The organism is Pseudogulbenkiania ferrooxidans 2002, assembly GCF_000174355.1.
Taxonomy (GTDB): domain Bacteria; phylum Pseudomonadota; class Gammaproteobacteria; order Burkholderiales; family Chromobacteriaceae; genus Pseudogulbenkiania; species Pseudogulbenkiania ferrooxidans.
Map to the genome: position 1 here is coordinate 1 of NZ_ACIS01000009.1, position 55,461 is coordinate 55,461.

Sequence of the window (55,461 nt, forward strand, 5' to 3'; positions counted from 1 at the left end):
AAACTGACACGGGCAGTACGCACGATAGCCAGCATTCGACAACGTCTTTAATACTGGCAATACAAGCGGGATGTTCTACGCCGACCGAGGCTATCCGTCCGAAGCCCGTGAAGCTCAGCTTGCACGGGACGGGATTCCGGAACCGGGATTCAGCGCAAGGGACACGCCAACAAGCCGCTGTCCGAGTGCCAGCAGCAGCGCAACCGCCGCATCGCCAAGGTGCGTGCCCGCGTCGAGCACGTGTTCGCCGTGATCGATCAGATGGGCGGCAAGTTGGTCCGCACAATTGGCCAAGCGCGCGCGAACTTTGCGCTGACGATGATGGCGACCTGTTACAACCTGAAGCGCTTGGTGTTCCTCCGAAAGGCCGGAATCGTGGCCTTCTGAGCCCTCGAATGGGCTGGATCGCTGCTTTGAGCGGCGATCCGTTGAAGAAAACGAAGCGAACGTCACCGCTGGCATCATGCTGCGGCTGGGTTTACTGAAAATCTCGGGTTATTCGAGGTGCCCGCAAATCATGAAAGACCTCACCTTGTTCGCCGCCCTCGACGCCATCGTGCAATTGGCCAACGCCCCCTCAGCATGGACCGGCACCGAGGTCGAGCTGATCGACGCCATCCTTGCCATCACCGGTGCGGAACTCCCTCCGGGGCGACGGGAATGGCTGATCGAGCAACTGGACACCACCGAAGCGCAAGACATCCTGTACCGGCGCGGGGTGATGTTTCTTTTCGGCACACATGACAGTCGGGTGTCGGTTGGACCCGGTGTATCGCTTGGATCGGAGGGGAAATGATGGGCGATCTAATTCCTTTTGAGAGTGGCGGTGAACTCGCCCCATTGTCCGCGCCTGATCTACAACCCGCTGACGCTTGGCAGGTGCCTGCCCCCGATTTCATCACCGAACACCAATATTCCGAAGGCACCCCCACTTTCTTCGGGGTGCCGCTCGATGGTGCTTCGATGCAGCAAGCGGAACACGCTGTCAGCCAAATGGCGACGGTTTTCGAAAGGGACATGGCGCAGTACAGGTTTGATGGCTGGCTGGTGGACGCCGCCATAAATTGGTTTAAATCAAATGCCTTGCTGCCAATTGGCCCAACAAGTCCGAATCATAATTACCGGCTGCATGGCTTCCGCTTTCCGGCATCGGATCGTGATGCCGTTAATTCATTTCTCAATCACATGGCGCGTGTGAATGCACCGCAAAGATTCGTGCAGGCCTGCTTGTGGTGGATTAATCAACTCGGACAGCAGCAACAAACCCAGCAACACCAGCAACACCAACATGCAGCCACTCTCGACGACCTGACCGATGCCGAATTTGCAATCGTCCAAAAACGTGCCGAGCGTGACCTGGAAAACGGCAAAGCCATTTTGCGACAAAAATGGGGGAGTCAATACACGCAGCGCATGAAAGTTGTTCAAGCCCACATCGCCAATCTGCCAGCGGTGCAGCGGGAATTTCTCGAAACAGCGGTTTGTCAGGGCGGGATGCTATTGGCCAATGCGCCCGAAACCATTGAACGCCTGTACGCCGAAGCAATCAATAAATCAATAAACCCCGGCAATCTGGCGGGTGAAATCGCTGCCATCGAACAGGTAATGAAAACTGATCGCAAGCGCTATAACAGCGACGTTGTTTTGCAGGAAAGACTCAGGGCGCTGTATTCGATGCGCGACGGTAATTAGGAGGAAATGGAAATGGCTTACTCTTCAACAAATCCGGTTCGGAAGCTGATCGATTTCGGCATTACGTCTGCCGGTAGTTTTTGGGCATATGAAAGCACGCACGCTCACGCCGCCGTCGAGGCCGCTGGCTTCTTTTCCGGCTGTGCCTTTGGCAGTCCGGGCAATAACGCCGTGGGAATGCGCGTGGGCGATCTGCTCGTGAATATTAACCAATCGACTGCCGGTACATCGGCAATCACGCTGCATCGGGTGACTTCGATTTCCACGTCTACGGGATTCGGCAGTGCGCTGAATGTGACCGTGTCGGCGGCATCGTCATGATTACCAAGCTCGACTTGATCGCTCGGAAGTTAGGACTTCAGGGTGAAGGTGGCCCACGGCCAGCGCCAGCCCCGGCGCGCCAAGCGCCCAAGCTGGCGGCACTGGTGCGAGAGCTGAACGCCGTGCCAGCACCACGCCCGGCACCTACGCCAGCGCCCGCCCGGCCCAAGCCACGGCTCACCAGCATTGCGCTGAAGCGCAATGCGGATGGGCGGATCGCCGCCGTTTCCATCACCGCCAGCAACGGCGCTCGGCATCACCTCGTAGCCCAGCGCGATCAGCTTGGCCGGATTAATGCCTTCGTCACCGACGACCGAACCACATGGCGGGTGCAGCGTGGCTTTAACGGCGAACCAACAGGGGTGGTGCCGATTGAGGAGCACGACAAATGAAAAGTCTGATTAGCGGCGAAGCAGACGCTGAGCTGCTCGGCTTTGTGGTGGACGCGCTGCAAGACGCCGACCTACCGCCCGAGGGCGTGTTGATCACGGTGAAGTACGGCGCACCGGGTGAATTTCCGACGTTCGAAGTGCGCCCGCTAGGGGGGGATATGAAATGAAACGCCTGATCCCGACCACCGCCACCCCATGGCACCCGCGCCGCCCTGCACGTCCAGCCGCCATGGCACCGAAGCCGCTGCCGCCGCTGGTGCAGGCACTGCTGTCGAGGACCGGGTGATGTCACGACCACCGGGGTTGCCCAAGACGGGCGGACGTAAACCCGGTTCGCCCAACAGGAACCAGCTGACCGAAGACATGCGGAAGTCTATCGTCGCCGTTTTCAAGAAGATGGGCGGCACCCGGTGGCTGCTCGATTGGGCGAAGGAGAACGAAACCGAGTTCGTGCGGCTGGTGCTGTCGCGGGTGCTGCCAGCGGCACCACGCGACGACTCGCCGAACTTGGTTATCAACACCGGCCCACAGGTCAATGTCGATGAATTGAGCGATCTTCAGGCTGCCAGTCGCATCGCATTTGCCCTTCAGACCTTCGCCGCCGAGCGACTGGAGCCACAGCTCATCGAGGGCGAACATGTGAAGCCAGCGCCAGCCGAGCCGACACCAACCCCAGCGCCAGCACCACAAGCCCCCGAGCCAGCGTCAGAGGCTGAGCGAGAAGTCGCCCACTTCGGCAGCGGTGCCGAGCAGGGCGTCAAGCGGCGGAACCTGCTGTAAGTCGAACAGGTCGAGCTGCACAGGTTGGCCTAGGTCGAGTTCAAGCTGGGGAGTGAAGTCTACGACTTCTAGGTGGGTGTCCATGATGCAGTTCCTTAGCTGAATTTCTCAAGCGCCCGCAAAGAGCAAATCGGCGCTTCACCAATTATAGAAGAAACCCCAGCGTCGGTTATTCAGAATTAAAACCATAACAAATAGGCTCGATCGGAATGACTGCTTCCCTCCGCTGCGAGGGTCGGCAGCCGCGCCAAAGAAGTTAGAAGCACATTGTCTAACAATATTGTGCCCAATCAAAGCAGTCTTCTTCGTCATCAGCTCTGAGCGCCGCTTAGAACCAACTCCAGCCATTTCCCTTACACTGTTTCCTGCTAGCCAATCGTAGTTATCTGCGAGACATTCATGCACAGGTTGAGAATGGAAAAAAACCGTTCAAATTGCTTAATCAGATGTCTTAACCAAATAAAATTGGTATGAGGGCAGTCCGTGCACAATCTTTATTTTGTCGTAAAAAATATTTGAAAATGCATCAATTGCCATTTTAGGAATTTTTAGCGGTGTATTATGCATTTCATAACCGAAATTCCACAAATAATCGTCAAATACCATTAGCCCACCCACTTTGAGTAGTGGGAATGAAAGGACTGCATCGGTTAGAACATCAGCCGCAGTATGTGATCCATCAACATAGACTAGGTCAAATGCATTATGTAGATTTTGGGAGATCAGATTGGCACATCCCATCAAAGAAGTCATCTTGAGCTTTGACAGGTGGATGTCATTTGCTACTTTGCTGGAAGCAATCTGAACATTGTGATCAAATCGACGTTCAACAGCTCCCATGTCATGGTCGAAGGCAACATGTTCGTCACTTCCTCCCCATGTATCAATGCAGACCAAATTGACAGAATTTTTTGCCCCACACTGTTCAATCATGAAACAGGTTGAGTTACCTTCATAGGACCCAATTTCTAAAATAGATTGGTAGCTCCCCGATTTTAAGAGCGCAGTCCACACACTCCGCAGATCTACCTCTACCCCCCGCTCATACACATTACCGCCAAACCAGTCATTGGTGAATTGATATTCCATTTGATAACCTTATAAAGATAGGGCTGCATTGCTCAACATGAGTAATCCACAACAAAGTATACTTTTTTGCGCATGGATGCGTAAGGAAAGCAGGGACCGATAGAAAACAGTTAGGACATTCATGTATTGGCGATGTCCATTGCTGGCCGATAGTGGTCATGCTATCACAATGGCATGAGCGTCCGCTTTGGCCGAACTAGAGGCTGCTGGTGGATGTGCTTCGAACCACTGCTATGGGTCGAAAGTAAGTATTCCTCATGTCAGAAAGCCGACATTGGGCTTCGCGGCATGGAGGATGACGAGTATGTAGCCCTGAACTGACATACAGGGCTGGTGGGATGGAAGACAGCTATGGCCGAGTTGTTCACGTAGGCCAAACGGCAGCTTACAGGGTCAAGCAGCCAATCCAATGGCACGCATCCAGATTTGCCAACCGGCAGATTGTGGCCGCTAGCAGCTATTGTATAGCATTGTCATTATCGCCCGCTGTGTTCCAGAGTGGAGTCAGTCAGAGGAGGAGCCAAGCCAGCCGGTGCGCTACCGTATCGGCGGGCGGGTGTACTACGAGGCAGGATGTCGAGGCGTGGATCAAGGCGCAGCGGCGCAAGGGTGCCTGATCAGTGTCTACAGCGCGCATGTGGCCGACACCATCAGGACCGTGAGAAGGAACTTGAACTTGTGACGCGGAGTAGTACGGCTTTGCCCTATGCCCTACAATGTGCGACAGAGCATTCGTGGCTGAAAGACAACACCCACGATAGGCAGGCTCCCTGATGTAACCCCGGTGTTGCCCCGGCCTGCGTAACCCCAATCTGCCATACCGCTGTAAGCCCCGCCAGATAAGGGTTTCGGCCCTAACCCTTACCCTGTTGAACTCAGATCGAGCATCCCGGTTTTTTTGCGCCATAGGTGACGGCAAGCAGGGTAATTTTCTTCAATACGGCCCGATGCGGGCCCCCTATCCTCGACCGGGTGTTCCCCACTCACGAGGTCATCATGCAAGTTCTACTCTCCATGGCCGCCTTCGCGCTCGCCGCCTCCATCTCGCCCGGACCGGTCAATATCGTTGCTCTCGGCAGCGGAGCCAGTCACGGCTTCACGGCCAGTCTGCGCCATGTCAGCGGCGCGACCGTCGGCTTTACCGTGCTCCTGTTGCTGACGGGGCTGGGGCTGAACGAATTGCTGGCCGGCTGGCCCGCCGCAAGCCGACTCCTGCAATGGGGCGGGATCGCCTTCCTGCTATACCTGGCCTGGAAACTGGCCAGCGACAACGGGGAACTGGGCCAGAACCAGCAACGCTGCCCCTCCTTCCGTCACGGCGCCATCATGCAGTGGCTGAACCCGAAAGCCTGGCTGGCTGCCCTAGCCGGGATGGGAGCCTACGCCAGCGACGGCAACCACTCACTGATCTGGCAGTTTGCCGCCATCTACTTCGTCATCTGCTACCTGTCGATCGCCTGCTGGGCCTACGCCGGGGCCCGGCTGCAACACCTGCTGCGCCACCCTGCACGCATGCGCCTGTTCAACCGCCTGCTGGCCCTACTGCTGGCCGGGAGCACGCTGTATCTGTTGTAGACACCCCCTGCTTAGCGCCGCGCCTGGCAATACTGTCCGGGCGTGGCGGCCACCAGCCGTTTGAAAACACGCTGAAAATGCGCCTGATCGGCGAAACCCAATGACTGGGCCACATCGACAATCCGATGACCTCTTCGCAGCAGCGTCTTGCCACGTTGAATGCGACAGTTCAGCAGATACTCGTGCGGCGTCATGTGATAACGCTGGCGAAAAGCGCGGATCAGGTAGGAAGAAGACAAGGAGGCTGCGGAACAGATGTCCTGCAAACTCAGTTCCGCCGCATAATGGTCATTGATATAGTCCGCTGCCTGTTGCAGCCTGTCATGGGGCTCGCTCTCGCTGCGGCCCGCCGGCTGCAAGATGGACTGCACCGAACTGAAGAACTCCACCGCCTCGCCCTGCTTCTGCAACGCCGTGGATGCGCCATCACGACAGAGCGCCACCAGCCTCCCCAGCCGGCGATACAGTCGGGCATCCTGGCTCAGCCGAGACTGGAAGGGATGGAAATCCTGATTGGCACTCAGGCCCAACTCCCTTTGCAAGTCTGCCAGCCAGACGGTATCCACGTACAGCATGTGATAGGACCACGGCTGGTCCGCAATGGGATTGCAGGCATGCACCTCGCCCGGGTTCATCAACACCACATCGCCACGGCCCACGGCATGGCTTGCCTGTTCATTCAGGTACGTGCTACATCCGCCGGTGATGGCGCCAATGGAAAAATGCTCGTGCGAGTGGCGCGCATAGCACACCTGGCGACCATCCTGGATGGTGCGCAACTCCAGAAAAGGCAGCGCCGGGTCGCGCCAGAACAAGGGCTTGGCATCGGAACTCATGCCAACATGATAGCACGCTACATCCCGCTCAAATCCAACCCAGCGGTATCAGGCTTCAGCCCCCCGCCAGGTATTCCCTCTCCAGCAAAGCCTCGAACTCCGCCGCCGGCAACGGTCGGCTGAACAGGTAGCCCTGGCCCGTGCCACAGCCCTGCTCCACCAGGTAACGCCGTTGCTCGTCCAGTTCCACCCCCTCCGCCACCAGCCCCAGTCCCAGACTGCGCGCGATGGAAATGATCGCCTGCGTGATTGCCGCATCGTCCCGGTTCTGATGCAGGTCGGCGACGAACGACTGGTCGATCTTCAGCCCATGCACCGGCAGGCGCTTGAGGTAAGACAGAGAGGAATACCCCGTACCGAAGTCGTCGATGGACAGGTACACGCCCAGCTCGTGCAGCCGGCGCAGCACCTCGACCATGCCGCTATCCTCGTCCATCGCCACGCTCTCGGTAATTTCCAGCTCGAGCGCAGAGCTGGGCAGGCCACACTCCTCCAGCGTGCGCTCGACCAGCTCGACCACGCCGGCGAACTTGAGTTGGCGTCCGGACACGTTGACCGCCACGCGCCCGCCAAACAGCCTGCGCTCACGCCACTCCCGCACCTGCCTGCAGGCGGTCTTCAGCACCCATTCACCGATCGGCACGATCAGCGAGCTGTCCTCGGCAATCGGAATGAAACGCGCCGGCGACACCAGCCCCAGTTCGGGATGGCGCCAGCGGATCAGCGCCTCGGCACCGTCCAGCCGACCGGTCGCCAGTTCGACCTTGGGCTGGTACCAGACCTCCAGCTCATCCTGGGCCAGCGCCTTGTGCAGACTGTATTCCAGCCGCAAGCGCTCCAGCGCACTGGCATTCATGTCTGGGGTATAGAACTGGAAATTGCTCTTGCCGCGCTCCTTGGCACGGTACATCGCCGTATCGGCGTTGACCAGCAAGACGTCCGCGCTGGCCCCGTCCTCAGGGAACATGCTGATGCCGATGCTGGCCGACACGAATACCTCCTGCCCGGCCACCACGGTTTCGCCGGCAATCGCGTCCAGCACGCTCTGGGCACGGCTCGCCACCTGCTGCACGCTGTCCACGGCCGGCATCAGCAAGGTGAACTCGTCGCCGGAGAGACGCGCCACCATCGCCAGCGGCGGCGCTACCTTCCTCATTTCCTCGGCGATCCACACCAGCAACTCGTCACCGGCATGGTGCCCCAGGGTATCGTTGACCAGCTTGAAACGGTCCAGGTCGATAAACAACAACGCCATGCGCTGTCCGAACTCGCGCGCCTGCTCCACCCCCGCCTCCAGCCGCTCCAGGAACAGGGTGCGGTTTGGCAGCCCGGTCAGCGCGTCATGGTTGGCGAGAAAGTGCAACCGCTCCTCGGCTTGCTTGCGCTGGGTAATGTCGGAGAACACCGCGACGTAATGGGCATACTCGCCGTTGTCGCCGCGAATGCCGGTAATGCTCAGATGCTCGGTATAGAGCAGACCGTTCTTGCGCCGGTTGATCACCTCCCCCTGCCATACACCGTCACGCTTCAGGCTGTGCCACAGATGCTCGTAAAACTCCGGCGGCTGCTTGCCCGACTTCAGCAAGGCAGGCGTCTTGCCGATACTCTCTTGGGCCGAGTAACCGGTGATGCGCTCGAAAGCCGGGTTGACCGACTGAATGATGCCGGCTCCGTCGGTGATGGCAATCCCCTCAAGCGTGGACTCGAACACCTTGTCCGCCAGCAGCAGGCTCTGCCGCGACAGCAGCAAGGCCTGGTCGCGCTCGTTGAGCGCCCCCTGCAGCTCTAGCAGGCACTCGTGCTCGATGTTGTGGAGAATATCGCCGAAGCCCAGGATGAATTTGAGCCCGCCGTCCGCCCCGCACACCCCCAAGTGGCGGATCTTGTGCTGCAACATCAGGCGACGGGCATGCAGCAGGCTGGTGTTTTCGGCCATGGTCAACATCGGCCGCGAGCACACCGCCCCCAATGCATGCTCGCACTCGCCCTGCGCCAGCAAGCGCACCACGTCGCGCCGGGTCAGGATGCCCAGTTCACCATCGGCGAAGCACACCCCGACAGCATCCACCGCCCCCTGCCGCATCACCTTCACCGCATCCTTCAGCCCGAGCTCGGCCCCCAGCAGGCAGGCCGGCCGGCACCCCAGCTCCTCCAGCCGCTTCAGCCCGAGAAACGACTCCGTCCCCTGGTTGAGCACGATATCGGTCAGGGACAGTAGGCCAAGATAGCGGCCATCCCGTTCCACCAGGGCATGGCGGATGCCATGGCGGCGGAAAAACCCGGTCGCATCATGAATCGACGTACCGCTCTGGAGCGTACGCACCGGGGAACTCATCACCTTCGCCACCGGAGTGCCATCCGCCCCGGTCGCCACCGAAAAATCCAGATTCAGCGCATCAGTCTCGGTCCAGATTCCGAGGGCGGTTCCCGCCTCGTCCATCACGATGATGGAACCGCAGTGAGACTCCATCATCAGGCGGGCAGCCTCGTAGACCGAGGTGGTTGGTGGGCAACTCAGTATCTCGGGGAGCAGGATGTGATCGACGGGTTGAAGCAACGGCGACATGTCTGGCTGATCCTAAACATTCGTTGACTAATACCTCGTCGAATATACAGGCATTCCATAACAGCGCGACTTGATGCCAAATGCTTTCTGCGCATTCCCTGATATAAATCAGTCCCCACCATGAAAAAAGCGCCACCGCAAATGCGGGGGCGCCCATCCGCTCATGCCGTGGCGCGCGTTACACCCGCTCTGCCCACAGATCATGCTCATCCGAGGCGGCGATCTCCACCTCGACGAAATCCCCCACCTGCAGGCCATCGGCATCGGCCACGAACACCATGCCATCGATCTCGGGGGCATCGGCATAGCTGCGGCAGACCGCCCCTTGCTCATCGATCTCGTCGACCAGCACCGTCATGCGCTGACCGACTCGGCGCGCCAGACGGGCGGCACTGATCTCAGCCTGCACCTCCATGAAGCGCTCCTTGCGGACCTCCTTCACCTCCTCCGGCACGGGATCAGGCAAATCGTTGGCGGCGGCGCCCGCCACCGGAGAATAGGTGAAACAGCCCACGCGATCGAGCATGGCTTCACGCAGCAACGCCAGCAGCTCCTCGAACTCCTCCTCGGTCTCGCCGGGGAAGCCAACGATGAAGGTGCTGCGGATCACCAGATCCGGGCAGATCTCGCGCCACTTCTTGATACGCGCCAGTACGTTCTCGCTGTTGGCGGGCCGCTTCATCAGTTTGAGGATGCGCTGGCTGGCGTGCTGAAACGGGATATCGAGGTAAGGCAGTATCTTGCCGTCGCGCATCAGCGGAATGACTTCGTCGACGTGCGGATACGGGTAGACATAATGCAGACGCACCCAGATACCGTGCCGCCCCAATTCCTCGCACAGCTCCGTCATGCGGGTACGCACCGGTCGACCGTTGTGGAAGCCCGTCTTGTATTTGACGTCGACACCGTAGGCACTGGTGTCCTGCGAAATCACCAGCAGTTCCTTGACGCCGGACTTCGCCAGATTCTCCGCCTCGCTTAGCACGTCATGAATTGGGCGGGAATCCAGATCGCCCCTCATTGACGGAATGATGCAAGAGGTGCAGCGGTGATTACAGCCCTCGGAAATCTTCAGATAGGCGTAATGCTTCGGCGTGAGCTTGATGCCTGCCGTCGGCACCAAGTCGACGAACGGGCCGCGCGGTTTGGGCAAGTGGGCATGCACATGCCCCATCACTTCGTCGGTGGCGTGCGGGCCGGTCACCGCCAGCACAGAAGGATGCACGTCACGTACCACCTCCCCTTTCGCCCACAGGCAACCCGTCACGCTGACCTTGCCGTTTTCCGTCAAGGCCTAGCCGATCGCATCCAACGACTCGGCAACGGCCGAATCGATGAAGCCACAGGTATTGACCACGACCAGGTCGGCGTCATCGTAGGAAGGGGAGATATCGTAGCCTTCAGCGCGAAGGCGGGTAAGAATCTGCTCGGAATCAACCAAGGCCTTGGGACAGCCGAGCGAGACGAAGCCGACTTTGGGTGCGGAGTGGGCCATACGTTAGTAAGACCCTGAATCTTATTGAAAGAACAGAGAAAGCCGGGGTCACGTGAACGACACCCGGCTGACAACATGCTGATTCCATAAGAAAAACGGCGATATCGGCGAACCGATCAGGACTTGCCTTCTTTGTCCTTGTCGGCAGGCGGATAGGCGGGAAAGCCAAAGCCTGTGAACAGCTGCTTGGTCTGTTCCTGCATACGGTTCTGCATTTCCAGATACATGCCGGTGCTCTGCTCCAGATAGCTCGACATCATGTTCTGCATGGCCGGGCCCTGCATCTTCATGAACTCGCCCCACAGGTTGGCGTTGAACATGGCGTTATCGCCATACATCGCCCGCGTCTGTTCCTGCATCTTTTGCTGCAGCTGCGTAAAGAGCTGCAGATTTTTCTCCAGGAACGGCCCCATCATGCCCTGCATGGCCTGCCCGTAGAAACGGATAAACTGCGTCAGCACCTCGTAACTGAACATCGGGGCGCCACCGTTTTCCTCTTCAAAAATGATCTGAAGCAGTACGCTGCGGGTAATGTCATCCTGGGTCTTGGCGTCAACCACCTGGATGTCGATATTGTCATGAACCAGCTGCTTAACGTCCCCCAAGGTAATGTAAGAACTCGTCGCCGTGTCGTATAACCGGCGATTCGGATACTTTTTAATGACCCGCTTCTCAACACTCATGTAACACTCCCAGTTCATTGTCGTGGTGTTGTGTGCGAACAATTTATCATAAATGCAACAACATAGAGCAAATCTTCTAGCCACTGCATTGAGCAGCATGCTAAATTTTGCGAGTATATTGTGCATTGCACAACGCAGTTCACACCGTACAACACACCACGGAGAGGGTCATAAACCATGTTCACTACCAACGAGCAGTTCAGTAAGTTTTCGCTGGGCGGCGTCGAAACCGCGCTACGTTTCGCCCAGATTTCGCTGGATAGCACCGAAAAGCTGGTGAAATTCAACCTCGAAGTTTCCAAACAGTCTCTCGAAGACAACATCAAGGTCGCCCAAGACCTCGCTGGCGCCAAAGACCCACAAGAAGCCGTCGCCCGCATCAACAAGCTGGCTACCGAATCGGTAGAGCAAGCGGTCACCAACTCCCGCAATGTCTACGAAATCGTCACCCAGGCTCAAGGCGAACTGGCCAAGCTGGCTGAAGAAAACCTGGGCACCCTGAACAAGTCGCTGATCAACGTCATCGAAGACATCGCCAAGAACGCTCCGGCCGGTTCCGAAGTCACGGTCAACGCCGTCAAAACCTCGGTTGCCGCCGCCGCAGCAGCTATCAACAGCTTCACCAAGGCAGCACAGCAAGTAAACGAATTTGCCGAAACCAGCGTGAAGGCTGCCAGCAGCGCCACCGCTGACGCCGTCAAGGCCACCACCAAGCGCGCCAGCAGCACCAGCGCGTCCTGATCGCTGACCTCAGCGGCAAAAGGCCATACCTGCACGGGTATGGCCTTTTTCATTGTTGCACGCTCAGACACCCTGCCCGCCTCATTCGCCACACATCAGGTGCCCAATTTCCCACACGGGTTTACAATTCGGCTTTTACGAGCCCACATAGAAACAGGGTAGCGCATGAAGATCAGTAGCAATTTTGACGCCGGCAGTATCGAAGTTGTCTCGATGAACGGCTTTGAAGACATCCAGCTTCGCATTCCGAACGATAATGCCTCGCACTTTGCCCAGTGGTTCTACTTCCGCCTGCAAGGGGCCGCGTACCAAACCTGCAACCTGCGCTTCCTGAATGCGTCCGAGTGCGCCTACCCCGAAGGCTGGGTCGACTATCACGCCATGGCATCGTACGATCGCATCAACTGGTTTCGGGTGCCGACCAGCTACGATGGCAGCGTACTGACCATCGAGCACGTACCGCTGGCCAACAGCGTTTATTACGCCTACTTCGAACCTTACTCTTACGACCAGCATCTGAACCTCATCGGACAGGCACAAGGCTCCGGCCTCTGCCAGGTCTCCGACCTGGGCTCGACCGTGCAGGGGCGGGACATCAACCTGCTGACCATCGGCCATGAAGTCGAATCCGACCTCAAGATTTGGATCACGGCACGCCAGCACCCCGGCGAGACGATGGCGGAATGGTTTGTCGAAGGCTTCCTCAACCGCCTGCTCGACCCGATCGACCCGACATCCCGCATGCTGCTCGACCACGCCACCTTCTACGTGGTGCCGAACATGAATCCCGACGGTTCCGTCCTGGGAAATCTGCGCACCAACGCAGCCGGCTCCAACCTGAACCGCGAATGGCTGAATCCCTCGAAGGAAACCAGCCCGGAAGTCTTCGTCGTGCGTCAGAAAATGCTCGAGACCGGCGTCGATCTGTTCCTCGACATCCATGGCGACGAGAACATTCCCTTCGTCTTTGTCGCCGGGACCGAAGGCGTACCCAGCTACAATGATCGCATCCGTGCCCTGGAAGAAACCTTCAAGCACCACCTGAAACTCGCCTCTCCCGACTTCCAGGACGAACACGGCTACGAAAAAAGCACTCCCGGCAGTGCCGATCTTTCCTGGGCCACCAACTGGGTCGGCAACCAGTTCCAATGCCTCGCCTACACGCTCGAGATGCCGTTCAAGGACAACGCCAACCTGCCGGACGACGATTACGGCTGGAACGGCCAACGCAGCCAGCGGCTGGGCGAAGCCGCACTCACCCCCATTTACGCGGTAATCAACAAGCTGCGCGCCTGAACGATCTGGCCCCCAAGCAAAACGGCCGCTAAGCGGCCGTTTTGCTTGGGGGCGGTACATCGCTCACGGCGCGGCCGATGGCATTCCCTCCAGTGCCTTTACCAACTCGATTTCGACCAAATACCAGTCGCGCCCCTTTTCCAGCACCTTTCCCAAGGCAATCTGGAAGAACTTGCCTCTGGCACTCATGTAATACTGTTTGCCCAACATGTACGAGGCAACCGGCACAATGAGCGTATTGATGCTGCGCTCATTCCGAGTCAAGGGAACAAACAGGGCGATTACCCCTCCCTGCCAAACATGCTCCGGCATGGTCCGCGGGTCCACCGCCTTGACATCCATCCCCCTCAGCGCAGCCGCCACCGGGCGATCGGTCAGGGTTTCGATCCCGAGAAAGATCTTCTCGCGATGCAGCCGGCGGATACGCCGCACAATACCCACGCTCCAAGCGGCCCCCTCGCCTTCCTTGTAACCCAGCAACTCCCCCAGACTGACCCATTCATTCCCGACCGCATCCAGCGAAACCCCCAGCCCGGTCTGACTGATGTTTTCAATTTCCCACTGGTTGAAAACCTCCTTGGCCAAAGGGGTTTCCTCAGGCCGCACAGAAACCGCCGGGAGTGCCTTATCCTTACGCCGGCTGGTGACAAAACCATAAACCCGCAGATCAGACGCCGAACTGAAGTTGTCTTGAGGCAGCGCCGCGGCCGTCTGCAGTTTCTGTTCATCGGGCTGGCGAATCAGACGATGCAAGGTCCCAAGCCGATGCACCACCTCGATCTTACGGTCACTGACGGCAACCCGCTCGGCGCGTTGAATGCGAACAGGCTTGGCCGCCCACGCGCGACACAATACACGGAAAAGAGCCGCATCCACACCAGGCTCGGCAAGACGGGCCAGTTCTGTCGGCATATGCCCTGTTTCAAGCACCGCCAGCCAGCCATGCAGTATTTCGCTAACCTCGGCCGTGCTCCAATAACGGTAAAATCCAGAGCCGAACGTTCCCATGCAACGCGAGGCAGGATGCCCTTCATCCAGCACCACGGCAAAACTAAGGTCGGGGGAAAACTCGCGAACCAAGGCCATCCGGTTCGAGATCAGCCGCAGTAATTCGTAGGAAAAATTGAGCTGCCGTGGGGTCAAGTTACCACTGGAAAGCAAGGCCAGCATCTGCAGGATGAGAAACTGATCCTGTACGGTCGTACCCTCGTCATGCTCGCCGAAAAGGAATACCGGGGCCGACTCCAGCCCTCGCTCCTCAGCAAAGCGGTAGACGTGATTGACGTTCCGCCAGAAACTTTCCCCAGGAGAGACGCCCTTGAAAGAACGACCATCTGGCTGCCTCGCAGAAATAATGCATCATGCGTGCCAGCACCAAGGGCAGCATGGCATAGATACGGCGCTCATCCTCACCAGAAAAGGACGGACTCAGGACCTGTCGGTAAGCATCGAGAAATTCGCGGCCATACCCCAGAATCTGTCCCCGTAACTGCGCTTCCAGAACCTTGGGCATTCTGATGTTCATCAGGTACTGAATACCCAATTGGTAATGAAACTGGGCCGTTTCCCGGTTAAGCGCCAAGACGGCCTCTAGCGTATCTGCAGACGACACCGCGCCATTGCGATTAAGCTCAGCGACAGCTTCCAACACCTTGTCGTGGGATGCGGAACCGTACTCCTGCTTCAGCGATTCAACCCATTCCTTGGCAGAAGTTGCATTGCTTAGCGGATCGATCTTCTTCTTTGAGCCGCGCAAGAAAAAATCCAACATGGTGCCGCCTGTCTTAATAACTTTTTATAGATAACACAACAATTTACGCACAAATCATGCCATCCCGGCATCTTCACAGTATCCGCAGGATCGCTCCCAACATGCAAGCGGCACTGGCAAGTAAAACGAAAAAAGCATCCTCCCAGGGATGCTTTTTTTTTGATCCTGACTGAAGAACCGTAATCGTCAGATCGCCAGATCCTCGAGGTTCTTGCCGGCGGCGAGCAGTTCCTGTACCCACAGGGGTTTGCGGCCACGACCAGTCCAGGTCAGCTCAGGGTTTTGCGGGTGGCAGTACTTGGCTTCCACCGGCTTGCGCGCCGGACCCACTTTGCCCAGCACCTCTTCCACGCTCAACCCGTACGCACGAGCAAGTTCCACAATCTGTTTTTTAGCTTTGGCTTTTTCTTCGTGCTCACGCCGCTTAATCTCGTTTTCCAGATCGCTTTTGAGGGAAAGCAGATCAGCAAAGCTCAGATTGGAAAGTTCCATTTAGTCATCTCGCTAGTTTGAAAATATATTTCAATTTAGTCATAACCCAAGGATGTGGTCAAGTCTAATTTGAAAATCATCAACTCGGTGATTCCGGCTTAGTCGATAACATAAGGCAGACCGAGATCCTTAAGGACATTTTTATATTCCTTTTCTAGAAAGAGGCCTGTTTCCCAACCTGCGAGCTGAGCCACAGCAAGAGCTACTAGCGCACCATGCTGGTCACATCCAGTGTTTACGATCATGCCTATAGCTTGATCGCCCGTTGCAGGGCTATACAAGGGATCCCCGGGACTCGCTTTCACCGGCAATTCGACGCGGAACAGGCGTCTTTTTACCTTTCCAAGATACTGAGTTCTGGCAACAATTTCCTGGCCAGGGTAGCAGCCTTTCTTAAAGCTAATTCCACCCAGCACATCCATATTGATCATTTGGGGAACAAACTGCTCCTGGGTAGGTCTCGTGACCCACGGGACGCCTGCAGCAATATCCAAAAGCGACCATGCCTCAACCCCTACCTGTCGGCATGCTTGCTCAAGACGGCTTTTAATGGATCCAGAAGCAGATGCATCATAGGACAGCAGCAGATTACCTGCAGGCAAACGGATTATTGCTCCTGACTCGTTGGCGATCACATCGTGCGGCTGCGCTGGTACCTCAGTAAAAACATCCTTCAACACTGCCTCAGCCCCCCCCCCCTTTACCCCGGCCAGGAGCCACGGCTCGGCCAGCACCTCAAGCTTCACTTCGGAGCGCAGTACAAACATGCTCAGGCGGCGGCACAACGCCGTGGCAATATCGGCCGAAACAAGCAAGAAATAATCGCCACGAAATTGCCAAATCAGAAAGTTCCCCAAAACCCTACCCTTGGCATTGGAATAACTACTGTACTGGCTGCGCGACTCGGAGACCTCGCGCAAGTCGCTCGACAACTGCCCCTGGAGAAAGCTTTGTGCATCACGGCCACTTACCCGAATAATGGAAAAATGTGCCATAGAACACTGAGCATTGCCATTACACACGGCTTCAAGCTGCTGCTCGAAATCGTCAGCTACATCTGCACTTAATCCACTCATCACATTCCCTTCCGTTTCTGATTCCTGTTGAGACGGATCGATTCATCAACCGTCGGCGCCTCAAATCCATGAACTCTGTAGCATGATAGATTGGGTCCTCGCGTCACTTATCAAGCATTGGCACCACCGTTGAGCACCATGCAATTCAGACTTGACAAGCGATAATTAAGCATATAATATACGCCTCCATCAATTCCCTGATAGCTCAGCTGGTAGAGCGACGGACTGTTAATCCGCAGGTCGCAGGTTCGAGCCCTGCTCGGGGAGCCAATTCAGAAAAGCCGCACATTCCTTGTGCGGCTTTTTGTCTTTCTTGCAACCAACACCAAGCCACGCCACCTGCGTATCCCCTGCCAAGCACGCAATATAAGGTCGCCGCAGCCCCTACCCATGTTGTTGCAGTAACGCTATATTCCCCCATGCCAGTACATCTGAATGGCATGCAATGCATGCCAATACCCATAGATCATGTCCTTGCCCTCACCCAGGCGATATCCACTATAGTTGATTACAGCCACTATTTAGCACTTAATACCAAACCATAAACCCACCACCGGAGCCAACCATGCGCCTTATCCAAGAATTTAAAGAATTTGCAATGAGAGGTAACGTCATTGACCTTGCCATTGGCGTGGTTATTGGCGGCGCATTTGGAGCCATCGTCAAATCCCTCGTTGACGACGTCATCATGCCTCCCATCGGGCTGATTCTGGGCAACGTCGATTTCTCCAATTTCTTTTTCGTACTGAAAGAAGGCAGCAAACAAGCCGGGCCCTATGTCTCAGTGGCCGCAGCCAAGTCGGCAGGGGCCATTACTCTCAACATCGGCTTATTTATCAATGCACTGGTCAGCTTCGGCATCGTCGCCTTCGCCATTTTCATGCTGGTCAAATCGATCAACCGCCTCAAAAAGGAAGAAGTTCCCGCTGCGGCCGAGCCAGCCCCTGTCAAAGACTGCCCTTATTGCTTCTCCAGCATTCCCAGCAAAGCCTCGCGCTGCCCGCACTGCACTTCCCAACTAGGCGCCTAGAGACAGATACCCAATACGTTCCACCAAGCGAGCGGGGCATACCCCCCCCCTCATTTGCGGACCAAGCGTGGTTGACGTAAAATCGGCCCAGTTCTGGGGGAGTAGCCTCAATGCGCCAACGCATTGGCGCGTGCCAACATACTTGGTTTTAACACCATGGCACGCGCGGCCGTAAAGGTTTGGCAAGACCCATGACAGGTTTGCACTTTCAGCAGGGGCTGCAGTGCAGATCGGTCATGGCGTTCTTCGCAGCCCCTTGGAGCCTTTATGGAAGCCCTGCTTCTCTCTACGGGTGTCGTCTCCCTCGCCGAAATCGGCGATAAAACCCAGCTTCTCGCCCTCCTGCTCGCGGCCCGCTACCGCAAACCCATACCCATCATCCTGGGCATCTTGATTGCAACACTTTTTAACCATGCTGCAGCCGCCATGCTCGGCCAGTGGATCACCAACCATGTCGGTATGGAGGTAATGCGCTGGATTCTGAGCGCCTCCTTCATCGGCATGGCAGCCTGGATAATGATCCCGGATAAAATCGATGGAAACACCCGCTTTTTTGAACGGATCGGAATTTTCGGCGCCACCTTCATTGCCTTCTTCCTCGCAGAAATGGGCGACAAGACCCAGATTGCCACCGTCGCGCTGGCCGCCCGTTTCGATGCATTGGCCAGTGTGGTGGCGGGTACCACGATAGGGATGTTGCTAGCCAATGTGCCCGCAGTCCTCTTTGGCGATATGGTTGCACGCAAAATTCCAACACGTGCAGTGCATGGTGCGGCAGCCATTCTGTTTGCCGCTCTGGGCATCATAACGCTGCTACTCCCGCTGCAATAACAAGAAAGGGAGGCTTAGCCTCCCTTTTTGGCGGGTTTTAAGATTGCTTTAGCAATTCGTGGCCGACAGCATGTCGTTAGGATCGAAACCCAACCGCAACGCCCCCCAGTGCCGCCCTTGCACCATCACCGGCAGGGCAATTTCGGATAGCACCTCACCTGTATCGCGGACATAAGTCTGCAGCAGCATCGGCTGCGTATTTCGGGCAGAGCGTAAGCCCGCCTTATCGTTGAACATTCGCTTGTCGCGGCTCGCGACCAAGTCTTTTTCAGGGTCACCCGTCAACGGACGAGAATAGAAGCTATTGTGCGTTGGAGCATAGCCGTTGCTGTCCACCATCACGCAGAAGCGACCACCTTTGGAATCCTGGACAGCACGGTCATAAATGGGCTGCAACAGAGACTCCAGCTTATTATCGTAGCTGGTATGGTATTTGGGTGGGGTAACCCCTGGAATGGGGCGATACTGCTGATCGAACAGATTGACCCCGTCACCAGCCAAGCGGCTCAATACCGTCTGCAATTCATCCCGGGTTTGCCGGGCGTTGTTCAGCGCCTTATCAAACACGCCCTCGCCAATGATGAAGCGCGAGACCAGGTCCTGCACCTGCTCGGCGGCACTCGAGAGCACATCAGCCACCCCCTCGGTGTGCAGCAGGCGCTCTGACACGTTCTGACTTAACTCGTGAATCTGTGCCACATGCAGATTCACTTCACGATTGGTTTCTGCAAATGTTTCCATCGTGTCGGCAATGCCGCGCAGGCTACCTGCAGTCTGCTCGAAGTCGCCCATCATCCTGCCGAACTGCTGAGAGGCTTTCGACACTACTTCTCTGGCCAATTGGGTATCGCTGCTGATTTCGTTGGTTTCCGCCTGCGTTTCCGCCACCAGACTGAGCATGCCGTCAATATTCCCGGAAATCTCGTCGGTTGCTGTTTTCACTCTTTCGGCCAACTTGCGCACTTCATCAGCAACCACGGCGAATCCGCGGCCGGATTCGCCGGCACGGGCAGCCTCGATTGCGGCATTGAGCGCCAGCAGATTGGTCTGGTCGGAAATTTCCTTGATAAGCTCAACGATAGTCTTGATGCTGGCCGAGCGCTGGCTCAAATACTCGACAGTCTGATTGAAATGGCCAACCTTGGTACTAATGTCGTAGATACGATCAGCCACCGACTTCAGCTCATCAAAAGACACCCGGGCAACGTCAAGATTGCTGAGTGTCGTAGAGGAAATAGCCTGGGTCTGCTCGGTGACTTGATTGATGCCCGAGGTAGTCTGGTTGCTGGCGTCGCAGACCTTGGTGGCAAAATCGTCTTGCTGGCGGGCGCTTTCCAGCGATTCGTGGATATTCTTGCGGGTCCGGGCTGAATCCATGGCGATCCTGACCGTCATCAGCCTGACGTTACTGATGATTTCTCTCATCTTGGTCAGAAACCGATTGTAGGATATGGAAAGCTCGCGGATTTCGTCGTAGGTGATAGTCGGAATTTCCCGCGACAAATCCCCCTCTCCCGCACCGATTTCGTTGAAGATCGAAATAGTCATTTTCAGGGGCCGGACGATCAGATAGCGCAGGTACCAGACCATGAAAGCAATAAAGACTAGGCAGATGCCCCACAAGATCAGGGTCCACAAAATGGCACTGTCGATACGCGCTTCCACCAGCGTCAGAATCTCGGCGGAAACCGTATGGCTCTTGTGAATGGCCCGGATATCCTCAAGGACAGAGTAGATATAGCCCACCATCCCCAACTGAAAGGCACTGATAAAGAAGAAGCTGCACAGCTTCTTGGTCAGGCTGTTCCAGAACGTTTTTTCCGTCCAAGAGTACATACTCCAGAACCACTCCATCTGCTGTCTCCCAAGTAATGTGCCACTGGCCTTTATTTTTTCTTTAAAAGCTGAAGTCGATTCTCACCTGAAATGAGAAAAATGACCAGATGGCCGAGTCGTCATTGTTGATTTCTGTCAAACAGACTCAGAACCTCCTCAACGTCGCCGCCATGCCAGCCAATGTTCGCGACCGGCAAACACGGGGAGCGTCTGCTCCACCCGACTCATGTCAAGCAGGTCAAACCATGGCAAAAGCCATTGCTGCAATTCCTGCAACGTCGAACCGAAAGGCGGACCCTTCAGGTTATCCCCCAGGAAGAAAAAGCCGGCAAGAACACCGCCGGGGTGAAGCAGGGTAGCCATTTTCCGTGCATATGCCTCCCTGCTAGCCAGAGGCAAAGCACAAAAAAAAGCTCGCTCGTATATCCAATCGTAATCCTGACGTTCCGGCAGCAAGAAAAAATCGGCTTGCTGGACGCAATCGGCACGGGCGCCAAGGCTCGCTCTCGCACGAGCTACGGCCTCCGCACTGAAATCAATCGCATCAACCTCAAAGCCATGGTCAAGCAGCAGCTTGACCTCGTGAGCGCTTCCACACCCCGGAACCAGCACCCTGCTGCCCTCAGGCCAGGTCTCAGCAAATGCCTGGAATGCCGAAGGAATATCGGCGGTATCCCACGGGGTGACCCCCGACGCATAACGGACGTCCCAGAAATCGGGTTCGGCGCAATTCTGTTTCATCGCGACTTCCTTGTTTTAGCCTTGGAGCTTATTTCCGCTCTTTGCCGGATCAGCCTCGCCGCCAAGCCATTGGGCGGAATCCGCCAGCCAAGCCCTAGCCTCTCCCAGGAGGGCTGCATCAGCCTTACCGGCCAAATGTGCGGCCAAGGCACTGCCAGGCAGATTCATACGCAACGATCCATCCGACTCAAAACGGAACAGCAGTTTGGTAAATCCTTGGTACCAGGTCATCGCCCACTCCTCGCCATCGACCTCCTGCAGATCCCACCCCTCCCCCAGCAGGCGAGCCCAATCAGCCAGGCGGCGGCGAAGCGGCAATCGCCCCCAGACAGAATGTTTACCATCCGGAGCCAAAGCGCTCCATTGAGCCACCTCCAGGAACGTTCTGAAACAACCTCGGCAGACATTATCACCAAGGGCCGTTGAGCAATGGGCAATACAGGGCGAGTCAGCAGATTCAGACATAGTGAACAGCCATAACCAGACAAGAGCGTTGATAGACTAAAGCAGCCAGCCGCTACCGTCTATGCGACTAGCGTAGAAGAAACCGAAAACCGGTCGAAGAAAAAGAGACGAAGTGACGGCGTCAGGATCGATAAAGCCAATGGACGGCAGGAGACGCCGCGCAAAGTCCCGCCAGGAATTCTATAGGCAAGAAAAAACCCGGTAGGCACCGGGTCAGACGTTCTTGATGTTCAACACTTTTTGGTTGGTCGGGGTGAGAGGATTCGAACCTCCGACCCTCTGCACCCCATGCAGATGCGCTACCAGGCTGCGCCACACCCCGACTCAAGAGAGACGCATTATAAATGGATTATTACGACTTGCCAATACCACCGTTCAACCATTCGAGAATCGACTGCAACTCGGCCCGGACAGCCTGGGCAGTCAGCGGCACTGGGCCTGCAGCTTCTTGCCCCAGCCGCAGCCTTGCACCGTGAATGGTGAAACCATCGTCGTAGAGCAGACCGCGGATGCGGCGCACCAGCAAAACCTCATGATGCTGGTAGTAGCGACGGTTACCGCGCCGCTTGACTTGGCGCAGCTGGGAGAATTCCTGCTCCCAGTAACGCAGCACATGCGGTTTGACACCGGTCAGTTCACTGACTTCGCCAATCGTAAAATAACGCTTTGGCGGAATCGGCGGCAGTTCTGCCTCAGTTATTGGCATGATGTTGCTCAACCATTCCCTTGAGTTTCTGGCTTGCATGGAAAGTGACCACGCGGCGGGCGGTGATAGGAATTTCCTCGCCGGTCTTCGGGTTACGCCCCGGCCGTTGAGGCTTGTCACGCAGCTGGAAATTGCCGAAGCCGGACAGTTTTACACTGTCACCGGATTCCAGCGCCTGGCGGATCTCTTCGAAGAAAGATTCGACCATGTCCTTGGCTTCACGCTTGTTCAGACCCACCTTGTCAAACAGCAGGTCGGCCAACTCCGCTTTCGTCAAAGTCATGATTACCCCTTAACATACCAAACAAAAATAAAACAAAGCGGCTTCCGCTGCAAGCACGCACGGAAGCCCGCCAACACCTCCGACCTGCCCGGTCAGAGGCGCAAGGTCGCCCCATGATTGGCCGACACGGCGTCCAGCAGGCGGCTCACCACCGTCTCGACCTCGGCATCGGTCAGCGTCTTGGTCTGATCCTGCAACACGACACGGAACGCCAGGCTCTTTTTGCCCTCCGGCACGCCTTTGCCGCGGTAAACGTCGAACAGCGCCACTTCGCTGACGATCTCGGTTGCCGCCTGACGGAAACTGGTCAGCATGGCGCCAACTTCTACCTGCTCGTCCACCACCAGCGCCAGGTCCCGGCGTACCGGCTGGAACTTACTGACGGGAGCTGCCTTGACGTGGCGCTGAGCTTCCACGACAGCGTATTCCAGCTCAAAGACCACAGGCGCGGAAGACAGATCGTACTGTTGTACCCATTGCGGATGCAGTTCGCCAATCACCCCGACCAACTGACCGGCCAGGAAGATGTCGGCACAACGACCGGGATGGCAGGCCGGGTGAGTCGCCTTGCGGAACTCGACCGGATGTGGATGAAGCAATGCCTCCACGTCGGCTTTGACGTCGAAGAAGTCCACCCGCTCGGTCTTGGCCCCCCACTGCTCAGGGAGACGAGAACCCCAGGCAAGGCCGGCGATCTTTTCCGGCTGATTGAAACCATCGGCCGATTTGTGGAAAGTCCGGGCCACTTCGAATACGCGGACGCGCGACTGCTTGCGGTTGACGTTGCCGACCAGCACATCAACCAGGCCTCCCAAGAGGGTCGAGCGCATTACGCTCATCTGGGCCGCGATCGGGTTGATCAGCTTGACGGGGTCAGGATTGCCCGCGAAGTCGCGCTCCCAGCGCTCATCGACGAAGGCGTAGCTGACCACTTCCTGGTAATCGCGTGCCGCCAACTGCTGACGGATCAATTCACGCGGCCGGCGCGTTTCCGGCAGCGGCAGCATCTTCATGCGCGAGCGCGGAGCGTCGGACGGGATCGCATCGTAACCGTAGACACGGGCCACTTCCTCGATCAAGTCCTCTTCGATCTCGATGTCGAAACGGAACGCTGGAGGCGCCACGGCGAAGCCCTCAGCCGTGGCATCGAAACTCAGCCCCAGACGGGTGAAGATGTCCGCAATCGAGTCAGGCGCCAGCCCCAGGCCGAGCACCTTGTTGACACGCGCACTACGCACGGCCACAGCCGGGCGCTGCGGCAGCTGCCCCTGCGCTTCGGTCAGCGGCCCGGCTTCGCCACCGCAGATTTCGACGATCAAGGCCGTGGCGCGCTCGATGGCGTCACGCTGCAACTGGAAATCCACCCCGCGTTCGAAGCGATAGGACGAATCGGAACCGAAGCCCAGCTCGCGCGCCTTGCCGGCGATCATGGCCGGAGCAAAGAACGCGCTCTCGAGGAACACATCCTGCGAAGCCGTGGTGACACCACTCTCCAGACCCCCCATGATCCCGGCAATGGCCAGCGGCTTGGCGTCGTCGGCGATCACCAGCAGATTCTCGGTCAGCTCGACTTCCTGCTCGTTCAGGCAAACCAGTTTTTCACCGGCGCGAGCCATACGCACGTTGATGGCGCCGTCCAACTTGGCGAGATCGAAGGCGTGCATCGGCTGGCCGAGTTCCAGCAGGATGTAGTTGGTAACATCGACGATGGCCGAGATCGAGCGCAGACCGGAGCGCTCCAGGCGGTGCTTCATCCAGTCCGGCGTCGGAGCCGCGGCATCGACCCCTTTCACCACACGGCCAATATAACGGCCGCAGCCTTGCGGGGCGTCGATGCGTACCGGCACGGTCTGGTCGTGCGCGGGCACCACCGGGGCAATAGCCATCGGCTGCAAGGCACTGTCGGTCAGTGCCGCCACTTCACGAGCCAGGCCCTTGATCGACAGGCAATCGGCGCGGTTCGGAGTGATCTTGAGGGTAAACAGGCTGTCGTCCAGCGACAGGTAGTCGCGAATGCTCGTGCCGACCGGGGCATCGGCCGGCAGTACCAGCAGGCCATCGGCGTCGTCTGGCACACCCAGTTCCTTGCCGGAGCACAGCATGCCACCTGACTCGACACCACGCATCTTGGTCGGTTTGATCTTGAAATCGCCCGGCAGAACAGCGCCCGGCAAGGCACACGGCACTTTCAGGCCGACGGCTACGTTCGGCGCACCACAGACGATCTGGATCAGCTCGCCGGTGCCGGCATCGACTTTGGTCACGCGAAGACGGTCGGCATTCTCGTGCTTGACGACTTCCTTGACTTCGGCGATCACCACGCCGCTGAAGGCCGGCGCAGCTGCGTTGACTTCTTCGACCTCCAGGCCGGCCATGGTCAACAGGTAGGAAAGCTCGTCGGTGCTCAGGGACGGATTGACCCAGCTACGCAGCCATTGTTCGGAAAATTGCATCGTAAGTATTCCCCTGCCCGCTATCAGTTGAACTGTTTGAGGAAGTTGAGATCGTTCTCGAAGAACAGGCGCAGGTCGTTGACGCCGTAGCGCAGCATGGCAAAACGGTCCAGACCGATACCGAAGGCGAAGCCAGTGTACTTCTCCGGGTCGATATTGACGTTCCTCAGCACATTCGGGTGCACCATACCGCAGCCCCCAACCTCGAGCCAGCCGCGTTCACCCAGCACGTCGATTTCGGCCGACGGCTCAGTGAAAGGGAAGAATGACGGGCGGAAGCGTACTTGCAAATCGTCTCGCTCGAAGAAACGGCGCAGGAAGTCAGTGACAGTGGCCTTGAGGTCCGCAAAGCTGACATCCTGATCGACCCACAAGCCTTCCATCTGGTGGAACATCGGCGAATGGGTGGCATCGGAATCGACACGGTACACGCGACCCGGCGCCACGATCTTGATCGGCGGCTCGTTGTTCAGCATGTAACGCACCTGGATCGGCGAGGTGTGGGTACGCAGCACATCGCCACCTTCAACGTAGAAGGTGTCCTGCATGGCTCGTGCCGGATGATTTTCCGGGATATTCAGCGCCTGGAAATTGTGGAAGTCAGTCTCGATTTCCGGACCATCGGCCACTTCGAACCCCATGCTGCGGAACAGCGTGGCAATGCGTTCCAGCGTCAGCGTCACCGGATGCAGCCCGCCGACGGAGCTACCTCGCCCCGGCAAGGTCACATCCAGCGATTCGGCTGCCAGCTGGCGCGCCAGCTTGTCGGCATTGATGAGGTCGCGGCGCTCGTTGTGACGGGCCTCGAAGGCTTGCTTGGCGGCATTGATCGCCGCACCGGCCGCCTTGCGCTCTTCAGCCGGCAATTTGCCTAGCTGCTTGAGCAACTCGGTCAGTTCGCCACTTTTGCCAAGGTAGCGCGCCTTGACCTGTTCCAGTTCCACCAGATCCTGCACCGCGTCCAGCGCGGACAGCCCCGACTCGAGAATCGTGTCGACATTGTTCATGTAGCTCACACCGTATGCGTAAGAAAGCTGGCCAGACCGGATGGTCGTCAGGCGGTCTGGTCAGCCATCTCGAAAAGCATGTAAAAAAAAGGGAGGCATCACTGCCTCCCTTTTGATCGTCCAGCGATTAAGCGAGGCTTGCTTTCGCTTTTTCAACGATCTGGGCAAAAGCAGGCTTATCGAACACGGCCAAGTCGGCCAGAACCTTGCGGTCGATTTCGATGGCAGCCTTTTTCAGACCGTTCATGAACTTGCTGTAGGACAGGCCGAGTTCACGTGCACCGGCGTTGATACGAGCGATCCACAGCTGGCGGAACTGGCGCTTTTTCTGGCGACGGTCACGGTAAGCGTACTGACCGGCTTTCATCACCGCCTGTTTGGCGATGCGATAGACGTTCTTGCGACGGCCGCGATAGCCTTTCGCCAGAGCAAGGATTTTCTTGTGACGAGCGCGAGCGGTTACACCGCGTTTAACACGAGGCATTGATCAAACTCCTTAAGCGTAGGGCATCATTGCACGAACGGACGCCATGTTGCTCGCATCCACCATGGTGGTGCCACGCAGCTGGCGTTTGTTCTTGGTGGTTTTCTTGGTCAGAATGTGACGCTTGAACGCCATAGAGCGCTTTACACCACCACCACCCAATACGTTGAGGCGTTTTTTCGCGCTCGACTTGGTCTTCATCTTCGGCATGGAAAACTCCTGCTGAATTTCTTTAGATCCGACGCACGGTGATCTTTCGATGCTTGCAAACCGTAACGTCCCGCTTTTTGTTGCAGCACCGGAGCGCCACAAAATCAACACGGCAGGCGAACCTGCCGTGTCAAACCGCTGATTATACCCGATTATTTCTTTTTCGGGGCAATCATCATTACCATCTGGCGACCTTCCAGGCGCGGAAACTGCTCGACCGTGCCAACTTCAGCCAGATCCGCCTCGACCCGCTTGAGCAGGGCCAGGCCGATATCCTGGTGAGCCATTTCACGACCGCGGAAACGCAGCGTTACCTTGGCCTTGTCACCGTCGCTCAGGAAGCGAACCAGGTTGCGCAGCTTGACGCCATAGTCACCGTCGTCGGTACCCGGACGGAACTTGACTTCCTTGATCTGCACCTGCTTCTGCTTGAGCTTGGCCTCGTGACGCTTCTTGGACTGCTCGTACTTGAACTTGCCATAGTCCATCAGCTTGCAGACAGGCGGCTGAGCGGTCGGAGAAATCTCGACCAGATCGATGTCCAGCTCCTCGGCCGCTGCCATTGCCTCACGCAGACTCACGATGCCGAGCTGCTCGCCTTCCTTACCTACCAGACGGATCTCGCGGGCGGTAATTTCGCCGTTGATCCGTGCTTCACGTTCCTGAGCTATAGCCAAATCTCCTATTAATTGTTCATCAAGCCCGACACCGCGTCACTGAGGCATCTCGGCCTTCAGGCGTGCCACGAAGTCGTCCAGCGTCAGCTGGCCCAAATCTTCGCCACGAGCACGAACGGCAATCAGACCGTCTGCTTTTTCCTTGTCGCCCACAATAATCTGGTACGGCAGTTTTTGCAGACTGTGTTCGCGGATTTTATAGCTGATCTTTTCATTCCTCAAGTCGAGCTCGACGCGGAAGCCTTGTTTTTTCAGCGTTTGCACCACAGAGGCTGCATAATCAGCCTGCGCTTCGGTGATATTCATCACCACCATCTGCACCGGCGCCAGCCACAACGGGAAGGCCCCGGCGTGATTCTCGATCAGGATACCAAGGAAGCGCTCCAGCGACCCCAGGATGGCTCGGTGCAACATTACCGGACGCTTGCGGCTGTTGTCTTCCGCCACGTACTCGGCCCCCAGGCGCTCCGGCAGCACATAGTCGAGCTGCAGGGTACCACACTGCCAGGACCGGCCAAGCGCGTCTTTGATGTGGTATTCGATTTTCGGACCGTAGAACGCGCCCTCACCCGGCAGCTCTTCCCATTCGATACCGCACGCACGCAGCGCTTCGCGCAGGCCGTTCTCGGCACGATCCCATGCCTCCAGGGTGCCGGAGTACTTCTCGGGCCGCAGCGACAGCTTGACCGAAACATTGTCAAAACCAAACTGGCGGTAGACACGCATGGTCAGTTCATTGAAAGCCTTGGCCTCATCAATGATCTGCTCTTCGGTACAGAAGATGTGCGCGTCATCCTGAACGAAACCACGCACGCGCATGATGCCGTGCAAGGCACCGGACGGTTCGTTGCGATGACAGGCACCGAATTCGGCATAGCGCAACGGCAGATCACGATAGGAGCGCAAACCCTGGTTGAACACCTGGACGTGCCCCGGACAGTTCATTGGCTTGACCGCGTAGTCGCGTTTCTCCGACTCGGTGGTGAACATGTTCTCGCGGTAGTTCTCCCAGTGACCGGATTTTTCCCACAGGATGCGATCCATCACCATCGGCGTACGGATTTCCTGATAACCGGCCTCGGCCAGGGTGGCGCGCATGTATTGCTCCACCGACTGCCACAACTGCCACCCCTTGGGATGCCAGAACACCATACCCGGCGCCTCATCCTGCAGATGGAACAGGTCGAGCTGTTTGCCCAGCTTGCGATGGTCGCGCTTCTCAGCCTCCTCCAGCATGTAGAGGTACTGCGCCAGGTCTTCCTTCTTGGCCCAGGCAGTACCGTAGACACGCTGCAGCATCTCGTTCTTGCTGTCGCCACGCCAGTAGGCACCCGCCACCTTCATCAGCTTGAACACCTTGAGCTTGCCGGTGGACGGCACGTGCGGGCCGCGGCAGAGGTCGGTGAAATCACCTTCGCGGTACAGCGACAGCACCTCTCCCTGCGGGATCGATTCGATGATCTCGGCCTTGTAGTGCTCGCCAATCGACTTGAAGTAGGCAATAGCCTCGTCGCGGGGCAGCTCGTAGCGCTCGACTGGGATATCTTTTTTGGCCAACTCCCCCATCTTCTTCTCGATGGCAACAAGGTCTTCGGGGGTGAACGGGCGCTTGTAGCTGAAGTCGTAGTAGAAACCGTTTTCGATTTCCGGGCCGATCGTCACCTGCGCCTCGGGGAACAGCTCCTTGACGGCGTAGGCCAGCAAGTGTGCCGTGGAGTGACGAATGATAGAGAGACCATCGGCATCCTTGTCGGTGATGATGGCCAGATCTGCATCACGGTCGATCACATGACTGGTATCAACAAGTCGGCCGTCGACACGGCCTGCCAGCGAGGCACGCGCCAGACCGGTACCGATGGAGGCAGCGACCTCGTGCACGGAAACCGGTTTATCGAAGGAACGGACAGAGCCGTCGGGCAGGCGAATATCAGGCATGTGAACTCCAACGCAGTATGGCCGGGCAAGGCGCGATCAAATTCGGAAAACAAAAAAAAAGTGCGGCCAAAGCCGCACTTTTTTGCATGGAACATCCCGCAAGGCGCGACTAGCGCGAATAACGGGTGATAGTAGTTCGGAAAGCCATTTCCGGGAATGCTCCAATGCTGAATTTTGGTAGGCACGATTGGATTCGAACCAACGACCCCCACCATGTCAAGGTGGTGCTCTAACCAACTGAGCTACGTGCCTGTCGTCGAGGAATGCATAATACTCACTACAGCCATCCTTGGCAAGCCCCTAACAGCAAAAATTCGTGAGACAGACCGCTTCGGGTATACTAGCGCGCTGATTTTACTATGCAAACCTTATTTACATGCTGAAGTTTACCGTACACAAAACGTCCGGCGGCGCCCGCCGGGGGACGCTGGAACTGAACCACGGCACGGTAGAGACCCCGGTTTTCCAACCGGTGGGGACCTACGGCTCGGTCAAGGCGATGAGCCCGGTCGAACTCAACGACATCGGCGCGCAGATCATCCTGGGCAACACCTTCCACCTCTGGTTGCGCCCCGGCCTCGAAGTCATCCAACAATTTGGCGGGCTGCACGACTTCATTGGCTGGAACAAGCCGATTCTGACCGACTCCGGCGGTTTCCAGGTGTTCAGCCTGGGGGCGCTGAACAAGATCACCGAGGAAGGCGTGACCTTCCAGAGCCCGGTCAATGGTGACAAGCTGTTCCTATCCCCGGAAAAGTCGATGGAAATCCAGAAGGTGCTGAACTCGGACATCGTGATGATCTTCGACGAATGCACCCCGGGCCAGGTTGACCACAACACCGCCGCCAAGTCGATGCGCATGAGCCTGCGCTGGGCGGAACGTTCCCGCCGCGCTTTCGACGACCTGAAGAACCCCAACGCGCTGTTCGGCATCGTGCAGGGCAACCTTTATACCGATTTGCGCCGCGAATCGCTCGAAGGCTTGATGGAGATCGGTTTCGACGGCTACGCCATCGGGGGCTTGTCAGTCGGCGAGCCCAAGCCCGAAATGTACCGCATGCTGGCAGAAATGAAGGACATGCTGCCCGCCGACAAGCCGCACTACCTGATGGGCGTGGGCACCCCGGAGGACCTGGTGCACGGGGTGGCCAACGGCGTGGACATGTTCGACTGCGTGATGCCGACACGCAATGCGCGCAATGGCTGGCTGTTTACCCAGTGGGGCGACGTGAAGATCAAGAACGCGCGCTACAAGGATGACAAGAAACCGCTGGACGAGACGTGCGGCTGCTACGCTTGCCGCAACTTCAGCCGCGCCTACCTTCACCACCTGCATCGGGTCGGAGAAATCCTGGGAGCGCGCCTCAACACCATCCATAACCTGTATTACTACCAGCAATTGATGGCGGAAATGCGCCAGGCCATCGAGGAGGACCGCTTCCCGGCGTTCCAGGTCGATTTTGCCCAGCGCCGAGCACGCGGAGCCGATTGAGGCGATGGAACCAGGGCTTCAGACCAGGGTCATACCGGGTTTGCGCTGCCGCTACGGTTGGAAAAGCAACACGGCGTGGCTACAATGGCCCGCTTCGGATACTGATAGACAACAAACATAAGGGAGTTAACACGATGTTCATCACCCCCGCATTCGCTGCCGGCACCGCTCCGGGCGGTTTCGACCTGATGGGCTTCCTGCCGATGGTCGTGATTTTCGCGCTCTTCTGGTTCCTGCTGGTACGCCCGCAGCAGAAGCGCGCCAAGGAACAGCAGAGAATGCTGTCCGAAATTGCCAAGGGCGACGAGGTGGTGACCCAAGGGGGTATCGTGGGCCGCGTAACCAAGGCCGGCGAGCAGTACCTGTCGGTGGAAATCGCCAACGGCGTGGAAGTCCAGATCCAGCGCGGCGCGGTATCGGCCAAACTGGAAAAGGGCACCATCAAGTCCCTGTAATGCACCCGGGCCGCCTGAACGGGCGGCCATTTCCCTTCTGCCAGACTCTCGCACATGAACCGCTATCCACTCTGGAAATACTTCATCATCGTGGTAGCGCTGGTCGTCTCGACGATCTATACGCTGCCCAATTTCTTCGGCGAAACCCCTGCCGTCCAGATTTCCAGCTCGCGTCAGTCCATTCCGGTGGACACCGCGCTGATGGGCCGCGTCGAAGCCGCGTTGACCGCCCAGCACATTACCCCGGACGGCTTGTTCCTGGACGGCAATAGCCTGAAGGTCCGTTTCCACGACCCGGACACCCAGATCAAGGGGCGCGACGCCATCCAGCAGGCGCTGGGTGACAACTACATCATCGCGCTCAACCTGCTGGCGGCCTCGCCCGACTGGCTCACCAAGCTCAAGGCCTATCCGATGTTCCTGGGGCTGGACTTGCGCGGCGGCGTTCACTTCCTGCTCGAAGTGGACATGAAGGCGGCCACCGACAAGACCATGGAGCGCTACGCCGGCGATATCCGTCGCGAATTCAAGGACAAGAAGGTCCGCTACGGTGCCATTAAGCGCAACGGCAACACGCTGGAAGTGCAATTACGTGACGCAGCCACGCTGAAGGCGGCCGAGGACGCCGTGGCACGTGCCCTGCCTTCCCTGAGCTTTACCAGCGACGACAACAGCTACAAGCTGAGCCTGACGCTGAAGCCGGAGGAGATTACCCGCATCCAGAGCGATGCGGTGAAGCAGAACATCACCACGCTGCACAACCGTGTCAACGAACTGGGTGTCGCCGAGCCGATCATCCAGCAATCCGGCGCCAACCGCATCGTGGTGCAGCTGCCGGGCGTGCAGGACACCGCCAAGGCCAAGGACATTCTGGGTCGTACCGCCACGCTGGAAGTGCGCATGGTGTCCGACGACCAGAGCATGGTGGCCGAGGCACTGGCCGGCAACGTACCTGGTGGCTACGAACTACTGGACGAGCTGACCCCGCGCGGCCCGCAAAAGATACTGGTAAGCAAAGAGGTCGAGCTGACCGGCGACAACATCAACGATGCCCAGCCGGGCTTCGACGAGAACGGCACGCCGGCGGTGCACATCAATCTCGACTCCACCGGGGCCTCGATCTTCCGCCAGGTGACGGCTGAGAACATCGGCAAGCGCATGGCGATGGTGCTGGTGGAAAAAGGCCGAGCCGAAGTGGTGACCGCGCCGGTGATCCGCAGCGAGATCGGCGGCGGCCGGGTGCAGATTTCCGGCAGCATGAACGCCGCCGAAGCCAACGATACCGCGCTGTTGCTGCGTGCCGGCTCGCTGGCCGCCCCGATGAACATCATCGAGGAGCGCACCGTCGGCCCGAGCCTGGGCAAGGAAAACATCGAGAAGGGCTTCCACTCCACGCTGTGGGGCTTTGCCACCATCGCCGTGTTCATGCTGATTTACTACCGCGTGTTCGGCCTGATCTCGGCGCTGTCGCTGGGAGTGAACCTGTTCATGCTGGTGGCGGTGCTGTCGATGCTGCAGGCGACGCTGACCCTGCCCGGCATCGCCGCCATCGCACTGACGCTGGGCATGGCGATCGACGCCAACGTGCTGATCAACGAGCGCATCCGCGAGGAGCTGCGTAACGGCGTGCCGCCGCACTCCGCGATCCAGGCCGGTTACCAGCATGCCTGGGCCACGATTCTCGACTCCAACATCACCACGCTGATCGCCGGCCTCGCGCTCTTGATCTTCGGTTCGGGCCCGGTGCGCGGCTTTGCCGTGGTGCATTGCCTGGGGATTATGACCTCGATGTTCTCGGCGGTCCTGGTATCGCGCGGCTTCGTCAACCTGTGGTACGGCCGCAAGCGGCGCCTGGCCACGGTGTCGATCGGCCAGGTCTGGAAACCTGAATCGTAAGAACCCACGATCTGTTGCGAACGATCCCCAGCGGGGCGAAGCAGGCGACAAATCAGATGGACATGTTGTCCATTTGATTTTCAAACCGAAGCCGAACCCCGCTCGGGGATGGCGCAGCAGATCGTGAACCGGTTCCAGGCGGGCGGCCAAGCCGCTCGCCCTTACCTCTAGAGGACGCAATGGAGCTTTTCCGCATCAAACGGGACATCCCGTTCATGAGCTACGGCAGGCTCACCACGACCATCTCGCTGGTGACCTTCCTGCTGGCCGTATTCTTTCTGTTCGCCAAGGGCCTGAACTTCAGCGTGGAATTCACCGGCGGCACGGTGATGGAAGTGCAGTACCGGCAGGCGGCCAACCTGAACGACATCCGCGACCGCGTGGACGCCCTCAAGTTCGGCGAGGCCACGGTGCAGAGCCTGGGCACGTCGCGCGACGTGCTGATCCGCCTGCCTAGCCGCCAGGGCGTAAGCTCGGCACAGCTGTCCGAGCGCGTGATGGGCACGCTGAAGGCGGCCGACCCGGCGGTGGAACTGCGCAAGGTCGAGTTCGTCGGCCCAAGCGTGGGCGAGGAGCTGGTCACCCATGGCCTGACCGCGGTGATCATCGTGTGCCTGGGCATCATGCTGTACCTGGCGCTGCGCTTCGAATGGCGCTTTGCCGTGGCGGCCATCATCGCCAACATGCACGATGTGGTGATCATCCTGGGTTGCTTCGCCTTCTTCCAGTGGGAGTTCAGCCTCACCGTGCTGGCCGGCGTCCTGGCGGTTCTGGGTTACTCGGTGAACGAGTCGGTGGTGGTGTTCGACCGTATCCGGGAGAACTTCCGCAAGGCCGCGATGCGCAACAAGAACGTGTCCGAGATCATCGACAACGCCATTACCGCGACGATGAGCCGCACCTTGATCACGCACGGTTGTACCGAGGCGATGGTGCTGTCGATGTTGGTCTTCGGCGGCCCGGCGCTGCACGGTTTCGCCATCGCGCTGACCATCGGCATCGTATTCGGCATCTATTCCTCGGTGCTGGTGGCGAGCCCGATCGCCTTGTGGCTGGGCGTGGCGCGCGAGCACATGATCAAGCCGCAGAAACCCAAGGACGAAGCGGTAGTCTGATCACTGCACTGGCCGGCCTGTCCGGCCAGTTTCTTTTGCGATGCCCGATCGCCACCGGCGTGTAGCTCGCCCTCCCCCTCTTGCTCGCCGTCTCAACGGCTTCGGCCAACCTCCTGTACAATGAACGCCATGGAAGCCCTTCAATTTCTGCTTGATTTCGTGCTACACATCGACCGCCACCTGGCGGTGCTGGTGGCACAGTACGGCCCGTGGATCTACCTGATCCTGTTCCTGATCGTGTTCTGCGAGACCGGCCTGGTGGTGACCCCGGTGCTGCCCGGGGATTCGCTGCTGTTCGTCGCCGGCACCCTGGCGGCCACCGGCGGCATGAACGCGCACGCGCTGGTCGCGACGCTGATCGCGGCGGCGGTGCTGGGCGACAGTGTCAACTACACCATCGGCCGCCGTCTGGGACTGTCGCTGATGGCGCGCTTTCCGCGCCTGCTCAAGCAGCAATACCTCGACAAGACCCATGCTTTCTATGAGCGACACGGCGGCAAGACCATCATCCTGGCCCGCTTCGTGCCGATCGTGCGCACCTTCGCGCCGTTCGTGGCCGGGGCCGGCGCGATGAGCTATCGCCGCTTCTTCGCCTACAACATCATCGGCGGCGTGCTGTGGGTGGCCAGCTTCACCTACGCCGGCTACCTGTTCGGCAACCTGCCGGTGGTGAAAAGCAACCTGGAATACCTGATCTTCGGCATCATCTTCGTCTCGCTGCTGCCGGGCCTCGTCGAAATCTGGCGCCACAAGCGCCTGGCACGCAAGACCGCATGAAGCGCATCCATGCCCTGCCCGACCACCTGGTCAACCAGATCGCCGCCGGCGAGGTGGTGGAACGTCCCGCCTCGGCACTGAAGGAAATGCTGGAAAACAGCCTGGACGCCGGTGCCGACAGGATCACTGTCGATCTCGCCCAAGGCGGCATCAAGCTGATCCGCGTCACCGACAACGGCGGCGGCATCGTGCCGGATGACCTGCCGCTGGCGCTCGACCGCCACGCCACCAGCAAGATTGCCTCGCTCGCCGACCTGGAAAGCGTCGCCACGCTGGGCTTTCGCGGCGAGGGGCTGGCCAGTATCGCCTCGGTGTCGCGGCTGACGCTGATCAGCCGTCCGCACGAGGAGGCGCACGCGTACCAGATCATCGCCATCGACGGTGCACTGCACTCGGTGGAGCCGGCGGCGCATGCGCCGGGTACCAGTGTTGAAGTGGTCGATCTCTATTTCAATACCCCGGCGCGGCGCAAGTTCCTCAAGAGCGAGAACACCGAGTACGCCCACTGCGCGGCCACCTTCGAGCGCATCGCGCTGGCGCATCCGCAGGTGGAGTTTCTGCTGCGCCACAACGGCAAGGTAGTATGGCGCCTGCCGGCTCAGTCCCTGGCCGAGCGCGTCGGTGCGCTGCTGGGCAAGGATTTCGTCGAGGCGGCGCTGCCGCTGGAAACGGCGGCCGGCGGATTGCAGCTGGCGGGCTTCGTGGCCAGCCCGACCTACTCCAAGGCCAGCCGCGACGCCCAGTACTTCTACGTCAACGGCCGCTTCGTGCGCGACAAGACCGCGCAGCACGCCCTGCGCCAGGCCTACCGCGATGTGCTGCACCACGACCGCCATCCGGCCTACGCGCTGTTCCTGACCATCGACCCCGCCGGGGTGGACGTCAACGTGCATCCGACCAAGATCGAGGTACGCTTCCGCGAATCGCAGGCCATCCACCAGTTTCTGTTCCACAGCGTCAACAAAGCCCTGGCGGCCACCACGGCCGGGGCGGCCCCCGCCGTGGCCCTGGCAGAAGGGGTCGCCACCCCGTCTTCGGCCAACCTTTCCGGCGCCAGCCCGGCGCCAGCCGGGCTGTTCGCCACCAGTCAAACCGGCAATGGCCGCACCCCGGTGCAGAGCTACCGCTACGAGCAGCAGAGCATTCCGCTCGGCGTGGCGCGCGAGGCGATCGGGGTATACGACGCGATGTTCTCCGGGCTGCGCGAGGAAGAACGCCAGGCCGACACCCGCCCGGCAGGACCGCTGCCGTCGCCGCTGCCTGCCGCCACGCTGGCCACCCTGCCCGACAGCGACGACGGCATCCCTCCGCTCGGCTTCGCCCTGGCGCAACTGCACGGGGTCTACATCCTGAGCCAGTGCCAGGAAGGCCTGATCGTGGTCGACATGCACGCCGCGCACGAGCGCATCGTCTACGAGCGGCTGAAGAACGCGCTGGAAGCTGACAGCATCCCGATGCAGCCCTTGCTGCTGCCGGTGTCGTTCGCCGCCGACCGCATGGAAGCGGCCACGGTGCACGAGCACGGCGAGGAGATGAAGCGGCTCGGCGTCGAGCTCGCCCCGCTCTCCCCCACCCAGATCGCCGTGCGCGGCGTGCCGGTGTGGCTGAAGGATGGCAACCCGGTCGAGCTGGCGCGCGCGGTACTGAAGGACGTGCGCGAATTCGGCCTAACGCGGGTGCTCACCGAGCGCCGCAACGAGCTCCTGGCCACCATGGCCTGTCACGGCGCGGTACGCGCCAACCGCCAGCTGACGCTGGCCGAGATGAACGCACTGCTGCGCGACATGGAAGCCACCGAACGCTCCGGCCAGTGCAACCACGGCCGCCCGACCTGGAGCCGGCTGACCATGAAGGACCTCGACAACCTGTTCATGCGCGGGCGCTGACGGCGGCCCGCTCGGCCAAGGTTGGCCGAAGCCCGCAGCGGTGCGACAATGCCGCCTTTACCCCTGCCCGCCACGCCATGTCACAGCACACCTTCTTCTGGCACGACTACGAGACCTTCGGCACCGTGCCACGCCAGGATCGTCCGGCGCAGTTCGCCGGCATCCGCACCGATGCCGAGCTGAACGAGATCGGCGAACCGGTCATGCTGTATTGCCGGCCCAGCCCGGACTACCTGCCCTCCCCCGAAGCCTGCCTGCTCACCGGCATCACCCCGCAGCTGTGCCAGCAACACGGCGTGGCCGAGCACGAATTCGCCGGCGTGATCGAGCGCGAACTGGCCACGCCGGGCACCATCGGCGTCGGCTACAACTCGCTGCGCTTCGACGACGAAGTCACCCGCTTCCTGTTCTGGCGCAATCTGATCGACCCCTATGCCCGCGAGTGGCAGAACCAGTGCGGGCGCTGGGACCTGCTCGACCTGGTGCGCGCCACCTACGCGCTGCGCCCCGAAGGCATCGAGTGGCCCAAGCACGACACCGGCCTGCCCAGCTTCAAGCTCGAGCACCTGTCCGCCGCCAACGGCCTGGCCCACGAGGCCGCGCACGATGCGCTGTCCGACGTGCGCGCCACCATCGCGCTGGCACGGCTGATCCGCCAGCGCCAGCCCAAGCTGTTCGAGTTCTACCTCGGCCTGCGCAAGAAGGACGCGGTACGCCACCAACTCAGCCTGCACGCCCCGCGCCCACTGCTGCACGTCTCCGGCATGTACGGTGCCGAGCGCGGCAACCTGGCGGTGGTCTGGCCACTGGCCGAACACCCGAGCAACAAGAATGAAGTGATCGTCTGGGACCTGGCTTACGACCCCGCCGAATTGCGCGGACTCGGCCCGGACACGATCCGCCAACGCCTGTTCAGCCGCAGCGACGAGCTGCCCGATGGCGTCAGCCGGCTGCCGATCAAGACCATCCACATCAACAAATCGCCGTTCGTCGTGAGCAACCTGCGCGTTCTGAGCGATGAACGTGCCGATCACTGGGGCATCGACCTGGACGCGGTCACACGCCACGCCGAAACCGCGCAAGCCCTGCCGAACCTGACCTCGGTCTGGCGCAAGGTCTATCAGCGCGAGACCGGCGCACCCGCCGACGTGGATGAAAACCTCTACGGCGGCTTCGTTTCCAACAATGACCGCCGCGAACTCACCCGGCTGCGCACGCTGTCGGCGGTGCAACTCGCCGGCGAACGCCCGGCCTTCGACGATGCACAACTCTCCGAGCAACTGTTCCGTTACCGTGCCCGCAACTTTCCGGCCTCGCTGTCGGCCGCCGAGCAGGAGCGCTGGCAGAGCTGGTGCCGCAGCAAGCTGATCGATGGCGCCATCCCCGGCCGCCACCGCGCCCAGTGCCTGGAGGAGATTGCCACGCTGGAAGCGACGGCTGACGCGCGTGGCCAGACGCTACTGGCGGCGATCCGCCAGTTTGTCGACGAAACCGCCCCAGTCTGAGAACGGCCCCCATTAGGCGGCTACGCCTTTGCATTTTGAGTACCGCGGCGCCCTGCGAGCGCCTTTATCGCGGAGTGAATTGCTCAGCGATACGGAATCCTCATGTACCCCGTGTGCATTGCGGCTCCTGCATTCCGCGGCACTCAACCTGCCTTGGCTTGCTCGCCTACGGGGATAAGTTCTCATCGCCATGTGGCCAAGCTTGCCTCACGCTGCAAAGGTTGGCCGAAGCCTCGCCCGGTGCGACAATATCGCCTTGTCGCACTCATCGCCGCACCCCATGACCACCCCCACCAAAGCCATCCTGCTGATGGGCCCCACCGCCTCCGGCAAAACCGGATTGGCACTCGAACTGGCCCGCCACTTTCCGGTGGAAATCATCAGCGTCGACTCCGCGCTGGTCTACCGTGACATGGATATCGGTACCGCCAAGCCCAGCCGTGACGAGATGGCGCAGGTGCCCCATCACCTGATCGACATCATCAGCCCGCTGGAAGCGTATTCCGCAGCGCAGTTTCACGCTGATGCCAACCGCCTGATCGACGATATCGCTGCACGCGGCAAGGTGCCGCTCTTGGTCGGCGGCACGATGCTCTACTTCAAGGCGCTGATCGACGGCCTCTCCGACATGCCACCCGCCGACGTCGCCACCCGCGCCCAACTCGACCTCGAGGCCGCCAAATACGGCTGGCCCGCACTGCACGCACAACTCGCCGAAGCCGACCCGATCACCGCCGCGCGCCTCGAACCGCTGGACTCGCAGCGCATCCAGCGCGCGCTGGAAGTCTTCCGGCTTACCGGCAAACCGCTCTCGGCGTGGCACGCAGAAGGACGCAACCAGGCCGCCCGCTTCCAGATGCTCAAACTGGCGCTGATCCCGCACGACCGCGCCTGGCTACACGAGCGCATCGCCTTGCGCTTCCGGCTGATGCTGGAACAGTTCTTCCTCGACGAAGTCGTGCGCCTGCGCCAACGCTACCCCGATCTCACGCCCGACCTGCCCTCGATGCGCTGCGTCGGCTACCGTCAGGCTTGGGAGCACCTCGACGGCCAAGCCAGCTACGCCGATTTCCTCGACAAAGGCATCGCCGCCACCCGGCAACTGGCCAAGCGCCAACTGACCTGGCTGCGCTCGATGCCCGACATCACCGTCCTCGAGCCCACCAGCCCGACTGTCACCACCACGGCATTGAACGTTTGTCGTGATTTCCTGTCGGCGTCGACGCCACACGCCACTTAAAATCAAACAGAACAACGGCACATCAGCGCCTTAAACCGTACTCTTTCGACTATCATGATAAAGATTGGACGAGTCCGGAAAAATTATGAGAAAAGCTTGGGCGGGATTCACCCTGATTGAACTCTTGATTGCCATCGTCGTAGTGGCCATCCTGATGTCGCTCGCCGTCCCGGCCTATCAGGATTACGTGCGGCGCAGCCGCATCAACGCAGCGCTGGCCCAGCTGTCGCAAACCCGGGTGAGCCTGGAGCAGTACTACGCCGACAACCGCAGCTACGCCGCCTCCGGCACCACCTGCGGCGCCACTCCTTCTACCGTCGACTATTTCACCCTGGCCTGTACCGCCAGCGGCAGCACCGGCTATACCCTCGGCGCCACCGGCACCACGGTAATGGCCGGTTACGTTTACAGCCTGGATCAGAGCAACAGCAAGAGCACCACCCAGTACAAGGGCAGCACGGTTAGCAAGTCCTGCTGGCTGATCAAGGGGGACGAATGTTGAAGCGGATGCGCCAGCGCGGGTTCTCCCTGATCGAAATGCTGATCTCGATCGTGCTGATGGCCGTCGTACTGGCTTTTGCCGTGCCCAGTTTTTCGACCTGGCTGATGAATCACCAGATCCGCAACGCGGCCGATACCGCCATGGCCAGCCTGCAACTGGCGCGCGCCGAAGCCATCCGCACCAACACGGCCGTGCAGCTGAGCTTTGACTCGACCACCAAGAAAATCTGGCAGATCAAGCGCGTCGACACCGGTGCAGTGCTGCAGCAAAAGAATTTTGCCGAGGATGCCCCGAAGGTAACGATCACCCCGACGCCCTCGACCGTCACCACCGTCACCTTCAATGGGCTCGGCCGCATCAGCGACACCACACCGCTGACGCAACTGAACTTCGACGTCACCACTATCGCCGCGGCCGACAGCAAGGACATGCGCATCACCCTGCAGACGGGGGGCGCGCTGAAGCTGTGCGACCCCAACGTCACCAGTTCGACCGACCCGAGGAAGTGCTGACCATGGCCCGCCCAAGCATCTCACGGCAAAACCAGCAAGGCTCGACCCTGATCGAAGCCCTGATCGCCATGGCCATTTTCGCCATCAGCATCCTCGCCCTGATCGCCCTGCAAGGCTTCACCATCCGCGCCAACAGCGAGAACCAGTACCGCGGACAAGCCACCTACCTCGCCAACAGCCTGATCGGGCAGATGTGGGCGGCCCGTGCCAGCGGCAGCTTTGCCACCAACTTCGCCTTCAACAGCGGCCATACCTGCGATGGCAGCAGCACCAGTTCCAGCCAGGCCGAGATCAGCAACTGGCTGAGTTCGATCAGCTCGACCCTGCCCAATGCCACTGCGGCTCGCCAATCCGTCACCATCGCCTCGACCCTTAGCGGTTCCGCCAACCAGATCACCGTCACGATCTGCTGGCAAAACACGTCCGATAGCGATGTGCGCCATTTCACCACCACCACGCTGATCCCCACCTCCTGAGGCGATCACCATGAATCAGCCGCATTTACGCTCCCCGCGCCGCCAGTCCGGCATCAGCCTGATCGAAATCATGATCGGGCTAACCATCGCGCTGATCACCACGCTGATGCTGTCGCAGATCATGGGGCTGTGGTGGAACCAGCGCAAAACCACGGACTCGGCCTCGGAGGGCCAGAACCAGGGCCTGACCTCGATGGTTTTGATGGAACAGGCAATCCGCAGCGCGGGCTACGGCACTCAGATCGGGACGCTGATCAACTGCTCCACCCGTTATGCCTACATCGGCACCAATGGTGCTAATGGCGGCGAAGATCCCAATTTCGCCGGCGCGGCTTTCGGCGTCTCGATCGCCCCCCTGATCATCATCGACGGCGGCACCAATGGTGAAGCGGACCAGATCGAAGTCAGGGGAGGTAAAGGCAACCTCAGCTTCGGCCTGACCACCCTCAGCAAGACCATGCCGCCCAGCTCGTCGGAACTGGACGTCAGCACCGTGTCCGGTTTCGAAGTCAACACCTTCTCCGTTTTGTACGATCCCAGCACCGGCAACTGCACCCGCTTCGACCTGACCCAGAAACAGAATTCCGCACTAAAGCTGCAACAGAACCCGGGTAACAACGACAACGGCACCACCTACAATCCGGCCACGAACTATGAAAACTCCAACGGCTACCCTACCTACTCTGCCGGCAACTACATCATCAAGCTAGGCTCCGACGTCATTACCAGCACTTACTCGGTAGATGAAACCAACCGCCAATTGAAGCTGGCCGATGCCTCGATGCGAACCTCCACCGTCAACTACACGCTGGGCGAGAACATCGTCAATATGCAGGCACAGTATGGGATCAAGAGCGGCAGCAGCTACACTTGGACCGATGCCACCGGCTCTTATGCCAAGTCAGCCCTCGCCGCCGATAGCGCCAGCCTGACCAAGATACTGACCCTGCAGGCGGTGAAGCTGGCCGTGGTATCCCGCGTCCCGAAACGCGAAAGCGGCATCGTGACCACCGCCTGTTCCGGCTTCTCCAACGGCATCTGCATCTGGAGCGGCACCAAGGTACGGCTGGACGGTGGCGCGGGCGGCACAGAATGGCAGCATTACAAATACCGCATCTACGAAAGCGTCATCCCGCTGAGGAACACGATATGGTCCGCCGGCTAGCCATGACGACACGCCCCCTGAAGAGCGCCCAGCACGGCGTCTCGCTGGTCATCACCCTGATCGCCATGATCGCCATCCTGCTCATCGGCGTGGCCATGGTACGGGTGGTGGATTTCTCCGGACTGATGACACGCAACCTCGCCTTCCGGGAAGGCGGCATCCACCTCACCGACGTCGGGCTGCAATACGGCTTATCGGCGCTCGGCAGCTTGAGCAGCACCACGCTGGATGGCTCCAATGCCGCCAGTTGCAGCACCAACTCGACCACCTTCAACAATTGCTACTATCCGGTGGACCTGGACACCAATAGCGACGGCGTTCCCGACAACCTCGACTGGTCCACGGTCAGCGCCATCAACGTCAGCAACAGTTCGGGCTACACCGTCAAATTCATCATCGAGCGGCTGTGCACCGGCACCCTGGGCACGGCCGTCACCGACAAGGCCGGCAAATGCCAATACGCCATCCCCTCCAGCGGCAGCACCAGCACGCTGGGCGGTAGCAAGAAGATTGGAAGCACCGTGTTTTCCGGGCTCAGTTCAAGCAACAGCATCTACTACCGCGTCACCAGCCGCGCCGAAGGTCCAGGCAGCAGTCTGAGCATTTCCCAGACCATCCTCACCCGATAGGAAACATGATCATGTCCACGGTAAGAAGGATTACCAGGCAATTTGCGCTGGCCGGCATCTTGATGGCGACACCCTTGCTGGCGCAGGCCGACGCGTCGACCACCCTGCCCGACACCCCTCTCGAGGTGTGCACCACCAGCGTCGACAGCTCGCAAGGGGGCTCTGCAGCCGCGGTGACCAACTCCAATATCGTGCAGGGGGACAGCACACTGTTCGCCTCTTACTACGACGACACCGCCACCATGATGACGGGGGACCTCAAGGCCTTCACCATCGACCCCACCACGGGTTCGATCAGCAGCACCGCGCAATGGAGCGCCCAGACGATCCTGACCGCCTTGAGCAACAGCAGCCTGAGCGGCAATAACAGCAGCAGGAAGTTCTACACCAACATCGGTGGCACGGCGACCGAAATTCAGGACACCAGCAGCTTTTGCTCTGCAACCAATCAAACCTATCTCGGCGCATCGAGCGAGTCGGACTGCGAAAACATCATCAAATTGCTGAAAGGGGTCAATAGCACCACCGGCAACCCCAGCGTGACGCTCGGGACAACGTACCGTATTCCTGCTAAACGTCTAGGTACGATCGTCCACAGCGAGCCTGTCTACGTCTCCGGGCTGAATATGGTCATTCAGGCCGCCAACGACGGCATGCTGCACGCCTTCACGCACAACAACAGCACCATCGGTGCCAACAACAGCAGCAACGGCAGTGAAGCTTGGACCTATATCCCGAAAGCGTTCCTGAACTCCATCGGGCAAAGCGATGCTCCGAACAAGATCAAGGCCTACGTCACCAGCGGCTACACCCACAAGTACTGGCTTGACGCCACACCGGCAATAGATAAATTCACCACCACCTCTACCAGTGGTAACACTACCACGACGACCAATACATATTATCTATCTAGTGGTTTTGCTAAAGGGGCCAAAGGAATCTTTTCTCTGAGCCTAGGAACAAACCAGAGTACGAACCAAAATAATAGCACTCCGACTATCACCACCTTGCCGACCCCGCTGTGGACCTTCGACAACAGCAGTGGGGCCACGACTGTGGACAGCGATACCGGCTACCTTTATGGTCGCCCCATTATCACCCAGGTCACCATAGGTACCACGACAACGAAGGTAGCCATCTTTGCCAGCGGCTTCAGTACATTCGATCTCAGCAGTCTTGCCTCGAACAGCTACCTGTACGTCGTGAACCTGACGACCGGTGCACTCATCAAGAAATTCAGCGTGAGCGGAAAGGGTTTGAACTACATCGCCGGTTTCGCCGACAGCTATTCGTCTTTGAACCAGGTCCAGTATGTTTATGGAGGCGACCTGGACGGCAACGTCTGGCGCTTCGACCTGACCTCGACCGACAGCAATAGCTGGAACGTGCACAAACTCGCCAGCCTGGGCGCCCCGATCAGCAGCGAGCCCGAACTGGGACAAATCACCATCGACGGCACGCCTAAGCGCTTCGTCTACATCGGTACCGGGCGCTACCTGACGCCTTCCGATCTCACCACCGCCAGCGGCAGCATGTACGGCCTGATCGACCGCATCGATACCGTCACCAGCTACAACGACAGCAACGACGCCACCGTTCCCAACCAGCTGAGCACGGTGACCTTAGCCTCCAGCAACTACGACACCAGTGCCAGTACCACCGTCGGGGTCGCCAGCAACCTCTCCAGTTATGGCTGGGCCGCCAACCTGCCGACGGGGCAACGCGTGATCAACTCCGCCGCTATTGCCAACGGCAAGGTGCTGTTCACCGCCAACAAACCGTCCAACCCCTGTGATACCAACAACAGTTCGCCCATGGAAAGCTGGCTGTACGTAATCGACTACCAGACCGGCCTGCAAACCGGCTATTTCAGCTTGGCCAGCGCTGCAACCAGCGCCGGACTCTCCGACACCCACTTCCTGGCCAGCCGTCCGACCGTGGTCAAGCTGTCGAGCGGGGATTACAGGGCGATGATCCGTACCACCGACGGCGACACACTGAATGTCGACGTCGGCACGCTACTGACGACCAGCGGCGGCACCGGTAGCGCGGTGAAGGGCGTGTTCTGGCGCGAAGTGATCACCCAGTAAGCCGCCTGCTCCAACAAAAAAACCCGGCTCATCGACCGGGTTTTTTTGTGCACACTCACTACTCTCAGCAGCGGCTGGCGACAATCTTGATCTCGACTTTCCAGGCCGGATTGGCGAGCTTGGCCTCGACCGTGGCCCGTGCCGGTACGTGACCTTCGGCCACCCAGGCGTCCCAAGCCTCGTTCATGGCGTCGTAGTCGGACAGCGAAGCGAGGAAAATGGTGGCATCGACGATCTTGGTCTTGTCCGACCCCAGCTCGGCCAGCAGCGTGTCGATCTGACCCAGCACGTTGGCGGTCTGCTCGCGTGCGTCGGAGTCGGTGTTTTCCGGCACCTGGCCGGCCAGGAAAATCATGCCGTTGACGACGGCCGCCTCGGCCAGCCGCTTGCCCGGTTTGTGACGATAGATGGTCATGGCAATCCTTATGCAGTGGAATTCGCGCCCGGGCTCCCCTTGGAGCCCGACAATAAAAAACGGCGGGAGTGCGTCCCGCCGTCGTGCAGTGTATCAGAACCCGCTCTGGCTCATGCCTGATCAGGCAACGGCCACCCGGCGCAGACGCTGGGCATAGCTCTTGAGCGCTTCGATGCCGCTGGCCTCGGCACGGGCGCACCACTCCTGCAGCTCTTTCAGCAGTTGCTCTCGCGTCAGGCTGGAGCGCTCCCACAAACGGGATAACTCCTGGCGCATGGTGTAGATGGTCTGCAGTACATGGCTCTTTTCCAGCAGTTCCGCCAGCTGCTTGCGCTCTTCTTCCGGCGTATCTTTGGCTTCCTGCTTGAGCCAGGTCTTCATCTTGCCGGCCAGATTACCTTGGCCCAGCTTCTCGATCTCGCTGCGATAGACGTCTTTCAGTTCGCGCGCATAGCGGGCTGCCAAGGCATAACGGTTGGCGACCACCGCCTGCAGATGTTCGATATCCAGGTGCGGACGCGACGGATCTTCGGCCAACCTGGGCGCGACCTTGCGAACCTTCGCCAACCCCAGCATTTCCAGGATGCGGATATACATCCAGCCGATGTCGAACTCGTACCATTTGTAGGAGAGCTTGGCCGAGGTACCGAAGGTGTGGTGGTTGTTGTGCAGCTCTTCGCCACCGATCAGGATACCCCAGGGCAGAATGTTGGTGGAGGCGTCTTCGTTCTCGAAGTTGCGGTAGCCCCAGTAGTGGCCGATACCGTTGATGATCCCGGCCGCGGTCAGCGGAATCCAGATCATCTGCACCGCCCAGATGGTCAGCCCTATCGGGCCGAACAGCACGAGATCGATCGCCAGCATCAGGATGATGCCCTTGGCGCTGTGGCGAGTGTAGACGTTGCGCTCGAGCCAGTCGTCCGGCGTGCCGTGACCGAACTTCTCCATGGTGCTGCGGTCTTTGCAGGCGGCGCGGTAAAGTTCGGCGCCTTCGAAGAATACTTTCCTGATACCCAGCACTTGCGGACTGTGCGGGTCTTCGGCGGTTTCGCAGCGGGCGTGGTGCTTGCGGTGCACCGAGGCCCACTCCTTGGTCACCATGCCGGTGGTCAGCCAGAGCCAGAAACGGAAGAAATGGCTCGGGACAGGGTGCAGGTCCAGAGCGCGGTGAGCCTGATGGCGATGCAGGAAGATGGTCACCGAGGCGATGGTAATGTGCGTCAGCACCAGGGCGACGGCGACATATCCCCACCACGGTAAGTCAATCAAACCATTAATCCATTCCATTAAATCGCACACCTCATCAGGGATAAAGTCCCATTGTAATAAATAGTTACGCTCATGTCAGACTCTTTCTTCGCCGATGTGTTCCCCTAGCGCTCTGGTGTAACATATGATGTCTTTTTACACTTTCAGAAGCCGATGCTTGTGCCGCAAAAAAAACGTCTGATCATTGCCGGTGGGGTACTGGGTGGCCTGTTCGTCCTGTACGGTGGGGCCGCCTACTGGGCTGGTCTCAAGGCCGAGGATACGCTGGCCGAACAACACCGCATGCTGGCGGAGTTTCCTCTGTTCAAGGTGAAGTCCCACAGCTATGAACGAGGCTGGTTCTCGTCCACCGAGACCACCGAACTCACTTTCAACCGCCGCCTGTCGGGGCCGTACGAGGCCATGCTGCCGGACAACCTGCGTCCCCTGCTCGGCTCGACCATCCGCTTTACCCATCACGTCAAGCACGGCCCGCTGCCAGGCATCGGCAGCTTCGACTTCCGCCCGGCACGCGCCCTGGTGTCGACCGAGTTCGCCATGAGCGACGCCACCCGCAAGACGCTGTCGCGGTTCTTTGGCGACAAGGAGCCCATCACCGTCACCAACCGTCTGGGCTTCGGCGGCGGCGGCCTGCTGGAGGTCAACATCCCTTCATTCGACTACGACGAAGCGCTGTCCGGGGTGAAGGTCAAGTGGAAGGGCTTCGACCTCAAGGTCGATTACGCCTCTGGCTACAAGGAATACAAGACCGAGGCGCTCTCGCCCGGGTTCCTGCTCGAAGCGTCGACCAAGGGCTCGCTGGCCTTCGACGGAGTCAAATACCTGTCGGACGTGCGTCCGGGCAGCAGCGGCATCAAGCTTGGCACCAGCGAGCTGACGGTAGGCAACGTCCAGCTCAACTGGAAGGAAAGCGTTCCGTACAACCTCAAGCTCAACGAACTGGTCTACGTGTTGACGCGCATTCGCGTCGGCGAGTTCATCAACCCATCCGGCGAATTCCGCCCGTCCAACGTGGGGCTGAAAGACTTGCGTTACCAGATGGTGACCAGCGAGCAGGACGAGTTCGTCAATACACGCGGCAAGTTCGACTTCGCCAGCTTCAATCTCAACGACAAGCACTACGGCCCGATGAAGCTGGATGTTTCGGCCAACCATCTGCATGGCCCGACCCTGCTCAAGCTTGATCAGGAGATCGGCAAGATTCCGTTCGAAGGGGTCGACCCGACCATCCTGCGCCAGCGCTACGTCAATGCCATCAAGACCTACGGCGTGCCGCTGCTGGAAAACAACCCGCGCCTGGTGGTCAACGAGTTCTCGCTACGCATGCCGAGCGGCGAAGCGCGGCTCAAGGGTAACCTGACGCTCACCGGCTTCCAGAAGACCGACCTGCAAAACCCGCTGACCTTCCTCAAACGCTTCGAGGCCGAGGCCAGCGTCAACCTGCCGCGCCAGACCCTGGAAGACCTGGTGGTGGCGCAGGCGCGCAACCTGTTCACCGTCGACGCTTCGGCGGAAGACCAGCCGAACCTGAAGGAAGTCGACGACCTGGCGCGCAGCCTGCTCGACAGCCAGCTGGCGCAATGGACCGAGCAGGGCTATCTGAAGCAGCAGAACGGCCAGATTTCCACCGATCTGGAATACAAGCACGGGATGATGACCATCAATCACAAGAAGGTCGATCTACCGTGGGAGGAGAGCGACGCCCCGGACGCGACACCGGCCAGTACCAGCAGCGGCAGCTGATCGCCGCAAACCGACAAGGGGGCCTAGGCCCCCTTGTTCCATTACGGTCTTGCGACCGCTCAGTCTTCCATCTGGCTCTGCAGATAATTCGGCAGACCGACCTTCTCGATCAGGCCCAACTGGGTTTCCAGCCAGTCGACGTGCTCTTCTTCGCTTTCCAGGATGTCTTCGAGCAGATCGCGAGTGACGTAATCGCTGACGCTCTCGCAATGGGTGATGGCTTCGCGCAGCAGTGGCAGCGCCTCCAGTTCCAGTTTGAGGTCGAGTTCGAGCATTTCCTGCGGCTTTTCACCGATGTACAGCTTGCCCAGATCCTGCAGATTGGGCAGGCCCTCGAGGAACAGGATGCGCTCGATCAGCCGATCGGCATGCTTCATCTCGTCGATGGATTCGTGATACTCGTGCTCGTTGAGCTTCTTGAGACCCCAGTTCTTGTACATGCGGGCATGCAGGAAGTACTGGTTGATGGCGGTAAGTTCGTTCTTGAGGATTTGATTGAGGAATTTTAGGACTTTTTTATCGCCTTGCATGACAAGCTCCTGTGCGCATATCTTGAAATTATTGCACACGGGTTTACCAGCGCAAGGCCGAGTGGTGTGACTTGCGGTGCAGTTTGCGCCGCAAGCAGCGCGGCTCAGGCGACTTCGCGAAAGGGGGAATGGGCTTCGGCGGTGAGCTCGGTCAACGTTTCTTTGATCAACTGGTGGGCGCAGCAGGCGCAACGGCCGCAGTCGGTCGCAACGCCCAGTTGCTGAGCGACGTCTCGCAGGCGGGTTGCCCCGTCCATGACGGCGTCGCGAATCTGCGTGTCGGTCACACCATGACAAAGACAAACGTACATGTTTTCACCCAGCACATATAAATGTGAATTATTATCATTATGCGGATAAACAAGAACCATTGTCAACTGGAACCGACCACCCCATGAGAATCTGGAAACCGAATGTCACCGTGGCCGCCGTCATCGAGCGCGAAGGCCGCTTTCTGATGGTGGAAGAAGACACCCCCGAAGGATTGCGCCTGAACCAGCCGGCCGGTCATCTGGAACATGGCGAAACGCTGTTCGAGGCGGTGCGCCGCGAAGTGCTGGAAGAAACGGCGTGGCATTTCGAGCCGGAAGCGCTGGTGGGCATCTACCTGGCTGACAAGCCGGGCAGCGATATCACCTACCTGCGCTTCACCTTCTGCGGCCGGGCCTTGCTCGAAGAGACCGAGCGCCGTCTGGACGAGGGTATCGTCGCCGCCCCCTGGCTCACCGCGGCGGAAATCCGTGCCCGTACCCGCCAGCATCGCAGCCCGGCGGTGGCGCTGAGCCTGGAGGACTGGCTGGCCGGCCAGCGCCTGCCGCTGGCGGTGATCCAGCACCTCAACAACCGGGACAAGGCATGAAGTGGTGGCTCTGGCTTGGGCTGCTGACCGTCAGCAACGTCCATGCGGACGCCCTCCCCCTCTGTTACCATTACGGCTGCAAACGTGATTCCCACTTCGAGGTCGGCGCCGATGACAAGCTGCGCCTGGCCCGTCTGCTGTCCGACGACGCCACGGCGGAGGCCGAGCGCGCCGCCGTTAAAGCCGCGGTGCGGGAGTTGTACTTGATGGCAGGGCGTAGCACCCCCATCTGGCAGGACAAGGGGGGCAACTTCCTGGACGGTACCGCCGAGGGACGCATGGATTGCGTGGATCACAGCCGCAACGTCACCACCTTCCTGCACTATCTGCAGGATCAGGGTTGGCTGCGGTTCCACACCGTCGCCGAGCCGGCGTGGCGCGCGCCGCGCTTCCTCGACCTGCATTACACCGCCGTGCTGCACGACAGCGGCAACGGTCAGGATTGGGCCGTGGACAGCTGGTTCAAGGATTTCGGGGCACCGCCCGAGGTGGTGCCCCTCGCTATTTGGAAAGAAGGATATTCCCCGTGACGGGTAAGAAACGTATTGTCGTCGGCATGTCCGGCGGCGTGGATTCGTCGGTCACCGCCTGGCTCTTGAAACAGCAGGGCCATGAGGTGATCGGCGTGTTCATGCAGAACTGGGAAGACGACAACGACGACGAATACTGCTCGATCAAGCAGGACGCGCTGGACGCGATGAGCGTTGCCGACATCGTCGGCATCGACATGGAAGTGGTCAACTTCGCCAAGGAATACAAGGACCGCGTGTTCTCGTACTTCCTCAAGGAGTACTCTGCCGGCCGCACGCCGAACCCGGACGTGCTGTGCAACGCCGAGATCAAGTTCAAGGCCTTTCTCGACTACGCCATGGAGCTGGGGGCGGATTGCATTGCCACCGGACACTACGCGCGCAAGGAAGAGCGCGACGGCAAGCACTACCTGCTGAAGGCGGTGGACCACACCAAAGACCAAAGCTACTTCCTGTACCGCCTCAACCAGGCGCAGCTCTCCAAGGCGATGTTCCCGCTGGGCGAGATCCGCAAGACCGAGGTGCGCCAGCTGGCCGAACAGGCCGGCCTGCCGACGGCGGCCAAGAAGGACAGCACCGGCATCTGCTTCATCGGCGAGCGGCCGTTCCGCGAGTTCCTGCAGCGCTACCTGCCGACCCAGCCGGGCGACATGGTGACGCCGGAGGGCAAGACCGTCGGGCGGCACGAGGGGCTGATGTACTACACGCTGGGGCAGCGCAAGGGGCTCAACATCGGCGGCGCCAAGGATGGCAGCGGCGAGCCGTGGTTCGTCGCCGGCAAGGACATCCCGGGCAACCGCCTGATCGTGGTGCAGGGGCACGATCATCCCCTCCTGTTGAAGAACACGCTGGAAATGGGCGATCTGTCCTGGACGCTGGACGAGGCCCCGCTGCCGGGTGATTACGCCGCCAAGAACCGCTACCGCATGGCTGACGCGGCCTGTTCGCTGTCGCCGGTGGTGGACGGCGAGGCCAACCTCACCTTCCGCGACAAGCAGTGGGCGGTGACGCCGGGCCAGTCGGCGGTGCTGTATGACGGTGATATCTGTCTGGGCGGCGGCATCATCCGCTGAGCAAGAGCCGGGAGCAAAACCTCTTGGCGTTGTTGCGCTCACGCGCGAATCTCGGCAGAGGTTCGCCCAGCAAGCGCTTGCCGTACGACTTGTATGTAGCTTCGCAGAAACATCGACTATGCCTCGTTTTCTGCGGCCGCGCGCCTAGCCAAGATCGCTGCGCGGGGTTTTGTTCGCGGCTCCAAACCTGCGGCGCACCACGAGCAACCCTCAGCGATTTCCTTACCCGCTCTGCCCTATCTCCCTAATTAGTCAATCCAACGGCCGCTCCTAGCGGCCGTTTGCTTTTCTCGGCTCAGGGCATGGCCTGCATGGGTGGCTCGGCCGACATCGGATGGCGTGCCGCCAGCCAGTCGTCCAGCAGCTGCGCCGCCTCGGCAGTGCGCTTGGCCGCCGGCAGTGCCAACAGATAGCCGTTGCCGGTGAACACGGTCTGGGCGAACGGCGTGATGACCGTTCCGCGCTTCAACTCCTCTTCCACCAGTACCACATCCGCCAGCGACACGCCGAAGCCTTGCTGGGCGGCGTTCGTCGCCAGGTCCAGGGTGTCGAACACCTGGCCGCTGCCGGGATTGACACCCTTGACCCCGACCGACTTCAACCACAACGACCAGTCGCGCCGATCGCGCGACGGGTGCAGCAGCGGGAAGCGCGCCAGCTCTTCCGGCTCGTGCAAAGGTTGGCCGAAGGACTCCAGCAGCGCCGGGGAGCAGACTGGCGTCAGCTGCTCGCGGAACAAGGGGGTCTGCCGCGGCTGGAGTGACGGCACCGGCCCGAACACGATGGCGAGATCAAACGCTTCCTTGGCGAAGTCGACGCCGTGCTCGTGCACGCTGGTGACCTCGACCTCGATCTCCGGGTGCTCCTTGCGGAACAGCATGATCTCGCGCAGCAGCCAGCGCGAGATGCACGACGGCGCCTTCAGGCGCAGGTGGTTGCGCGCCAGGCGCGCCGCTTCCACCCCCTTGCCCAGCGTCGCCAGCGCGCGCGTCACGTAGGGCAGCAAGGCCTCGCCCTCGCTGGTCAGCACCAGCCGGCGCACCTGGCGATGGAACAGCGGGTAGCCCAATTGCTGTTCGAGCTGGGCCACCTGCTTGCTCACCGCGCCCTGTGTCAGGCACAGCTCGTCCGCCGCCAGGGTGAAGCTCATGTGGCGGGCGGCGACCTCGAAAACCTGCAGGCCGTACAAGGGTAATGGACGCTGTGTCATGGCCTCTTCATGCCTGAAAAAAACTCATGCATAACATGCCGACAATTCGTTTGTCGCACAAGCCCCGTCACCCGTTTAATGGGCTTGAACGCCATCCGATGGCACAGACACAACAACCGGGGGATGACATGACCGACTCCATCACGCCGCGCTCCAAGCTGCCGCACGTGGGCACCACCATATTCACCGTGATCGGCCAGCTGGCCGCCAAATACCAGGCGATCAACCTGTCTCAAGGCGCACCCAACTTCCCCTGCTCACCCGAGCTGATCGAGCACACCCACCGCGCCATGCTCAACGGCCACAACCAGTACTCGCCGATGGCCGGCCTGTTCGCGCTGCGCGAAGCGGTCGCCGGCAAGGTGGCGACGCTGTACGGCCGGCACTACGATCCGGAGCACGAGGTCACCATCACCGCCAGCGCCAGCGAGGGGCTGTTCGCCAGCATCACCGCGCTGGTCCACCCCGACGACGAGGTGATCGTGTTCGAGCCCTGCTTCGACAGCTACGCGCCGATGATCGAGCTGCAGGGGGCCAAGGCGGTGCCGATCAAGCTCGCCCCACCCTCCTTCGCCATTCCCTGGGATGAGGTCGCCGCGCGCATCACCCCGCGCACCCGCATGATCCTGCTGAACAGCCCGCACAACCCGAGCGGGGCGGTGCTGGGCGACGAGGACATCGCCGCGCTCAAGCGCCTCACCGCCGGCACCGGCATCGTGCTGCTGTCCGACGAGGTCTACGAGCACGTGGTGTTCGATGGCGCCCTGCACCACAGCATGAGCCGTCACCCGGAGCTGGCCGAGCGCGGGGTGGTGGTAGCGTCGTTCGGCAAGACCTTCCACATCACCGGCTGGCGCGTCGGCTATTGCCTGGCACCGGCGGCCCTGATGGAGGAAATCCGCAAGGTGCACCAGTTCGCCATGTTTGCCGCCGACACGCCGATGCAGTACGGCCTGGCACGACTGATGCAGACCCCGTCGCATTACCTCGGCCTGGCGGATTTCTACCAGCAGAAGCGCGACTTGCTCGTCGACTGCCTGGCCGGTTCGCGCCTGACGCTGCTGCCGTCGGCCGGCAGCTTCTTCATGCTGGCGAGCTACGAAAAGATCAGCAGCCAGTCCGACAGCGACTTCGTGCAAACGTTGATCCGCGAGCATCAGGTGGCGACCATCCCGGTGTCGGCGTTCTATCGCGACGGTACCGACCATCGCCTGATCCGACTGTCCTTCGCCAAGGACGAGGCCACGCTGCGTGCTGGGGCCGAGCGCCTTTGCCGCCTGTAGGAGCCCGACCATGCCAACCACACAACAGCTCACCGCCGCCGCCATCCAGATGGTGTCCGGCGACGATCTTTCGGCCAACCTCGAACGTGCCCGCGTACTAGTTGCTGAAGCCGCCGCCGCCGGCGCCGCGCTGGTGGTGTTGCCCGAATACTTCTACCTGATGCCGGAAGACGAGCGCGAGCGCGTGGCTCTGGCCCGGCCGCCGGGAGAAGGCCCGATCTTTCGCTGCCTCGCCGAGTTGGCCGAACGGCACCGGCTGTGGCTGGTCGGCGGCACCCTGCCATTGGCAAGCCCGGAGCCGGGCAAGATGTTCAACTCCAGCCTGCTGTTCGGGCCGGACGGCCGCTGCCACGCACGCTACGACAAGATCCATCTGTTCGGCTTCGACAACGGCCACGAGCGCTACGACGAAGCGGCCACCATGAGCGCCGGCGAGCAGGTGACTAGCGGCGACACGCCGTGGGGGCCGCTGCGCCTGTCGGTCTGCTACGATCTGCGCTTTCCCGAGCTGTATCGCCAGCGCCCGGCGCCGACGCTGATCAGCGCCCCGGCCGCCTTCACCCACACCACCGGCGAGGCGCACTGGGAGCTGCTGCTGCGCGCGCGCGCCGTCGATAACCTGGCCTTCGTCATCGGCGCAGGCCAGGGCGGCGTGCACCCGGGTGGCAAGCGTACCTTCGGCCACAGCCTCATCGTCGACCCATGGGGTACGGTGCTGGCGCGTCATGAAGATGGAGAAGGCATCGCACTTGCCACCCTCGATCTCGATCGGCAGGCCGAGCTGCGCCGGCGCCTGCCCGCTTTACAACACCGGCGTCTGGACTAGCACCGGCACCCTTACAACAAGACGGTCCGCATCCCCTCTACAAAGGAAGGAAACACCATGAAGAAGCCCATCATTCTCGCGCTGTTGTCCCTGACCGCTCCGCTGGCGGCGCATTCCGCCGAAACGCTGCGCATCGCCACCGACGCCACCTACCCGCCGTTCGAGTACGTCGACGCCAACGGCAAGGTGTCCGGCTTCGAGGTGGATTTCGCCTACGCCGTGTGCAAGGAAATGAAAGTGCAGTGCGAGGTCGTCAACCAACCGTGGGACGGCTTGATCCCGGGTCTGCAGGTGAAGAAATACGATGCCATCATGTCGTCGATGAACATCACCGATGAGCGGCGCAAGGCGGTGGATTTCAGCAAGGTCTACTACCTGATGCAGAACCGCTTCGTCACGGCCAAGGGCCACAAGGGCGAGATCCAGCCCGCCGCGCTCAGCGGCAAGACCATCGCGGTACAGACCGGCACGCCGCAGGACCGCTTCGTGACCCAGCAGTTCGGCAAGTCCGCCACCATCA

The 55,461-nt window shown here is 59.8% G+C and carries 58 protein-coding genes, 3 tRNA genes, 2 pseudogenes and 1 riboswitch (1 of these 64 only partly in view); of the genes and pseudogenes, 34 read left to right on the plus strand and 29 right to left on the minus strand.

The features are described 5' to 3' along the window. From FURADRAFT_RS15535 to FURADRAFT_RS20230, 7 genes and pseudogenes are all read left to right on the plus strand, one after another. Positions 1-387 (plus strand): annotated as a pseudogene (locus FURADRAFT_RS15535) (transposase); the annotation flags it as partial. A 130-nt stretch (positions 388-517) separates the two neighbouring features. Continuing rightward, complete coding sequence (locus FURADRAFT_RS15540) at positions 518-796, plus strand: hypothetical protein (RefSeq protein WP_008955104.1); 279 nt, start codon at positions 518-520, stop codon at positions 794-796. Continuing rightward, complete coding sequence (locus tag FURADRAFT_RS15545; RefSeq protein ID WP_008955105.1) at positions 793-1,692, plus strand: hypothetical protein; 900 nt, start codon at positions 793-795, stop codon at positions 1,690-1,692. Before FURADRAFT_RS15540 ends, FURADRAFT_RS15545 begins: the two co-directional genes overlap by 4 nt. 12 nt (positions 1,693-1,704) lie before the next feature. After that, a complete protein-coding gene (locus tag FURADRAFT_RS20225; RefSeq protein WP_008955106.1) occupies positions 1,705-2,013 on the plus strand; it encodes a hypothetical protein in 309 nt (102 codons plus the stop codon). Next, positions 2,010-2,405, plus strand: a complete 396-nt coding sequence (locus FURADRAFT_RS20620; protein WP_150105090.1) for a hypothetical protein — start codon at positions 2,010-2,012, stop codon at positions 2,403-2,405. The genes FURADRAFT_RS20225 and FURADRAFT_RS20620 overlap by 4 nt, the downstream gene beginning before the upstream one ends. Continuing rightward, positions 2,402-2,572: a hypothetical protein gene (locus FURADRAFT_RS20830; RefSeq protein ID WP_008955107.1), complete on the plus strand. Its 171-nt coding sequence runs from the start codon at positions 2,402-2,404 to the stop codon at positions 2,570-2,572. Before FURADRAFT_RS20620 ends, FURADRAFT_RS20830 begins: the two co-directional genes overlap by 4 nt. A 118-nt stretch (positions 2,573-2,690) precedes the next feature. After that, positions 2,691-3,185, plus strand: a complete 495-nt coding sequence (locus tag FURADRAFT_RS20230; protein ID WP_008955109.1) for a hypothetical protein — start codon at positions 2,691-2,693, stop codon at positions 3,183-3,185. 438 nt (positions 3,186-3,623) lie between these two features. On the opposite strand, the gene FURADRAFT_RS20235 is transcribed toward FURADRAFT_RS20230, so the two are convergent. After that, positions 3,624-4,274 carry a class I SAM-dependent methyltransferase gene (locus tag FURADRAFT_RS20235; RefSeq protein ID WP_008955111.1) on the minus strand — a complete coding sequence of 217 codons (651 nt, stop codon included), beginning with the start codon at positions 4,272-4,274 and terminating at the stop codon, positions 3,624-3,626. Between the two features lie 996 nt (positions 4,275-5,270). Here FURADRAFT_RS20235 and FURADRAFT_RS15560 point away from each other — a divergent pair. After that, entirely contained in the window at positions 5,271-5,849 is a 579-nt protein-coding gene (locus FURADRAFT_RS15560; RefSeq protein WP_008955113.1) for a LysE family translocator, read from the plus strand. An 11-nt stretch (positions 5,850-5,860) separates the two neighbouring features. Here the strand turns inward: FURADRAFT_RS15560 and FURADRAFT_RS15565 are convergent, their stop codons facing one another. The 5 genes from FURADRAFT_RS15565 to phaR form a co-directional block, all read right to left on the minus strand. Continuing rightward, complete coding sequence (locus tag FURADRAFT_RS15565; protein WP_008955114.1) at positions 5,861-6,685, minus strand: AraC family transcriptional regulator; 825 nt, start codon at positions 6,683-6,685, stop codon at positions 5,861-5,863. A gap of 55 nt (positions 6,686-6,740) precedes the next feature. Then, positions 6,741-9,251 carry an EAL domain-containing protein gene (locus FURADRAFT_RS15570; protein ID WP_008955115.1) on the minus strand — a complete coding sequence of 837 codons (2,511 nt, stop codon included), beginning with the start codon at positions 9,249-9,251 and terminating at the stop codon, positions 6,741-6,743. Positions 9,252-9,429: 178 nt separating this feature from the next. Beyond that, positions 9,430-10,542 (minus strand): 30S ribosomal protein S12 methylthiotransferase RimO, encoded by a 1,113-nt coding sequence (gene rimO, locus FURADRAFT_RS15575; RefSeq protein WP_008955116.1) that lies wholly within the window; start codon positions 10,540-10,542, stop codon positions 9,430-9,432. 3 nt (positions 10,543-10,545) lie between these two features. Next, positions 10,546-10,746, minus strand: a complete 201-nt coding sequence (locus FURADRAFT_RS21380; RefSeq protein ID WP_008955117.1) for a 2-methylthioadenine synthetase — start codon at positions 10,744-10,746, stop codon at positions 10,546-10,548. A 116-nt stretch (positions 10,747-10,862) separates the two neighbouring features. Further along, complete coding sequence (gene phaR / locus FURADRAFT_RS15580) at positions 10,863-11,429, minus strand: polyhydroxyalkanoate synthesis repressor PhaR (RefSeq protein ID WP_008955118.1); 567 nt, start codon at positions 11,427-11,429, stop codon at positions 10,863-10,865. Positions 11,430-11,606: 177 nt separating this feature from the next. Here phaR and FURADRAFT_RS15585 point away from each other — a divergent pair, with 177 nt between their 5' ends. After that, on the plus strand, positions 11,607-12,170 hold the full coding sequence (locus tag FURADRAFT_RS15585; protein WP_008955119.1) for a phasin family protein: 564 nt from the start codon (positions 11,607-11,609) through the stop codon (positions 12,168-12,170). 165 nt (positions 12,171-12,335) lie between these two features. Further along, entirely contained in the window at positions 12,336-13,466 is a 1,131-nt protein-coding gene (locus tag FURADRAFT_RS15590; RefSeq protein ID WP_008955120.1) for a M14 family metallopeptidase, read from the plus strand. A gap of 63 nt (positions 13,467-13,529) precedes the next feature. On the opposite strand, the gene FURADRAFT_RS21115 is transcribed toward FURADRAFT_RS15590, so the two are convergent. The 4 genes from FURADRAFT_RS21115 to ygfZ all read right to left on the minus strand — a co-directional run bounded on the left by FURADRAFT_RS21115 (position 13,530) and on the right by ygfZ (position 16,805). After that, positions 13,530-14,636 carry a hypothetical protein gene (locus tag FURADRAFT_RS21115; protein ID WP_008955121.1) on the minus strand — a complete coding sequence of 369 codons (1,107 nt, stop codon included), beginning with the start codon at positions 14,634-14,636 and terminating at the stop codon, positions 13,530-13,532. Positions 14,637-14,724: 88 nt separating this feature from the next. Further along, entirely contained in the window at positions 14,725-15,237 is a 513-nt protein-coding gene (locus FURADRAFT_RS21120) for a hypothetical protein (protein WP_008955122.1), read from the minus strand. A gap of 186 nt (positions 15,238-15,423) precedes the next feature. Beyond that, a complete protein-coding gene (locus FURADRAFT_RS15605; RefSeq protein WP_008955123.1) occupies positions 15,424-15,729 on the minus strand; it encodes an H-NS histone family protein in 306 nt (101 codons plus the stop codon). 98 nt (positions 15,730-15,827) lie between these two features. Beyond that, positions 15,828-16,805, minus strand: a complete 978-nt coding sequence (gene ygfZ, locus FURADRAFT_RS15610) for a CAF17-like 4Fe-4S cluster assembly/insertion protein YgfZ (RefSeq protein WP_008955124.1) — start codon at positions 16,803-16,805, stop codon at positions 15,828-15,830. Between the two features lie 194 nt (positions 16,806-16,999). Between ygfZ and FURADRAFT_RS15615 the strand changes: the two genes are divergently transcribed. The 3 genes from FURADRAFT_RS15615 (at position 17,000) to FURADRAFT_RS15625 (ending at position 18,666) form a co-directional block, all read left to right on the plus strand. After that, a tRNA-Asn gene (locus FURADRAFT_RS15615) sits at positions 17,000-17,075 on the plus strand. A 295-nt stretch (positions 17,076-17,370) separates the two neighbouring features. Continuing rightward, positions 17,371-17,835 carry a large-conductance mechanosensitive channel protein MscL gene (mscL, locus tag FURADRAFT_RS15620; protein ID WP_008955125.1) on the plus strand — a complete coding sequence of 155 codons (465 nt, stop codon included), beginning with the start codon at positions 17,371-17,373 and terminating at the stop codon, positions 17,833-17,835. Between the two features lie 82 nt (positions 17,836-17,917). Then, positions 17,918-18,093, plus strand: a riboswitch (yybP-ykoY riboswitch). A 9-nt stretch (positions 18,094-18,102) separates the two neighbouring features. After that, positions 18,103-18,666, plus strand: a complete 564-nt coding sequence (locus FURADRAFT_RS15625; protein ID WP_008955126.1) for a TMEM165/GDT1 family protein — start codon at positions 18,103-18,105, stop codon at positions 18,664-18,666. A 48-nt stretch (positions 18,667-18,714) separates the two neighbouring features. Here the strand turns inward: FURADRAFT_RS15625 and FURADRAFT_RS15630 are convergent, their stop codons facing one another. The 14 genes and pseudogenes from FURADRAFT_RS15630 to FURADRAFT_RS15690 form a co-directional block, all read right to left on the minus strand. Further along, on the minus strand, positions 18,715-20,520 hold the full coding sequence (locus FURADRAFT_RS15630) for a methyl-accepting chemotaxis protein (RefSeq protein WP_008955127.1): 1,806 nt from the start codon (positions 20,518-20,520) through the stop codon (positions 18,715-18,717). A gap of 138 nt (positions 20,521-20,658) precedes the next feature. Further along, positions 20,659-21,243 (minus strand): methyltransferase, encoded by a 585-nt coding sequence (locus FURADRAFT_RS15635; RefSeq protein WP_008955128.1) that lies wholly within the window; start codon positions 21,241-21,243, stop codon positions 20,659-20,661. Between the two features lie 15 nt (positions 21,244-21,258). Then, a complete protein-coding gene (locus FURADRAFT_RS21125; RefSeq protein WP_008955129.1) occupies positions 21,259-21,474 on the minus strand; it encodes a hypothetical protein in 216 nt (71 codons plus the stop codon). A gap of 84 nt (positions 21,475-21,558) precedes the next feature. After that, positions 21,559-21,708 (minus strand): annotated as a pseudogene (locus FURADRAFT_RS21385) (DUF1289 domain-containing protein); the annotation flags it as partial. Between the two features lie 245 nt (positions 21,709-21,953). Continuing rightward, a tRNA-Pro gene (locus tag FURADRAFT_RS15645) sits at positions 21,954-22,030 on the minus strand. 30 nt (positions 22,031-22,060) lie between these two features. Next, the gene (locus FURADRAFT_RS15650; protein ID WP_232503539.1) at positions 22,061-22,426 is read right to left on the minus strand and encodes a MerR family transcriptional regulator; all 366 of its coding nucleotides are present in this window, start codon (positions 22,424-22,426) and stop codon (positions 22,061-22,063) included. Beyond that, on the minus strand, positions 22,401-22,697 hold the full coding sequence (locus FURADRAFT_RS15655) for an integration host factor subunit alpha (protein ID WP_008955131.1): 297 nt from the start codon (positions 22,695-22,697) through the stop codon (positions 22,401-22,403). Before FURADRAFT_RS15655 ends, FURADRAFT_RS15650 begins: the two co-directional genes overlap by 26 nt. A gap of 92 nt (positions 22,698-22,789) precedes the next feature. Then, positions 22,790-25,150, minus strand: coding sequence for a phenylalanine--tRNA ligase subunit beta (pheT, locus tag FURADRAFT_RS15660; protein ID WP_008955132.1), 2,361 nt, complete (start codon positions 25,148-25,150; stop codon positions 22,790-22,792). Between the two features lie 23 nt (positions 25,151-25,173). Further along, a complete protein-coding gene (gene pheS, locus FURADRAFT_RS15665; protein ID WP_008955133.1) occupies positions 25,174-26,157 on the minus strand; it encodes a phenylalanine--tRNA ligase subunit alpha in 984 nt (327 codons plus the stop codon). Positions 26,158-26,284: 127 nt separating this feature from the next. Continuing rightward, positions 26,285-26,641: a 50S ribosomal protein L20 gene (gene rplT, locus FURADRAFT_RS15670; protein ID WP_008955134.1), complete on the minus strand. Its 357-nt coding sequence runs from the start codon at positions 26,639-26,641 to the stop codon at positions 26,285-26,287. A 12-nt stretch (positions 26,642-26,653) separates the two neighbouring features. Continuing rightward, positions 26,654-26,851 (minus strand): 50S ribosomal protein L35, encoded by a 198-nt coding sequence (rpmI, locus tag FURADRAFT_RS15675; RefSeq protein ID WP_008955135.1) that lies wholly within the window; start codon positions 26,849-26,851, stop codon positions 26,654-26,656. A gap of 152 nt (positions 26,852-27,003) precedes the next feature. After that, complete coding sequence (gene infC, locus FURADRAFT_RS15680) at positions 27,004-27,528, minus strand: translation initiation factor IF-3 (RefSeq protein WP_008955136.1); 525 nt, start codon at positions 27,526-27,528, stop codon at positions 27,004-27,006. 36 nt (positions 27,529-27,564) lie between these two features. After that, positions 27,565-29,463 carry a threonine--tRNA ligase gene (gene thrS / locus FURADRAFT_RS15685; protein ID WP_008955137.1) on the minus strand — a complete coding sequence of 633 codons (1,899 nt, stop codon included), beginning with the start codon at positions 29,461-29,463 and terminating at the stop codon, positions 27,565-27,567. A gap of 175 nt (positions 29,464-29,638) precedes the next feature. Further along, positions 29,639-29,715 (minus strand) — tRNA-Val (locus tag FURADRAFT_RS15690). 124 nt (positions 29,716-29,839) lie between these two features. On the opposite strand from FURADRAFT_RS15690, the gene tgt reads away from it, so the two are divergent. The 14 genes from tgt to FURADRAFT_RS15760 all read left to right on the plus strand — a co-directional run bounded on the left by tgt (position 29,840) and on the right by FURADRAFT_RS15760 (position 45,203). Next, entirely contained in the window at positions 29,840-30,955 is a 1,116-nt protein-coding gene (gene tgt / locus FURADRAFT_RS15695) for a tRNA guanosine(34) transglycosylase Tgt (protein WP_008955138.1), read from the plus strand. A 134-nt stretch (positions 30,956-31,089) separates the two neighbouring features. Further along, complete coding sequence (gene yajC, locus FURADRAFT_RS15700; protein ID WP_008955139.1) at positions 31,090-31,410, plus strand: preprotein translocase subunit YajC; 321 nt, start codon at positions 31,090-31,092, stop codon at positions 31,408-31,410. 54 nt (positions 31,411-31,464) lie between these two features. Beyond that, on the plus strand, positions 31,465-33,306 hold the full coding sequence (gene secD / locus FURADRAFT_RS15705; protein ID WP_008955140.1) for a protein translocase subunit SecD: 1,842 nt from the start codon (positions 31,465-31,467) through the stop codon (positions 33,304-33,306). Between the two features lie 179 nt (positions 33,307-33,485). Next, a complete protein-coding gene (gene secF / locus FURADRAFT_RS15710; RefSeq protein WP_008955141.1) occupies positions 33,486-34,421 on the plus strand; it encodes a protein translocase subunit SecF in 936 nt (311 codons plus the stop codon). Positions 34,422-34,541: 120 nt separating this feature from the next. Then, the gene (locus FURADRAFT_RS15715) at positions 34,542-35,198 is read left to right on the plus strand and encodes a DedA family protein (protein ID WP_008955142.1); all 657 of its coding nucleotides are present in this window, start codon (positions 34,542-34,544) and stop codon (positions 35,196-35,198) included. Next, positions 35,195-37,084, plus strand: coding sequence for a DNA mismatch repair endonuclease MutL (gene mutL / locus FURADRAFT_RS15720; protein WP_008955143.1), 1,890 nt, complete (start codon positions 35,195-35,197; stop codon positions 37,082-37,084). Before FURADRAFT_RS15715 ends, mutL begins: the two co-directional genes overlap by 4 nt. Positions 37,085-37,161: 77 nt before the next feature. Further along, entirely contained in the window at positions 37,162-38,589 is a 1,428-nt protein-coding gene (gene sbcB / locus FURADRAFT_RS15725) for an exodeoxyribonuclease I (RefSeq protein WP_008955144.1), read from the plus strand. A 280-nt stretch (positions 38,590-38,869) separates the two neighbouring features. Continuing rightward, a complete protein-coding gene (gene miaA / locus FURADRAFT_RS15730; protein ID WP_008955145.1) occupies positions 38,870-39,829 on the plus strand; it encodes a tRNA (adenosine(37)-N6)-dimethylallyltransferase MiaA in 960 nt (319 codons plus the stop codon). A gap of 85 nt (positions 39,830-39,914) precedes the next feature. After that, positions 39,915-40,331, plus strand: a complete 417-nt coding sequence (locus tag FURADRAFT_RS15735; RefSeq protein WP_008955146.1) for a type IV pilin protein — start codon at positions 39,915-39,917, stop codon at positions 40,329-40,331. Then, positions 40,325-40,843, plus strand: coding sequence for a GspH/FimT family pseudopilin (locus tag FURADRAFT_RS15740; RefSeq protein WP_008955147.1), 519 nt, complete (start codon positions 40,325-40,327; stop codon positions 40,841-40,843). Before FURADRAFT_RS15735 ends, FURADRAFT_RS15740 begins: the two co-directional genes overlap by 7 nt. Before the next feature lie 2 nt (positions 40,844-40,845). After that, on the plus strand, positions 40,846-41,319 hold the full coding sequence (gene pilV / locus FURADRAFT_RS15745) for a type IV pilus modification protein PilV (protein WP_008955148.1): 474 nt from the start codon (positions 40,846-40,848) through the stop codon (positions 41,317-41,319). A gap of 10 nt (positions 41,320-41,329) precedes the next feature. Beyond that, positions 41,330-42,484 (plus strand): PilW family protein, encoded by a 1,155-nt coding sequence (locus FURADRAFT_RS15750; RefSeq protein ID WP_008955149.1) that lies wholly within the window; start codon positions 41,330-41,332, stop codon positions 42,482-42,484. A 2-nt stretch (positions 42,485-42,486) separates the two neighbouring features. Further along, positions 42,487-43,113 carry a pilus assembly PilX family protein gene (locus FURADRAFT_RS15755; protein WP_236261608.1) on the plus strand — a complete coding sequence of 209 codons (627 nt, stop codon included), beginning with the start codon at positions 42,487-42,489 and terminating at the stop codon, positions 43,111-43,113. An 11-nt stretch (positions 43,114-43,124) separates the two neighbouring features. Further along, the gene (locus FURADRAFT_RS15760) at positions 43,125-45,203 is read left to right on the plus strand and encodes a pilus assembly protein (RefSeq protein ID WP_008955151.1); all 2,079 of its coding nucleotides are present in this window, start codon (positions 43,125-43,127) and stop codon (positions 45,201-45,203) included. Positions 45,204-45,267: 64 nt separating this feature from the next. Here the strand turns inward: FURADRAFT_RS15760 and FURADRAFT_RS15765 are convergent, their stop codons facing one another. Beyond that, complete coding sequence (locus FURADRAFT_RS15765; RefSeq protein ID WP_008955152.1) at positions 45,268-45,618, minus strand: RidA family protein; 351 nt, start codon at positions 45,616-45,618, stop codon at positions 45,268-45,270. A 120-nt stretch (positions 45,619-45,738) separates the two neighbouring features. Beyond that, positions 45,739-46,887 carry a DesA family fatty acid desaturase gene (locus FURADRAFT_RS15770; protein ID WP_236261609.1) on the minus strand — a complete coding sequence of 383 codons (1,149 nt, stop codon included), beginning with the start codon at positions 46,885-46,887 and terminating at the stop codon, positions 45,739-45,741. A 153-nt stretch (positions 46,888-47,040) separates the two neighbouring features. On the opposite strand from FURADRAFT_RS15770, the gene FURADRAFT_RS15775 reads away from it, so the two are divergent. Next, entirely contained in the window at positions 47,041-48,630 is a 1,590-nt protein-coding gene (locus tag FURADRAFT_RS15775; protein ID WP_008955154.1) for a YdgA family protein, read from the plus strand. Positions 48,631-48,689: 59 nt separating this feature from the next. Here the strand turns inward: FURADRAFT_RS15775 and bfr are convergent, their stop codons facing one another. Together bfr and FURADRAFT_RS15785 are read right to left on the minus strand one after the other, a co-directional pair. Continuing rightward, complete coding sequence (gene bfr / locus FURADRAFT_RS15780) at positions 48,690-49,160, minus strand: bacterioferritin (RefSeq protein WP_008955155.1); 471 nt, start codon at positions 49,158-49,160, stop codon at positions 48,690-48,692. Between the two features lie 104 nt (positions 49,161-49,264). Then, on the minus strand, positions 49,265-49,531 hold the full coding sequence (locus FURADRAFT_RS15785) for a bacterioferritin-associated ferredoxin (protein WP_008955156.1): 267 nt from the start codon (positions 49,529-49,531) through the stop codon (positions 49,265-49,267). A 23-nt stretch (positions 49,532-49,554) separates the two neighbouring features. On the opposite strand from FURADRAFT_RS15785, the gene FURADRAFT_RS15790 reads away from it, so the two are divergent. From FURADRAFT_RS15790 to mnmA, 3 genes are read left to right on the plus strand one after another with little or no spacing between them, the layout of a single operon-like run. Next, positions 49,555-50,019 carry an NUDIX hydrolase gene (locus FURADRAFT_RS15790; RefSeq protein WP_008955157.1) on the plus strand — a complete coding sequence of 155 codons (465 nt, stop codon included), beginning with the start codon at positions 49,555-49,557 and terminating at the stop codon, positions 50,017-50,019. Further along, positions 50,016-50,549, plus strand: coding sequence for a hypothetical protein (locus tag FURADRAFT_RS15795; RefSeq protein WP_008955158.1), 534 nt, complete (start codon positions 50,016-50,018; stop codon positions 50,547-50,549). Before FURADRAFT_RS15790 ends, FURADRAFT_RS15795 begins: the two co-directional genes overlap by 4 nt. Beyond that, a complete protein-coding gene (mnmA, locus tag FURADRAFT_RS15800) occupies positions 50,546-51,622 on the plus strand; it encodes a tRNA 2-thiouridine(34) synthase MnmA (protein ID WP_008955159.1) in 1,077 nt (358 codons plus the stop codon). Before FURADRAFT_RS15795 ends, mnmA begins: the two co-directional genes overlap by 4 nt. 295 nt (positions 51,623-51,917) lie before the next feature. Here the strand turns inward: mnmA and FURADRAFT_RS15805 are convergent, their stop codons facing one another. Continuing rightward, positions 51,918-52,832 carry a LysR substrate-binding domain-containing protein gene (locus FURADRAFT_RS15805; RefSeq protein WP_008955160.1) on the minus strand — a complete coding sequence of 305 codons (915 nt, stop codon included), beginning with the start codon at positions 52,830-52,832 and terminating at the stop codon, positions 51,918-51,920. A gap of 128 nt (positions 52,833-52,960) precedes the next feature. Here FURADRAFT_RS15805 and FURADRAFT_RS15810 point away from each other — a divergent pair, with 128 nt between their 5' ends. The 3 genes in view from FURADRAFT_RS15810 to FURADRAFT_RS15820 are tightly spaced (at most 57 nt apart) and all read left to right on the plus strand, a layout consistent with a single transcriptional unit that may run on beyond the window. Beyond that, positions 52,961-54,115 (plus strand): methionine aminotransferase, encoded by a 1,155-nt coding sequence (locus FURADRAFT_RS15810; protein ID WP_008955161.1) that lies wholly within the window; start codon positions 52,961-52,963, stop codon positions 54,113-54,115. A gap of 10 nt (positions 54,116-54,125) precedes the next feature. Next, positions 54,126-54,941 carry a carbon-nitrogen hydrolase family protein gene (locus tag FURADRAFT_RS15815; protein WP_008955162.1) on the plus strand — a complete coding sequence of 272 codons (816 nt, stop codon included), beginning with the start codon at positions 54,126-54,128 and terminating at the stop codon, positions 54,939-54,941. A gap of 57 nt (positions 54,942-54,998) precedes the next feature. After that, positions 54,999-55,461, plus strand: the 5' portion of a protein-coding gene (locus FURADRAFT_RS15820) for a transporter substrate-binding domain-containing protein (protein WP_008955163.1). Its footprint extends 311 nt past the window's final position; the window shows 463 of its 774 coding nt (coding positions 1-463); it begins with the start codon at positions 54,999-55,001; the stop codon falls past the right edge of the window.

Coding starts and splice junctions, on each gene's coding strand:
- FURADRAFT_RS15545 (WP_008955105.1), top strand. CDS start 793: ATGATGGGCGATCTAATTCCTTTTGAGAGTGGCGGTGAACTCGCCCCA.
- FURADRAFT_RS15630 (WP_008955127.1), bottom strand. CDS start 20,520: ATGGAGTGGTTCTGGAGTATGTACTCTTGGACGGAAAAAACGTTCTGG.
- secF (WP_008955141.1), top strand. CDS start 33,486: ATGGAGCTTTTCCGCATCAAACGGGACATCCCGTTCATGAGCTACGGC.
- FURADRAFT_RS15740 (WP_008955147.1), top strand. CDS start 40,325: ATGTTGAAGCGGATGCGCCAGCGCGGGTTCTCCCTGATCGAAATGCTG.
- FURADRAFT_RS15795 (WP_008955158.1), top strand. CDS start 50,016: ATGAAGTGGTGGCTCTGGCTTGGGCTGCTGACCGTCAGCAACGTCCAT.
- FURADRAFT_RS20235 (WP_008955111.1), bottom strand. CDS start 4,274: ATGGAATATCAATTCACCAATGACTGGTTTGGCGGTAATGTGTATGAG.
- FURADRAFT_RS15540 (WP_008955104.1), top strand. CDS start 518: ATGAAAGACCTCACCTTGTTCGCCGCCCTCGACGCCATCGTGCAATTG.
- FURADRAFT_RS21380 (WP_008955117.1), bottom strand. CDS start 10,746: ATGGCCCACTCCGCACCCAAAGTCGGCTTCGTCTCGCTCGGCTGTCCC.
- FURADRAFT_RS15635 (WP_008955128.1), bottom strand. CDS start 21,243: ATGAAACAGAATTGCGCCGAACCCGATTTCTGGGACGTCCGTTATGCG.
- rpmI (WP_008955135.1), bottom strand. CDS start 26,851: ATGCCGAAGATGAAGACCAAGTCGAGCGCGAAAAAACGCCTCAACGTA.
- FURADRAFT_RS20230 (WP_008955109.1), top strand. CDS start 2,691: ATGTCACGACCACCGGGGTTGCCCAAGACGGGCGGACGTAAACCCGGT.
- FURADRAFT_RS15585 (WP_008955119.1), top strand. CDS start 11,607: ATGTTCACTACCAACGAGCAGTTCAGTAAGTTTTCGCTGGGCGGCGTC.
- FURADRAFT_RS15565 (WP_008955114.1), bottom strand. CDS start 6,685: ATGAGTTCCGATGCCAAGCCCTTGTTCTGGCGCGACCCGGCGCTGCCT.
- pheS (WP_008955133.1), bottom strand. CDS start 26,157: ATGAACAATGTCGACACGATTCTCGAGTCGGGGCTGTCCGCGCTGGAC.
- tgt (WP_008955138.1), top strand. CDS start 29,840: ATGCTGAAGTTTACCGTACACAAAACGTCCGGCGGCGCCCGCCGGGGG.
- FURADRAFT_RS15765 (WP_008955152.1), bottom strand. CDS start 45,618: ATGACCATCTATCGTCACAAACCGGGCAAGCGGCTGGCCGAGGCGGCC.
- pheT (WP_008955132.1), bottom strand. CDS start 25,150: ATGCAATTTTCCGAACAATGGCTGCGTAGCTGGGTCAATCCGTCCCTG.
- FURADRAFT_RS15785 (WP_008955156.1), bottom strand. CDS start 49,531: ATGGTTCTTGTTTATCCGCATAATGATAATAATTCACATTTATATGTG.
- FURADRAFT_RS15590 (WP_008955120.1), top strand. CDS start 12,336: ATGAAGATCAGTAGCAATTTTGACGCCGGCAGTATCGAAGTTGTCTCG.
- FURADRAFT_RS15805 (WP_008955160.1), bottom strand. CDS start 52,832: ATGACACAGCGTCCATTACCCTTGTACGGCCTGCAGGTTTTCGAGGTC.
- FURADRAFT_RS15735 (WP_008955146.1), top strand. CDS start 39,915: ATGAGAAAAGCTTGGGCGGGATTCACCCTGATTGAACTCTTGATTGCC.
- thrS (WP_008955137.1), bottom strand. CDS start 29,463: ATGCCTGATATTCGCCTGCCCGACGGCTCTGTCCGTTCCTTCGATAAA.
- FURADRAFT_RS21125 (WP_008955129.1), bottom strand. CDS start 21,474: ATGACCTGGTACCAAGGATTTACCAAACTGCTGTTCCGTTTTGAGTCG.
- secD (WP_008955140.1), top strand. CDS start 31,465: ATGAACCGCTATCCACTCTGGAAATACTTCATCATCGTGGTAGCGCTG.
- FURADRAFT_RS15715 (WP_008955142.1), top strand. CDS start 34,542: ATGAACGCCATGGAAGCCCTTCAATTTCTGCTTGATTTCGTGCTACAC.
- FURADRAFT_RS15570 (WP_008955115.1), bottom strand. CDS start 9,251: ATGTCGCCGTTGCTTCAACCCGTCGATCACATCCTGCTCCCCGAGATA.
- FURADRAFT_RS15605 (WP_008955123.1), bottom strand. CDS start 15,729: ATGGAACTTTCCAATCTGAGCTTTGCTGATCTGCTTTCCCTCAAAAGC.
- FURADRAFT_RS15790 (WP_008955157.1), top strand. CDS start 49,555: ATGAGAATCTGGAAACCGAATGTCACCGTGGCCGCCGTCATCGAGCGC.
- phaR (WP_008955118.1), bottom strand. CDS start 11,429: ATGAGTGTTGAGAAGCGGGTCATTAAAAAGTATCCGAATCGCCGGTTA.
- FURADRAFT_RS15760 (WP_008955151.1), top strand. CDS start 43,125: ATGTCCACGGTAAGAAGGATTACCAGGCAATTTGCGCTGGCCGGCATC.
- mutL (WP_008955143.1), top strand. CDS start 35,195: ATGAAGCGCATCCATGCCCTGCCCGACCACCTGGTCAACCAGATCGCC.
- pilV (WP_008955148.1), top strand. CDS start 40,846: ATGGCCCGCCCAAGCATCTCACGGCAAAACCAGCAAGGCTCGACCCTG.
- FURADRAFT_RS15755 (WP_236261608.1), top strand. CDS start 42,487: ATGACGACACGCCCCCTGAAGAGCGCCCAGCACGGCGTCTCGCTGGTC.
- bfr (WP_008955155.1), bottom strand. CDS start 49,160: ATGCAAGGCGATAAAAAAGTCCTAAAATTCCTCAATCAAATCCTCAAG.
- yajC (WP_008955139.1), top strand. CDS start 31,090: ATGTTCATCACCCCCGCATTCGCTGCCGGCACCGCTCCGGGCGGTTTC.
- FURADRAFT_RS15815 (WP_008955162.1), top strand. CDS start 54,126: ATGCCAACCACACAACAGCTCACCGCCGCCGCCATCCAGATGGTGTCC.
- miaA (WP_008955145.1), top strand. CDS start 38,870: ATGACCACCCCCACCAAAGCCATCCTGCTGATGGGCCCCACCGCCTCC.
- FURADRAFT_RS15625 (WP_008955126.1), top strand. CDS start 18,103: ATGGAAGCCCTGCTTCTCTCTACGGGTGTCGTCTCCCTCGCCGAAATC.
- ygfZ (WP_008955124.1), bottom strand. CDS start 16,805: ATGAGTGGATTAAGTGCAGATGTAGCTGACGATTTCGAGCAGCAGCTT.
- sbcB (WP_008955144.1), top strand. CDS start 37,162: ATGTCACAGCACACCTTCTTCTGGCACGACTACGAGACCTTCGGCACC.
- FURADRAFT_RS20830 (WP_008955107.1), top strand. CDS start 2,402: ATGAAAAGTCTGATTAGCGGCGAAGCAGACGCTGAGCTGCTCGGCTTT.
- FURADRAFT_RS15560 (WP_008955113.1), top strand. CDS start 5,271: ATGCAAGTTCTACTCTCCATGGCCGCCTTCGCGCTCGCCGCCTCCATC.
- FURADRAFT_RS15750 (WP_008955149.1), top strand. CDS start 41,330: ATGAATCAGCCGCATTTACGCTCCCCGCGCCGCCAGTCCGGCATCAGC.
- FURADRAFT_RS20620 (WP_150105090.1), top strand. CDS start 2,010: ATGATTACCAAGCTCGACTTGATCGCTCGGAAGTTAGGACTTCAGGGT.
- mscL (WP_008955125.1), top strand. CDS start 17,371: ATGCGCCTTATCCAAGAATTTAAAGAATTTGCAATGAGAGGTAACGTC.
- FURADRAFT_RS20225 (WP_008955106.1), top strand. CDS start 1,705: ATGGCTTACTCTTCAACAAATCCGGTTCGGAAGCTGATCGATTTCGGC.
- FURADRAFT_RS21115 (WP_008955121.1), bottom strand. CDS start 14,636: ATGCTGGCCTTGCTTTCCAGTGGTAACTTGACCCCACGGCAGCTCAAT.
- rplT (WP_008955134.1), bottom strand. CDS start 26,641: ATGCCTCGTGTTAAACGCGGTGTAACCGCTCGCGCTCGTCACAAGAAA.
- FURADRAFT_RS15775 (WP_008955154.1), top strand. CDS start 47,041: ATGCTTGTGCCGCAAAAAAAACGTCTGATCATTGCCGGTGGGGTACTG.
- FURADRAFT_RS15655 (WP_008955131.1), bottom strand. CDS start 22,697: ATGACTTTGACGAAAGCGGAGTTGGCCGACCTGCTGTTTGACAAGGTG.
- FURADRAFT_RS15810 (WP_008955161.1), top strand. CDS start 52,961: ATGACCGACTCCATCACGCCGCGCTCCAAGCTGCCGCACGTGGGCACC.
- FURADRAFT_RS21120 (WP_008955122.1), bottom strand. CDS start 15,237: ATGTTGGATTTTTTCTTGCGCGGCTCAAAGAAGAAGATCGATCCGCTA.